The organism is Streptomyces sp. NPDC003635 (assembly GCF_053587635.1).
The window spans coordinates 1-47,247 of sequence record NZ_JBSFOK010000056.1 but is presented as its reverse complement, the minus strand read 5'-3'; the positions used below and the strand labels follow the sequence as shown (position 1 = coordinate 47,247).

At 70.6% G+C, this 47,247-nt stretch carries 34 protein-coding genes and 4 pseudogenes; 15 read left to right on the top strand and 23 right to left on the bottom strand.

The genetic code is table 11. From position 1 onward, the window contains the following. Together ACWDRW_RS35045 and ACWDRW_RS35040 are read left to right on the top strand one after the other, a co-directional pair. Positions 1–821, top strand: an 821-nt coding sequence (locus tag ACWDRW_RS35045; protein WP_451730869.1) for a DUF6745 domain-containing protein, incomplete at its 5' end; no start/stop codon positions are given. A 74-nt stretch (positions 822–895) separates the two neighbouring features. Beyond that, entirely contained in the window at positions 896–1,318 is a 423-nt protein-coding gene (locus tag ACWDRW_RS35040) for a hypothetical protein (protein WP_451730867.1), read from the top strand. 362 nt (positions 1,319–1,680) lie between these two features. Here the strand turns inward: ACWDRW_RS35040 and ACWDRW_RS35035 are convergent, their stop codons facing one another. The 3 genes from ACWDRW_RS35035 to ACWDRW_RS35025 form a co-directional block, all read right to left on the bottom strand. After that, the gene (locus ACWDRW_RS35035; RefSeq protein WP_451730864.1) at positions 1,681–1,959 is read right to left on the bottom strand and encodes an SgcJ/EcaC family oxidoreductase; all 279 of its coding nucleotides are present in this window, start codon (positions 1,957–1,959) and stop codon (positions 1,681–1,683) included. 229 nt (positions 1,960–2,188) lie between these two features. Beyond that, positions 2,189–2,470, bottom strand: coding sequence for a hypothetical protein (locus tag ACWDRW_RS35030; protein WP_451730861.1), 282 nt, complete (start codon positions 2,468–2,470; stop codon positions 2,189–2,191). Positions 2,471–2,493: 23 nt separating this feature from the next. Continuing rightward, positions 2,494–3,825, bottom strand: a complete 1,332-nt coding sequence (locus ACWDRW_RS35025) for a S8 family serine peptidase (RefSeq protein ID WP_451730858.1) — start codon at positions 3,823–3,825, stop codon at positions 2,494–2,496. 494 nt (positions 3,826–4,319) lie between these two features. Between ACWDRW_RS35025 and ACWDRW_RS35020 the strand changes: the two are divergent. The 9 genes and pseudogenes from ACWDRW_RS35020 to ACWDRW_RS34980 all read left to right on the top strand — a co-directional run. Beyond that, positions 4,320–4,946, top strand: a pseudogene (locus ACWDRW_RS35020) (thiopeptide-type bacteriocin biosynthesis protein); the annotation flags it as partial. After that, a pseudogene (locus ACWDRW_RS35015) lies at positions 4,943–5,651 on the top strand (lanthionine synthetase LanC family protein); the annotation flags it as partial. The pseudogenes ACWDRW_RS35020 and ACWDRW_RS35015, both read left to right, overlap by 4 nt. 233 nt (positions 5,652–5,884) lie before the next feature. Then, on the top strand, positions 5,885–7,678 hold the full coding sequence (locus ACWDRW_RS35010) for a hypothetical protein (RefSeq protein WP_451730855.1): 1,794 nt from the start codon (positions 5,885–5,887) through the stop codon (positions 7,676–7,678). A 144-nt stretch (positions 7,679–7,822) separates the two neighbouring features. Continuing rightward, on the top strand, positions 7,823–8,176 hold the full coding sequence (locus tag ACWDRW_RS35005) for a transposase (RefSeq protein WP_451730852.1): 354 nt from the start codon (positions 7,823–7,825) through the stop codon (positions 8,174–8,176). 244 nt (positions 8,177–8,420) lie between these two features. Continuing rightward, on the top strand, positions 8,421–8,885 hold the full coding sequence (locus ACWDRW_RS35000; RefSeq protein WP_451730850.1) for a hypothetical protein: 465 nt from the start codon (positions 8,421–8,423) through the stop codon (positions 8,883–8,885). Then, complete coding sequence (locus ACWDRW_RS34995; protein WP_451730848.1) at positions 8,872–10,368, top strand: caspase, EACC1-associated type; 1,497 nt, start codon at positions 8,872–8,874, stop codon at positions 10,366–10,368. Before ACWDRW_RS35000 ends, ACWDRW_RS34995 begins: the two co-directional genes overlap by 14 nt. A gap of 59 nt (positions 10,369–10,427) precedes the next feature. After that, on the top strand, positions 10,428–12,977 hold the full coding sequence (locus ACWDRW_RS34990; RefSeq protein ID WP_451730846.1) for a hypothetical protein: 2,550 nt from the start codon (positions 10,428–10,430) through the stop codon (positions 12,975–12,977). 2 nt (positions 12,978–12,979) lie between these two features. Continuing rightward, positions 12,980–14,347: a hypothetical protein gene (locus ACWDRW_RS34985; RefSeq protein WP_451730844.1), complete on the top strand. Its 1,368-nt coding sequence runs from the start codon at positions 12,980–12,982 to the stop codon at positions 14,345–14,347. A gap of 19 nt (positions 14,348–14,366) precedes the next feature. Continuing rightward, the gene (locus ACWDRW_RS34980) at positions 14,367–15,137 is read left to right on the top strand and encodes a Bax inhibitor-1/YccA family protein (RefSeq protein WP_451730842.1); all 771 of its coding nucleotides are present in this window, start codon (positions 14,367–14,369) and stop codon (positions 15,135–15,137) included. 412 nt (positions 15,138–15,549) lie between these two features. Here ACWDRW_RS34980 and ACWDRW_RS34975 read toward each other — a convergent pair whose 3' ends face one another. After that, positions 15,550–16,080, bottom strand: coding sequence for a hypothetical protein (locus ACWDRW_RS34975; RefSeq protein WP_451730839.1), 531 nt, complete (start codon positions 16,078–16,080; stop codon positions 15,550–15,552). A gap of 246 nt (positions 16,081–16,326) precedes the next feature. Between ACWDRW_RS34975 and ACWDRW_RS34970 the strand changes: the two are divergent. After that, positions 16,327–16,510 (top strand): annotated as a pseudogene (locus ACWDRW_RS34970) (IS110 family transposase); the annotation flags it as partial. 85 nt (positions 16,511–16,595) lie between these two features. Here the strand turns inward: ACWDRW_RS34970 and ACWDRW_RS34965 are convergent. The 19 genes and pseudogenes from ACWDRW_RS34965 to ACWDRW_RS34875 all read right to left on the bottom strand — a co-directional run. Further along, positions 16,596–19,784 carry a DUF6519 domain-containing protein gene (locus tag ACWDRW_RS34965; RefSeq protein ID WP_451730836.1) on the bottom strand — a complete coding sequence of 1,063 codons (3,189 nt, stop codon included), beginning with the start codon at positions 19,782–19,784 and terminating at the stop codon, positions 16,596–16,598. A 10-nt stretch (positions 19,785–19,794) separates the two neighbouring features. Further along, positions 19,795–21,795, bottom strand: coding sequence for a hypothetical protein (locus ACWDRW_RS34960; protein ID WP_451730834.1), 2,001 nt, complete (start codon positions 21,793–21,795; stop codon positions 19,795–19,797). Then, complete coding sequence (locus ACWDRW_RS34955; RefSeq protein WP_451730831.1) at positions 21,792–24,446, bottom strand: putative baseplate assembly protein; 2,655 nt, start codon at positions 24,444–24,446, stop codon at positions 21,792–21,794. The genes ACWDRW_RS34960 and ACWDRW_RS34955 overlap by 4 nt, the downstream gene beginning before the upstream one ends. Further along, positions 24,443–26,929 carry a putative baseplate assembly protein gene (locus tag ACWDRW_RS34950; RefSeq protein WP_451730829.1) on the bottom strand — a complete coding sequence of 829 codons (2,487 nt, stop codon included), beginning with the start codon at positions 26,927–26,929 and terminating at the stop codon, positions 24,443–24,445. Before ACWDRW_RS34950 ends, ACWDRW_RS34955 begins: the two co-directional genes overlap by 4 nt. Then, a complete protein-coding gene (locus ACWDRW_RS34945; protein ID WP_451730826.1) occupies positions 26,926–27,291 on the bottom strand; it encodes a GPW/gp25 family protein in 366 nt (121 codons plus the stop codon). The genes ACWDRW_RS34950 and ACWDRW_RS34945 overlap by 4 nt, the downstream gene beginning before the upstream one ends. Before the next feature lies 1 nt (position 27,292). Beyond that, entirely contained in the window at positions 27,293–27,613 is a 321-nt protein-coding gene (locus ACWDRW_RS34940; protein WP_451730823.1) for a hypothetical protein, read from the bottom strand. After that, positions 27,614–28,120, bottom strand: a complete 507-nt coding sequence (locus ACWDRW_RS34935; RefSeq protein ID WP_451730820.1) for a phage baseplate assembly protein V — start codon at positions 28,118–28,120, stop codon at positions 27,614–27,616. Further along, on the bottom strand, positions 28,117–29,214 hold the full coding sequence (locus ACWDRW_RS34930) for a hypothetical protein (RefSeq protein ID WP_451730818.1): 1,098 nt from the start codon (positions 29,212–29,214) through the stop codon (positions 28,117–28,119). The genes ACWDRW_RS34935 and ACWDRW_RS34930 overlap by 4 nt, the downstream gene beginning before the upstream one ends. 5 nt (positions 29,215–29,219) lie before the next feature. After that, positions 29,220–29,522 (bottom strand): hypothetical protein, encoded by a 303-nt coding sequence (locus ACWDRW_RS34925; RefSeq protein WP_451730815.1) that lies wholly within the window; start codon positions 29,520–29,522, stop codon positions 29,220–29,222. A gap of 1 nt (position 29,523) precedes the next feature. Then, positions 29,524–30,129: a CIS tube protein gene (locus ACWDRW_RS34920; RefSeq protein WP_451730812.1), complete on the bottom strand. Its 606-nt coding sequence runs from the start codon at positions 30,127–30,129 to the stop codon at positions 29,524–29,526. Continuing rightward, positions 30,126–34,379, bottom strand: coding sequence for an eCIS core domain-containing protein (locus ACWDRW_RS34915; protein ID WP_451730809.1), 4,254 nt, complete (start codon positions 34,377–34,379; stop codon positions 30,126–30,128). Before ACWDRW_RS34915 ends, ACWDRW_RS34920 begins: the two co-directional genes overlap by 4 nt. Beyond that, complete coding sequence (locus ACWDRW_RS34910; protein ID WP_451730806.1) at positions 34,376–34,654, bottom strand: hypothetical protein; 279 nt, start codon at positions 34,652–34,654, stop codon at positions 34,376–34,378. Before ACWDRW_RS34910 ends, ACWDRW_RS34915 begins: the two co-directional genes overlap by 4 nt. Further along, entirely contained in the window at positions 34,645–36,555 is a 1,911-nt protein-coding gene (locus tag ACWDRW_RS34905) for an ATP-binding protein (RefSeq protein ID WP_451730803.1), read from the bottom strand. The genes ACWDRW_RS34910 and ACWDRW_RS34905 overlap by 10 nt, the downstream gene beginning before the upstream one ends. Then, entirely contained in the window at positions 36,552–37,814 is a 1,263-nt protein-coding gene (locus ACWDRW_RS34900) for a DUF4255 domain-containing protein (protein WP_451730801.1), read from the bottom strand. Before ACWDRW_RS34900 ends, ACWDRW_RS34905 begins: the two co-directional genes overlap by 4 nt. A 786-nt stretch (positions 37,815–38,600) precedes the next feature. Beyond that, positions 38,601–39,338: a hypothetical protein gene (locus tag ACWDRW_RS34895; RefSeq protein WP_451730799.1), complete on the bottom strand. Its 738-nt coding sequence runs from the start codon at positions 39,336–39,338 to the stop codon at positions 38,601–38,603. Beyond that, positions 39,338–39,865 carry a phage tail protein gene (locus tag ACWDRW_RS34890; RefSeq protein WP_451730796.1) on the bottom strand — a complete coding sequence of 176 codons (528 nt, stop codon included), beginning with the start codon at positions 39,863–39,865 and terminating at the stop codon, positions 39,338–39,340. The genes ACWDRW_RS34895 and ACWDRW_RS34890 overlap by 1 nt, the downstream gene beginning before the upstream one ends. Positions 39,866–39,867: 2 nt before the next feature. Further along, on the bottom strand, positions 39,868–41,403 hold the full coding sequence (locus ACWDRW_RS34885; RefSeq protein WP_451730793.1) for a phage tail sheath family protein: 1,536 nt from the start codon (positions 41,401–41,403) through the stop codon (positions 39,868–39,870). Positions 41,404–41,453: 50 nt separating this feature from the next. Beyond that, entirely contained in the window at positions 41,454–41,840 is a 387-nt protein-coding gene (locus ACWDRW_RS34880) for a hypothetical protein (protein WP_451730790.1), read from the bottom strand. Positions 41,841–42,277: 437 nt separating this feature from the next. Continuing rightward, a pseudogene (locus ACWDRW_RS34875) lies at positions 42,278–42,811 on the bottom strand (transposase); the annotation flags it as partial. A gap of 126 nt (positions 42,812–42,937) precedes the next feature. Here ACWDRW_RS34875 and ACWDRW_RS34870 point away from each other — a divergent pair. The 3 genes from ACWDRW_RS34870 to ACWDRW_RS34860 all read left to right on the top strand — a co-directional run bounded on the left by ACWDRW_RS34870 (position 42,938) and on the right by ACWDRW_RS34860 (position 46,104). Further along, positions 42,938–44,950 (top strand): tetratricopeptide repeat protein, encoded by a 2,013-nt coding sequence (locus ACWDRW_RS34870; protein ID WP_451730787.1) that lies wholly within the window; start codon positions 42,938–42,940, stop codon positions 44,948–44,950. Positions 44,951–45,346: 396 nt separating this feature from the next. Continuing rightward, positions 45,347–45,565: a hypothetical protein gene (locus tag ACWDRW_RS34865; RefSeq protein WP_451730784.1), complete on the top strand. Its 219-nt coding sequence runs from the start codon at positions 45,347–45,349 to the stop codon at positions 45,563–45,565. 266 nt (positions 45,566–45,831) lie between these two features. Further along, positions 45,832–46,104, top strand: a complete 273-nt coding sequence (locus ACWDRW_RS34860; RefSeq protein WP_451730781.1) for a hypothetical protein — start codon at positions 45,832–45,834, stop codon at positions 46,102–46,104. Positions 46,105–47,247 lie beyond the last annotated feature (1,143 nt).

The following is a 47,247-nucleotide window of genomic DNA, read 5'->3' as shown; positions in this document are numbered from 1 at the left end:
CGCAGCACGCAGGCGTGCTGGACAGCCGGGCCGACAGTGAGGGATACATCGATTCCGCCCGGTACGACCTCGACGTGGTGGCGGCCGTGCACGCGCAGCTGCTCGCGCAGGTTTCCGCGCAGGCGGGTGTCCGTCCCGTGCCCAACGGTGTGCCGGCGCGGCTGCCTGTGCGCTGGTGGCGGGGGCGTCCCTTGTCGGCCTTCGGCGTGGTGCCCTACGCGTGGGCCGAGGCGATGGAGCGTCTCGGCATCACCGGCATGGACGACGTACACGGTGAGCAGCAGGTGGCCCGGCACGCCGGCTACTGGTGGGCCTTTCGTGACTACGCCGTCCTCACCCCCCGCCCGGACTTCTTCCGGCGGGACACGGAAGGACGCCTGCACTGCGCCGACGGGCCGGCTGCCGTATGGCCCGACGGCTGGGCCATCCACTCCTGGCACGGCAGGAGGGTGCCCGCCTCCCTGACCGCGGGCCGCTGGGACCCCGCGCGGATCCTCGCGGAGCCCAATGTCGAGGTGCGCCGCTGCGCGATCGAGCGGATGGGATGGTCCGAGTTCATCGTGGCGGCGGGGCTGCGCCGGGTGGGCTGCCCTGAGCCGGACCCGGGCAATCCCGGGCAGTGGCTCAGCCTCTACGAACTGCCTCTCGAACGTGGCCGGGTCCGGGTTCTGTTGTGCACGAACGCCTCCGTCGAACGGGACGGCACCCGCCGTCAGTACGGCCTCGCCGTGCCTGCCGACACCCCGGACGCCACGACCGCGGCGGCGGGCCTGCTCGGCCTCACCCGCGAGCAGTACCTCACCATGGCCCGGGCCACATGATGACGACCGCCGGAGGCCGAGCCCACCGACCGGATCACACCCGACCGCGTACCGCCGACGAACCGGAGAATCCCGTGACCACACAGCACCCGACACTCGGACATGTCACCGCCCTCGCCGGCGTCGACGTCCTGGGCCACCTCGATCTGCAGGCGGCCATCCCGGTCTCCGCCGGGCTGCAGCGCCAGGGCGACATCGGTCTCATTCCGGTCGGCCTGATCGGGTACGAACCGCGGGAAGACGCCAGGGATGTCCCCGCCGCAGGGATACCCCTGGTGTCGTCCGAGGACGGCGGCAACACCCACCTGCTCGTGGCCGACGGCCCGGTCACCTGGGCACCGAACGGCAGCGACGGCCCGGACGTGGGCTGCTTCACAGTCCACGAAGGCGCCACGGCCTACATCCTGCACCCCGAGCACGGCGCCATGGGCCACGCTCCGGGCACCTATCTGGTGCGCCGTCAGGTCGAGCTCGAAGACCGCGTGGTCCTCGACTGACGGCACCCTGTGCGCGTCAGCTGACGTAGGTTGCCGCCGACGTCGTTGGGCGAGGTCCGGGGGCCGAGGAGGGTCCCGCACGCCCCGCGTGCAGCCGGCGGGCTACGGGCGCAGGGGACTGTCGTGGGCATCGCTCAGCACTACGCTCTCGATGCCCTCTCGCTCCACCCGACGTGCCGTCTTGAGAAGGTGTCTGCCCTTCTCGACGGCTCCCTGATCGACCTTGGGCAGTCCCGACGGCAGGTTGAGCATGCCGCGCTCGGCGAAAGGCCGGTCCGTACGGGGACACCCTCCAGGAGATAAGGAGCAGGGCTCCCAACGCCCGCATCGTCCTCATTCGATACCCGCCCCTGCTGGAGATCTCAGGCTCCTGCATCCCCGGGATGGCCCCCGATGAGGGCACATGGCTGAACGAGGACCTGGTGCCCCATCTCTCGAAGCGCGTGCGCCTTGATCGCGGCTAAGTCGGGGCGGATGAACAGCACGTGCACCACCTCGTACGTGGCCGTCGAGTCCTTCATGGCGCCTGGCAGCACCTGATGAGTGAAGGACGAGATCTCATCGCGGCCGGTGAGGCGCTTGCCATGGCCCGTCGTCCAGATCGCGTCCGCCCGGAACAGGCCGACGAACTCCTCGGGCAACTCATTCTTGGTGCCCTCGCGGCCACATGATCCGCCGGGCAGTGCCTACTGGTCTTTTCGTAAGTCGGTCGGTGTGGTGTGCGGATGGTCAAGCCCGTGGGGGCGAGAAAGGACCATTCCTGTTCGGCGACCCAGGCGCGCACCGCGCGACTCCAATGAGCTGACAGGCCGAAGATGGATTGTCGTTCGCCGTGGGGTCCGGGCCACGCCCGGGCCCCACGGCGGCGGTTCACCTTTCGTGATGGTCCGAAGGGCCAGGTTGCGGTGGGCCGAAGGGCTCGATCTTCGGGTTGGCGAACGGCCCCTGCGCCCCCGCCCCACCGGTGATCCGGCCAGCGGCATCCTCGGTGACCATCATGACGTGAGTGCCCCGTTCGGGATCGACGGGTACAACACCGTACGACTCGTCGACCTCGTCGGACGCCAGCCCGTACTCCCGCATCGCGTCCTGGAGCCTCGCTCCCCGTGGGAGCGTGATGGTGACGAGGACGAATGGGCCCTGTGGAGCCATGGCTCTCCTTACAGAAGCCCGGACTACCGGCGCTTGCGGATCACATCAACGATACGGGCTGCGTCGATCGTGCCGAACCCGTGGTCGAAGTCGAAGCCGGCCATGCCCACGTCGTTGGCGGTACGGCGCACCAAGGTGCGCATCTGCATCGGCGAAAGCTTGCTCACGGGAAGTTGCGTGCGCACTGCGGCCACGACACCGGCGGCGACGGGGCAGGCAGCCGAAGTACCGGAGTCGGGGCTGTGCTCGCCAAACGCCTTCGACCCGGCGAAGTGCGTGAAGGTGCATGCGTCGGGCTTGCGGCGACTGAGCCGTCCCGGGCCCTGCGAGGAGTAGCCGACACGGACTCCTTCGACATTCACACCACCGATCGACAACACACGGGGGTGCGAGTTCGCTCCGTTGATCGGACGGGAGACGAACTGGCAGCGGCCGTCGGGACACTCGCGGCCGCAGTTGCCCGCGGCGAACAGAATGTCCGCGCCCGCCTCCTCCAAAGCGGAGACCGCCAGGTTGAAGGGGTGAGCCGGGTTGTCCGAGTAGTTTCCGGGGTGGCCGGGAGGGAAGTCCCAGCTCGGGCTGAACGACCCCCAGCTGTTGCTGACGACCAGCGCGCGGCGCTCCTCGGGCATGTCCTCGAGCATGAACCGCAGGTGGGAGAAGGCCGCGATCGCGTCAGAGAGAAAGCCCTCCATGACGGTTGCGCCGGGGCGTCGCGACAGCAGGATGGGGAGGTCGAGGAGCGTTGCCTTCGGGGCGGTGATCCGGGCGTCGAAGGCACACATGGTGCCGTGGTCCACGGCGAACTGCCCGAAGTTGCCGACCACGCCGGCGGGCTTCCAGCTCCGGTCCGCGTCGACAGTCACCTCGTGGCCGATGACCTGGGAGAGGTGCTGGACGTTGATGCCGGAGTCGAGGACGGCGATGGGGACCCCGGCGCCGTCCAGGCCCTCCGCCTCAAGGATTTGGGTCAGTTTCCGTTGTACGTCGTGCCAGTTACCCACCGGGGCGTCGCCACCGCACGTCGGCATGGTCTCGATGACAGGGTCGGAGGAGATACCGACGATGTCAGGGCGGGTGGTGGCGAGCATGGCGTAGCGGCTGGCGATGTCGTAGTCCTGGATCTCCCCGCGCACCAGAACGCTGGCGCTCTCGGGAGCCATGGAGAAGCGAAGCGGCTGTTCCAGGGAGAGCGGGTCGCCGCCCGGCGTCGCCGGCTGCGGCTGGGGTACCGGCACCGGGACGAAGTTGGGATCCAGAGCGACGCCCGGGACGTCCCCGGCAACGGTGGTGGCAGCAGGGGTGGTTTCGTGAGGGTCGATGACGGCCCGGAGGACATCGGGCTCGGGCCGCATCTGAATCATGACGCGCACATTTGACTCCTGATCGATGCTGCAGGCAGCCCCAGCGGGTCGAACGGAAGGCCGACGCGAGGGCGGCATCTGCGGAGGGAAGGAGAGCCAACGGTGAGCGACGTCAGGCCCTCAACGTGGATTGGCTTCCCTGGCGAACAAGACTCACGGTGGCAGACAGCCAAGCCTGCCGGCACCGCCAAACAGGCGAAATACCTTCGACATATGCCAAGGGCAAGCACGACGTGCTGGTCGCCGTTGGGCTGGCTCACCAGGACTGGCTCGATCGCCTGGGGCCGAACTGGGTCCTTGAGGTTCGTGACCGCCCGCGTGGACCGCTGCAGGTTGGGTCCGCTCCGGCGGGGTGTCGGGACGGTTGCGGGTGCGGGTCTATCGGGACTGTAAGACGTTCGGCCCTGTCCCACTTTCGGTGGTCACCCAGGGTGACTGGTATCCGAGAAGGATGCGGTGGCGGAGCAGAGCGAAGCCTGCTCGTCGAGACGGCCCGGACAGCGAGTGGGTGGACCGATGAACTGCGCGGTGCAGGACTGCTGGCGGACGTGCGGTACCCCACCTCCTACCGGGAGATGGGCCGCTGGGGATCCGGTGCTGCATGGGACGCGGCCGAGGACGTGTTCCGGGCGGACTCGCGGGCCATCCTTCGCCGGCTCTCGCGGCCCCTTCGCCCACACCAGCGCACGCTGGTGGCCGCACACACCGTCTCCATCGCCTGCGCGTTCCTCGGCAGCACGCAAGCCGGGATGCGCTGGCTGATCGACCACATCCCGCCCACAGCACCCGCGCCCGTACCGCGCCCGCAGTTCACCGACGCCGTACGTCTGGCCGACCCCGGAGACGACTGGGCGGCCTTGCAAGCCGCCCCCGGCGGAGCGGCCATCGTGTCGGCGTGGGCCGACCGCAACACCGCCCTCGCCGCCTACCGGCCACACCTGCCGGGATCGGACACCGAGGGCATCGCCGTCGACGACGTCCTGACCTCACTGCTGCACGTCCATTTCGTACAGCACATCGCGGTCGACTTCCCCGAGGAGGAGGTCTGCCTGTACCTCGCTCGCGCTGCCGCTCTGGCCTGGACCGCCCGTACCACCGGAAGGACGCCGTGACAGCCCACCCCGCCCTGGAACTGGCCGACGCCGTCGCCGATCAACTCGCCGACCCTCACACGGCGTACCTTGGGCCAGCAGACTCTCATCGGCAGCACCTTGCCTACGGCTTGCCCGGCATCGCCCTCCTCCACATCGAGCGGGCTGCGGCCGTGCCTGGGACCGTGGCAGCGCGTCCACGCCTGGCTCGCCGCTGCCTCCCGTGAACCGCTCACCAGCGGCCCCGACAGCCACCCCTTCTACGGGACGCCCGCCCTCGGTCACGCGCTGGACTGCGCCGCCGATCATCTGCCCGGTGCCTACCAGCGCGCCCTTGACACTCTCGACCGGCACATGGCTGACGACGTGATCCGCCGCGTCGACGCCGCACATCACCGGATGGACGCCGGACTCCTCCCCGCGCTCGCGGAGTTCGACACCATTCGCGGCCTGAGCGGTTACAGCTCCTACCTCCTGCGCCGCGACCCCGGCAGCCCCGCCCTGCGTGCCGTACTCGACTACTGCGTACGCCTCACCGAACCGGTCACCCACGACGGCGAGCGCTTGCCGGGATGGTGGACGGACACAGGGCCCTCGGGCCGCCCGGACGGCCGCTTCCGCGGCGGGCACGCCAACAACGGTATGGCGCACGGTATCGGCGGCGTGGTTGCCCTGCTGGCGCTCGCCGCCAGGCAGGGCATCGTCGTCGACAGCCACGCTGATGCTCCTGCCGCGGAGCGCATCCGCGCTCTCACCTGCCTGGCCGGCCGACTCGCTGCCGGCGATGCCCGGTCCCACGAGCTGATCCCAGCCTCGTCCGGGGTGATGCCTTGGCGGCAGCTGGCCGAAGGTGATCTGAGGTCAGGTTCCAGCAGTTACTGGGCTCGTGCTCTCGTGGTCAGCTGCCGACGTGGCCAGGTACGGTAGGCCCAAGGGCCGTTCTGGATGCGGGGGCGTGCATGGAACGGGAAGCAACCGCATTGGCGGGTGCCGCGGCGTGGATGATGGCTGCGGCAGTGGGGACCGAGGCATGGGGTGCGGTTCGCGCCCGGATCGAGAAGTTCTGCCAACGGGCGCTCGGGATCGATGTGGGCCCTGAACTCATCGAGGCCGGAGAGATGCTTCATCAGCCCCGTCTCCGGGAGATAGCCCTGGCGCACTGGACGTCAAGGCTTGCTGGGAACCTCCACGCGGCCCCGGGGGCGTCCGATGAACTACGCGCTCTCATTGCAGGTTTCTACGGCGGTCAGGCTGATGACGCCCGGGTCGCCCCCTTCGCTGACTACCCTGACTTCCGCGACGGTGCGTTCCATGGGCCGGTCGTAGGAGTTCAACACAACTACGGCGCGACGCAGGGCGGCGGAGTGGCCGCCCCGGATGACTGGCCTGCCCTGGACGCGGTGGACCCGATCGGGCTGGGCGTGCACCGGACCCACCTGTTCGGAGGGGTATCCGAACTCCCGCCGTATGTAGACAGGGATGTCGACGGACAGCTGGTCGAGCTGTTGCGGCGGGTGCGTGGCGGCGGCCTGGTTGTGGTGACCGGGCGGCCGCTGTCCGGCAAGAGCAGAACCGCAGCGGCCGCCTTGTCCGCGGCGCTGCCGCCAGAGACCAGGGTGTACGCACCTTCCCCCGGCATGGACCTGCGCGGCATACCCGCCGCGCTCCGCTCGCGTAACGGATCGTACGTTCTCTGGCTCGATGAGCTGGAGGGTCATTTGGGCGAACAGGGTTTGGAGTCCGGGCTGTTGACCCGGCTGATCGACTCCCGGGTGCTCGTTCTGGGAACCATGAGGGAAGAGACGTACGACGCCCACCGCTTCGGAAGCGGCCCTGCAGCACGTGTGCTGCGCCGTGCGGCCATTGTCGAGCTCGCAAGTCAATGGAGTGACTCGGAGCTGGGACGGCTGGCCAGGTGCGCCAATGACGTCCGGCTCGCTGAGGCTTTGGAGGAGTGCGGCGACCGAAGTCCGGGTGAGTACCTGGCTCTCGGACCGGAGCTGTGGGACGAGTGGCGCAGGGCCTCGCGGGCGGACGCCCATCCGCGAGGTCATGTGCTGGTACGTGCAGCGGTCGACCTGGCCCGCTGCGGACTCACCGGCCCGCTGCCTGTCGAATCGCTGCGGAGCGTGCACGAGGAGTACGAGTCCGACGTGCCGAAGGCCGACTGGGAAAGGTTCGACGAGGCTCTGGCATGGGCAACAGCCCCAAGGCTCGGTGTGGCTGGTCTGCTGATACCCGGAGAGGGGGAGACTGTTCGCGCCCCCAGCTCACTGATCGCGGACGCACGGCGGTCAAACCCGCCGCCATTGATGCCTGACGGAATTTGGTACGTCGCGCTGGCCTTGGACGGGGTGGCCACGGACCGGGACACTCTGCAGGCAGAAGGCGATGGCGCACTGCTGCCCCGAGCGGAGGGCGGCGATGCCGAGGCGATGTTTCTGGCGGGAGCCCTCGGCCACCGCACCGAAGGGCTATGTGACGCGGTGCTCCGGCGCTACCGCTCGGCCTTGGACGCCGAAGGGGACTGGTTTCGAGAACTGGCTGGCGCGGGTCGGACGCAGGCACTCGCGCGGGCTGCCGAGGCTTTCGCCGCTCAGGGGCGCTATGAAGAGGCGATCCGATATGCGCAGGCCGCATGCGCCGCAGACGATCCGGACGGGAGACGCTTGATACCGCCGTTGCAGCACGAAATGCACTCCTGGGAGCGTACTGCCTTGTTCTTCAGCGACTTTCCATGGACTGATTCCTAATGTCGCTGGCCGGGCAGCCTCCGGCCCCTTACTGAGCTTGAAATCGGATTCCCGTAGCTGCTGACCAGGCTTGACCCTCGCGGTACGCCATTGTCATAAGGTACGCGCAGGGCGGTGGTCTGTCGGACGAGCCTCAACAGTTCCGTGAAGGGATCCGCATGGTGGCTGGCGAACGATTCGCTGCTGGTGAGCCGAATTGTGAAGCTGTGGGAGAACGCGTGGGAAGAGTTCACCCGGTTCCTGCGCTTCGACACCGAGATCCGCCGCATCGTCTGCACGACGGGTCCGATTGAGTCGGTCAACGCTCGCATCCGGCGAACAGTCAAAGCCCGCGGCCACTTCCTCAACGAGCAGACCGCCCGGAAGTGCGTCTACATGGCCATCGTGTCGCTCGATCCCACCGGCAAGGGCCAGGTCCGCTGGACCATGCGATGGAAGACCGCGCTGAACGCCTTCGACATCACCTGCGACGGTCGGTTCTCAGCAGCCCATCAGTAACCAACAACCCTAGTTGCACCGCTCGTTTGACAGACGCTCGGCCCCCCGTCGGCCGTTCCCCGTGCTGCTGCTCAGCGACGATCGTTTTTGATGCCATCTGGCATGGCGCCTGTACGTTCCGGTGACTGATTTCTTCCCCTGTTGATCGGATAGGTCCTTTTGAATCATGCGCGACTTGTGGTGACCTACAGTTTCCCGACGAAGCCTTGAAAGCATTTCTGGACGCGGCGGGGGTCGGGCGGGGATGGACGGAACTGAATCCGTTGTTCTGCGGATCACGAGCAGTAAGTACGCCAGCGACCATCAGGGTTGGCTTGGCCAGGTCAGTCAACTGTCGGCTCGGTTGAGTGAACTCCAGGTGGATCCGGTCGAAGCCGAGGGCTGGGCCGCGACGGCTGTGCGGCTGGAGATCGGCGGATCGGAGTCCGACGAATGGGCAGCGGCGGAGCGGCCGACCGGTGGAGGCACCAAAGGGATCCTCGAAGCGTCGGCGATCCTCGTGTCGTCGGCAGCGATGTTGCGTGCGGTGGCCGTGGTGCTCCGTGAGTGGGGGAAGCGTGACGCCGGACGGTCCGTGTCCGTCGAGGTGACGACGTCGGACGGATCGGTGACGGCCATGGGGCAGGGGAGCGCGGGGATCGAGGCGGTTCGGCAGACGCTGGCCGAAGCCGTCGGGACGGCACCCGAGGGGCGGGATGGCAACCGCTGACGGGGCTTCGGCGACGTTCAAGGCCCTCCTCGTCGGCAATGCCAATTTCACGCACGACCGGCTGGGGCTGGAGCGGTTGAGAGGCCCGCTCAACGACGTGGAGAAGCTCTTCGACGAGTTGTCCAACCCCGACACCGGGCTCTTCGAGTGTCAGCGCCCGCTGACCGACGCCACCTACCTGGAGATGCAGCGAAGGATCGGCGACTTCTTCTCGTCGGCGGCGCCGGACGACGTCCTGCTCTTCTACTACAGCGGCCACGGCCGCCCCGACCTGAGCGGCAACTTCTACCTCTGCACGAAGGACACCGACACCACAGCGCCGTTCCCGCTCAGAATGCCGGGCTCGGAGCTGGCGGAGATGATCACCCAGTCACCCGCCCGACTCAAGATCGTCATTCTGGACTGCTGCTACGCCGGCGACTACAAGGGCGGCGGCTGGTCACCGCCACGCTTCCCAGGCACCGGGACGTTCGTGCTGGCCGCCGCACGCCGGGGGACACCGCTGGTCCCGGACGCACCGAGCGAAGGGGCTCTCAGCCCGTTCACCGCTGCCCTGGTGGAGGCACTGCGCCGCGACGACCTCGACCTCGACGGCGACGGATACATCACCGCAGACGATGTGGCCCGACATCTGTCCGCACGGGCGGACGCCGTACCGCACGCACCCTTCGCCCTCCAACGCTGGACCGGAACCGGGATCGTGCCGATCGCCCGCACCCGGCGCATCCGCCCACCGGACAGCGGGATCCGGGAGCATCGGAATCAGGAGCGCAGGGCCACCGAGGAGTTGGCCGGCATCCCGGCCGGCGGCACGACGGCCGTTGCACCGCCAACCTCCACTGCCGTTCCCGGCTTCAGTCCGCCCAAGCCCTGGCCCGAACTGCTCCCTGTGCCACCGCACGGAGCAACGGAGTTCTGCCTGAGCCGGCATCTGGTCACCAACGGCCAGTTCCGCGCGTTTCTCGACGATCCGGTCAACGCCCGCTGGCGGCCCGAGACGGCACGCGGCGCCGGACGGTATGCCGACGACAACTACCTGCGCCACTGGGAACGGATCAGCGGGGAAACGGAGTCGGAACACCTGCCCGTGGTAGCGGTCAGCGCCGACGCGGCGCGTGCCTACGCGACCTGGGCCGGTGCCAAGGTCGGCCGACCGCTGCGCCTGCCCACCCGGGCGGAATGGGAGCAGGCCGTGGCCGCGGGCAGAGACGGTGACTGGGCGGCTCAGGACGTCGGCGAGGGCCGGGTCAACTTCCTGGGGACACTCGCGGCGCTGTCCGAGGTCGGAGAGTTCGAGGCCAACCCGTACGGCCTGTGCGACCTGTTGGGAAACGCCTGGGACCTGTGCCTGGACCAGAAGACGGGAACGCCGGAACTGCGCGGCGGGGCGTTCGACACCCCGGCCGAACGCCTCCGAGAGCGACTGCCGTTGGCCTCACCGGTCCAGTGCCGGGCGAACGCCGGATTCCGCTGCGCCTGCTGACGACGGCCCGACGCGCAACGACCACGCACACCGCGAACGAAGGGGGAGGGGTGTACAAGATGGGGGAGAACGACCCGCGCATCCACGCCCTGCTGGACAAACTGCCGTACACCTGGGACCGGGACGACACGGAGCTGGCCCGGCAGGAGTTCCTCAGACGGCGGCCCGCCGTGTCCCGAAGACTGGTCGAGGCCCTGTGGCGGTACTGGGAGGACTGCGCCTCCGACCGGCCGCTGTTCGATGACCCCGAGCACAACCTCGCACTGGCCCTGCACGCCAAGGCGTTCGGGGTCGACCTCACCGGGGTCGAGAAGGGCGGCCCGCTCCACGAGGCGGTCACCCGGATCGCCGATCCCGCCCTCTGCGGGCCGCTGATGCCGGAAGCGCCGGCCTGGGGCCCGAGGGCCGCACTGGATCCGCACATCCGGGCGGCGCTGCGATGCGCCCTGCTCCGGGCATGGGTGGCGGTCGACGAACAGGGCCCCGTCGAGGTGCTCGTGGTCGGCGACGGCCTGCCGGAGATCCGCCAGCAGGTCGTCCAGGCGGCGCTGGTCACGTCGCTGCGCATCAACGGCCTCACCGAAGCTGAAGGTGACGGATATGTCACCGACCTCATCGGCGTCGGCGTCCTGCGCATCACGGCCGGATCGGCCGGGCAACAGCCCGCCGCCGGACTTCTGCCGGTCTTCGGTGCCCGCCATTCATCCGTGCCGGACGATGCGACGGCGACACCCAGGGGCGCCCTGCGCGACTTCGTCGCACTACTGCGCTCACTGCAGCACGAGACGGAACTGGTACAGGTCACCGAGGTCGGGCACGAGGACCTGGTCGAGTTCGGTCAGACCATCCGCTCGCTGGCCGACCGGGCGTGCGCCGACCCGGCCAAGGCCCTGCTGCGCCCGATCGCCGACACCGGCGGACCGGACGCCGTCGTCTCGCTGCTGCCCTACCTGCGCACCGCCAGGGAACAGACGACGGCGTGGGGAGCCAGCGTCGGCATCGACCTCAGCGCCGACCTGCTGACCACCGAACGGTACCAGCGGCTGGAACTGGCCCACCAGCGGGTACTGGCCGACCGGCTGACCATGGACGCCATGCTGCGCCGCGACCGCCTGCTGGCCGAGATCGACCAGCAGCAGACCGAACTGACCTCCTATCAGGTCGCCAGTCGTGAGGAACGCACGGTCCGGTGGGACCCGACCGTGCTCCTCTCCGAACGCTGGGACGAGCATCTCGGCAGAATGATCAAACTCGCCGAGGAGGAGGAGTGCGACACCGAGGTCTACTTCGCCAAGAACGTTCCGCACATCATCAAGCTGAAGCATGCCTGGGCCCAGCGGATGACCGTCCTGGTGGACAACCTTCAGACTGCGGTGCACAGGCCGCACGCCCCCGCACGGCAGCTAGCGGCGGGCCGCTTCGTCGACGCCGTCCTGCGTGACGCCGTCCCCGACGAGAGCCCCGCGACCGAGCGCGCCTTCCGTGCGTGGCGCGAGGACGTCGCCGCCATGCTCTGGTTCGAGTGGCGCTGCTCCCTGCGGGAGCAACTGATCGACCCGAGTGACCTGTGGACCCCGCACACGGCCTTCGTCACCCGCTATCTGCCAGCGGTCGACGGCGACCCGGCCGTGCTCTTCACCCACGCCTACTCACTCGTGGACGAAGACCGGTCCGCCGTACTGGCCGATGCGCGACGCGGTGTGCTGGTGGTGCGCGACGCCACCGACCACGCCGTACGAGAGACCGCCGAGGACGGTGCCGGCGGGGCACAGCCGCCGGGGTGGGACGAACTGGTGCGGCTGGCCGGACGGGCGGACTGCGAGGAGGAGACCTTCGACTCCGCGTTCCTGCGCGCCCTGCGGGCCCGGCCGCGGGACGTCGTACGCCGCATGGTCGAGGAGCTCTGCCCGTCGCCGCCGGACCCCGGGGAGGCGGCGACGATCGACGATCTGCTGGGCAGAGCCGTCCGTGCGGCGTCCCTCACCGAGGGCATGTCCCGCGCCCTGGCGGCCATGCGCGGCAAGGCGTTCCTCACCGCCCGGCAGTGTCTGGACGACGTGCGGGGCGAACCCCGCTGGGAGGCACGCGCTTGGCTGTTGCGCGCCGTCGTGGAGTGCACCGCCGACGAGATCCCGCCCCAGGACATCCCCGGACTGCTCGGCGGCCGCCTGCCCGGCCTGCCGCTGGACGCGGACCGCGCCCTGGACGAGGCCGCGGAACTGGACCAGGAGTACACCACCCGATGGCTGGCGGTCCTGCCGGACCACGACCTGGACATCGGTGTGCGTCGACTCTTCCACGGGCTGCCGCCGATCAGGTCGATGTGCCGGGAGCAGGGACGCGAGCAGGGCGGCGAGCGGGAGTTCGCCGTCTGGCTGTTCCGGCATGCCGTCGAGTCGGCCCGGCTCGCCCGGCAGCTGGAGGAGGCGGGGGAGGAACTCGCCGAGGATCACGAGGCGATCGACGTGGCGTTGGCCAAGCTGGGCAAGGCCGTGGAGGCCATTCTCACCGGACCCTTCGTGGGCGGGATGCGCGGCGAGGCACAGGACCTCTTCGCGATGCTCACCGGAGAGGATCCCCCCAAATACGGCCGAGCGGTGGTGCGTTGACCATGGAGAACGAACTCTATGTGGTCTGGATGGTGAGGGTCTCCGAACGGGCCAGGACGGCGGTCGGCTCGGTACTGGGCGACCTCGCCCGCACTGACCTGCTGCGCCGCCTGGCGGCCCTGGGGCAGGCCGAGGAACGGCTCGCCGAACTGGCCGTCCGGATCCAGGCGGAGTTCACCCCGCCGGAACTGCCTGCCGTCTTCACCGAGAACCACCTGCGCATGCTCGTCGACCCGCGAGTCGCGCCCGCGCTCGCCCAGGCCATGGACTGCCCGCAGGCCACGGTCCTCGGCAACCTGCTGGACGCGGACCAACTCGCCCTTGCCCTGCGCGACTCGGGCGACTCCACGGGCACGATCCTCGACCCGGAGCTGCTGTTCCTGAGCGTGCTGCCACGCCTGCCCCGCCTGGCCGCCCGCCACGGACTGGACTCCCGCGCCTGGGGCCCCTTCCTGGAGGACCGGCGATGGCTCACTCCCAGGGCATTGGACCAACTCACGAAGCTGGCCCGGACCCGAGGTTGGCCACCCGCCGCCCGGCCCAGTCAGATCCTGGCCGCCGTACTGGAGACAGCCGGCGAGGAAGTCCGCTCACTCGGCCCGGAGAGGGAGTTCGACGCGCTGGCACTGATCGAACTGCGGCGCAGAATCGGCCTCCTTGCCGAGCACCTGCGCGAGGAAGCCATGCGTCGCGCGGAGGAGGCCGCGCTGATGGAGCCGAAACTCAGCAGCGTAAGCCGCCTTCCCGCCTGGCTCGAACTGTACGAGCGCAACGCGGTGGCGATCGGCCTGCGCCGACTGCTGACCGGAGCGGACTCGCTCTCCGACCTGCTCCAGGGCACGCACACCGAACCCCCGGCGGTGACCGCTGAACCCAGACCGGACGAATTCCTGCGCATCACCAACGAGATCGCCTTCGGCGCCCTGTGGAAGCGGCGGGTCGCCTTCGACATCACCTGCCTCGTGCAAGGGCAGAGCGACCCCCAGGTCATCCTGCGCTGCCGCGGCCTGCGCAAGGACGACTACACCCCGATCCGCGGCATGATCCAGCAACTGCGTGGCAGAGACCTGGTCAAGACGGGCGGCACCCTTGGCGAACGCCTCCTCAACACCCAGGTGGCGCAGCGCAAGGGACTGCGCGGGCATCTGCGGCGCGTCCTGCACCGACACGGTCCCGAACTGATCCAGTGCGTGGTGCTCACCGGGATCCGGCAGCCCGTTCCGATTCCTTCGCCCTGGCACGAGTACCTCGCCACCAAGCTGCCCTACCAGTCACCTCCCGTGCACGACACCACCTTCGCCGACCCGACGCAGGTGAACCAGCGACTGCGCGACAGCGCGGCGGGACGCCGGATCGAAGAGATCCGCTGACACCATCCGGGAAGGAAGCATGAGTACCACCAGCAATCCGGCGATCCGCAACCTGGTGAGCTACAGCGCGGTCGCCCAGTGGGACGCCCGTGCTGGCTCCTCGCCACGCGCGACGGACCGACGCGACGCGGCCGTCCCCGGGACCCGCCCGGTCACCGTCGAGGACATCGTCAACAAAACCCTGCTGACGCTCAGCACGATCGTGCTGACCGGCAGCCTCACCACCTTCCTCGGCTTGCGGGCGCTCTTCTGGCCGGCGCTGCCAGTGGCCCTCGGCATCGCGCTGTACCTGGTCTTCCGGCCTCGTCCCAGTGCCGCACTCACCCTTGGTTACGCGGTCGCGGAGGGCATCGTGCTGGGCGCGTTCACCAGCACCGTGGACCAGGACCATCCGGGCGCCGCCTTGCAGGCGGTGCTGGGCACCTGCGGTGTGTTCGTCGCCATGCTGGTCGTCTACCGCACGCACGCCCTTAGACTGACCACCAAGCGCGTCAAGTGGATCGCGGCGGCGATCCTGGGGGTCGTGCTGCTGGTCGTGGCGAACCTGATCGTGGCTCTCGGCCTCGGATACGACCTGGGACTGAACGACGGCGGCGTCGTGGGAGTGGTTTTCAGCCTGGTGTGCATCTGCCTCGCCTCCCTGAGTTTCCTCCTCAGCTTCGAAGCGGCCGACCGGCTGGTCGCTCGCGGCGCCTCGGCGGACTGGGCCTGGTACGCGGCCTTCGGCCTGTGCCTGAACCTGGTCTGGCTCTACATCGAGCTGCTCTGGGCGCGAACCTTCTTTCGCTGAGTGCCTGACTCTGAAGCTCCTATAGATCGTCAAGCTGTAGGAGTTGACCTGATCGCGCCGCTGAAACCGCTGGTGAGATGGCGGTAGACCTCTCGCGCGACGAAGCGCTTAAGGCATCTGAAGATGTCCTTCGTCTTGAGTCCTTCGAGGGTGCATCGTGCGACGTAGTTGGGTTGTGCGTGGGTCCTTCGGTTCGCGCAGATCGCAAACGGCCCGGAGGCGGGGGCGGATCGACGCCCTGAAGGCTCTCTAGCCCCGCAGGCGCCTCGATGCCTTCCCTGCGCCTGGTCTCGACCCAACAGATAGAAGCACCCCCGCGAGAACACGTTCGTACACCAGCTGCGACCGGGCCACGGCGGCCCCCAGGGGCAGGCGGCGGAACACCCGCTGGAGCCGGCGTGCGCCGCTGCGCCTACAGGTGCGGCCACCACGGCTGTTGCTCCAGCCGGTCCAGTTCACGCTCGGCCCAGGCGCCGAAGCTGTTGCTGATGACGTCTTCCTCGAGTGGCGGGATGTCTCCACCGACGGCTTCAGCCCACGCACTGCCTTCTTTGGAGCGGGCCGTCGAATGCCGCAAGAGCAGGCCTTCCTGGACGAGTTGGCGCCCGACCTGTACGGCGGGCCTGCCCTGTGGTGCGTCGCGCACGCGGAAGGACGGGCGGGCGTACACATCCGCGACGGTGGGCTTGAGCGGAGCGCGCAGCCAGGTCGCATTCGGCGGAGGGTCCTCGCGCAGCGCCTCCGGGGCCTTGCGGGGGTCATGGACTTTGACGATCATCGCCAGGCGCGCACCCTCGTAGAGAGGAGTGGGCCGGGTGATGACGGCGACGTAGGCATGGGTGTAGCGGTCGGGGCCGGTAGCGCCCCATTCGGGTATGTCGATCTCGCACACAACGACCTGTCCCACCGCAGTGGCCAGGGGAGCCAGTTGAGCTTGCAGCACGACCGCAGTATCGCAGGGCGGTGCGCCTGCCGCCGGGCGATGGTGTCCAGGACCGGCGCCGCAAACCCCAGGACGGGCGCCCGCAGCCTGCCGAGCCGGTTTTGCTCCGGCGCCGCATAAAGGGGCCAGCAGCCGAGCACGAGGGCCCGCTACCCTCGCTGAATGCCTGAGAAGGACAGGCGGTTCCAGGCACGTTGGGGGTGGACCTGCGCAAGCCGGGGCTTCGCCCGTGGCCGCGAAGTTCGGACCCTCTTGGTGTTCGTGGACCATCCGGCCTCGATCGGCGCCCTGCCGCTGACCGTGGCACGCGACGCAGGCTGCCAGGTCGCCTACCTGCCCGACTGCGATGCGCCGGATCGCTGACCTCTACCCGGGCGAGGCGAAGACCGACGCGAAGGACGCCGCGGTGATCGCGGACGCCGCCCGCACCAAGGGTGACTTCGCCGGTACGGCAGCGCGAGCTGCTGGCGAATCCAAGGGCTGAGGGCGCCGGGGTAGGGCATCCCTCCGCGCGGTCAGACGACCCGGACCTCGAGGTTCAGGCCCTCCGCGAGGGTTCTGGTCATCTGGCGGATCTGAACCAGACTGCCGCCGGGTTTGGCGTGGTTGGAGGAGACGACCGCCGAGTCGGCGATCACCACGGCGGCGGTGTGCAGCGGGGCCACTGCGCTGGGCGCCGGTGGCAAGACGGTTCCGACGGTGAACTCGTTGCCGGACAGCGTGATGTGGCGGGCCAGGACGACGCTGTCCCGGTTCTCGAAGACGTTGTCCACGACATGGAGGGTGTCGTATACGGTCGGCAGTGCGATCCGGTCGGTGATTCTTGCGCGCAGGGTGCTGATCATCCCTTCGGAGACCGTCAGCCGGTGCAGGTGGTTGTCCCGTATGTGGACGGTTCCGCCGTACGCGGTCAACAGCGTCCCGTCGTCCACCCAGCCGATCAGCGGGGCGAGTTCCTCGCTGGTGAGCGACTCACGGGAGCGCACACCGTAGAGGCTGAGGTCACCGGCGATGTCGTTGCGGGCGACCACGACATCGGCCTCACGGGTGAACACGGGCTGGTCGATGCCGCTCTGGACCTCGTCCCGCGGGCCGATCTCCAGAGCGACACCCGCCTCGAACCCGCCGAGCGCCGCCGGGAGCAGCTCCAGCGCGTCCAGCAGAGCCAGCACAGTGACGACACGATGGGCGAGGATCTGGCCGAGGTGATCGAGCCGCCGCTCCAGAAGCCAGGGCAGCCGTCGCCGTTTGTCGGCGGCCAGCCGACGCAGCTCACCACCCAGCTCCGCCCGGCGGTCCTCGGGGATTGATTCCAGCTCGTCGGCGAGGGCGCGCACCGCGTCCGCGAACCTCTCGTGGTCCTCCAGCCAGGGGCGGTCCAGCGGCTTCAGCTCCTCCAGCAGACCGGTCAGCCGGTCCAGCGCCTTGCGAGCCAGTGGCACCAGGCGACAGCCGAGAACCGACACGCGCTGCACGCCGTGGATCCGCACCAAGGCCCGCTCGTCGACCCGGCCGGTGATATGGACGTTCTCCAGCCGCACCTCCTGCGTGTCCCGCGTCGTCAGTCCGCCGCCGCGAGGCAGCCACAGATCCAGGTCGAGGAGCCGGAACGAGACCCAGCCGTCCAGCTCCCAGGCCTCCCGGAAGAAGACCCGGGTGCCGCGTCCGCAGCCGCGCAGCGAGAGATGGAACGGGCGGCGCCGCTCCCCGGCGTCGAGGGTTCCGCCCCGCACGAAGTGATCGCCTGGCGCGAGGCACAGGCACAGGACGAGCTCGCCCCGGTCCATGAGGGTGGAGAGAGCTTCGTCCACCGTCGGGAAGTCCCCGGCCGGGCCCACGGAGACACAGCAGTCCTCCCGGCCGAGTGCGGCGTTGAAGGCCACCACCTGATGGGCGATCTCCTGGCCGCCGCGGTCCAGTAGGTGCGCCTCCACGGACTGCGCCGGGGTGAACCCGTCCGGCGTCCAGTCGGCCCGGGCGATGCCGCGGCCGTCGGTCGTGGCCTGCTGTGGCGCCACTTGGCCCCCGCCCCGGGTCACCCGGAAGGTCACCTTGGCTCCCGGAACCGGGAAGGGACCGTTGGCGGCGCGCACTGTCAGGGGGGTCGGCAAAGGGAGGGATGCGCCCGAGGACGCCCGCGGGACCTCCTGCCCGTCCCCTCCGACGTACAGCAGATTTGTCAGGCCCGTGAGCGACGGGATCAGCGGGCGGCAGTCGTGAGCCTCGGTCCTCTGCTCGGTGACGTCGACTCGGGCGAGGGGGCAGTAGTGGTGGACGACCCCGGCGGGAGCCGCCTCCGCCGGCTGCCCGGTGTCGTCGTCGCGCGGCCACTCGATCGTGCCGGACTCCCGATCGACGACGGCCGTCCGGGCCGGGAACTGCCAGTAGTCGCCGCTGACGTAGTCGCCCCCCGTGAACCTGATCCGGATGCCCTGCTCCAGATGGATCCAGCCGGATCCGTCCTGGTCGAAGGTGATGGCGCGGGCCGCGTCCCAGCGGCGCAGCTTCGGATGGCGTTCGGGGTTCACCCCGTCGGTCATGGCGGCCAGTCGGACCGCCGGGGAGCTGAGCGTGATGATGTCGAGGTCCTTGTCGATGGCTTCCACCTGCCTCAACTGCCGGGGCAGGCCTTCGAGCTCGATGGTGTCGTCGGTGAGCTCGACCCACTGGCCCGGCGCGAAGCCGAGCACACTGTCGGGTCCGAGGTCGGTGACCGTCACCTGGGTGCCGTCGATCCGGGTCACGCCGGTCACCACCGACCCGTTCTCGCGGGAGACGACCACCGAGGCCCCGGCCTTGCGCACGGCGGGCGCGTCGGCGGGCCCGATGCGCGGCATCCGCCCCGTGAGCGTGACGGTCGCCTGGTCGACCGCCACGACCTGGGCGAACGTGGCGTCGAAGGGGTCACTTCCGGGCCCGGTCGCCACCAGCTCGACGACTTCGCCCGCGGCGAGCGTGGCCGCGTGCGCCGCAGACAGCTCGACCCGGTCGTCCGTGCCCTCCGGAAAGGCGACCACCGGAAGCAGCGGGGCGGCGCCGAGGTCGAGGGCAGGGCCGGGGACGAGCACCTCCACCCTGTACAACTGGTTCTCCAGACCGGTGTAACCGGCACGCGGCGGCAGCAGACAGGGACTGGTCGGCGCGGCCTCCGGATCGGCCCGCGCCGCCATCCGCCCGGTGGTCCCCGGGGGCAGGGCCAGCCCGTCCTCGCAGGTCCACCCGGGCTTCACCGGGACATGCCTGACCTGCCACACCGTACGTTCCCGCGCCGACGTCGTCGGACCGCCGAGCGCGACCTCGCGGATCGACGGATCGTCCAGCGCCGTCACGAGCCGCCGCCACACGTCGAGACACAGGGCGTACGAGCCCGGCGCGGGCGGCCAGTCGATGTGCTCGGCGTCCCGGTCGGGCTGGGCGTCGTAGGGGACGTCCTCCTCGTTGACGACGAGGATGCCGTTCGCGTAGAAACGCCCGGCCGACAGCCGCAGGCCCACCCCGTCGGGGCTGGTCACCGCGAACCCGGCCGCCCCCACCGGCGCCCCGCACACGCCCGCGAGATCGGCGACGGCCGTCTCGTGGGCGCCGGAGAGGATCCGGTGCTCCTCGTCGAAGTCCGCGTCGGTGAGCACCCGGCCCTGCTCGTGCAGCACCGCGCTGTAGTGCTTGTGCGGCTGGTGCGTGCGCCGGCTGAAGTCGCCCTTCATACCCGTCCTCTCAGGTGGCGTGCACGAGGCCCACTTCGAGGCCGAAACGGAGGTAGTCGTCGAGGCGGGCCCGCAGGTAGGCCTCGCGCAGCGGCTGGCGCAGGTGGTGGTACACGCCGAGTTCCGACTCGTCGTCGGCGCCCCGCCATACCGCGTCGGGGGTGCGCCGGTCGAGTCGGCAGTACGCGGGGTCGCCGTAGCGGGCCGACTCCAGCACGGGCCGCAGCCGCACGTCCTCGGGCACGCAGCGGTGCCGCCGAGGGGTGCGCGAGCCCGGGGGCAGACTGCTGAAGCGCACACAGCCGCGCTGGCGTTGGTCGGCGAGCACCGGCGCTCCGGGCCCGGCTGCGGCCAGGACGATCGAGTTGGAGAGCCGCTCCAGGATCCGCGCGTGGACCCGGCCGAGCACCGTGCACGCGTCGTACGCGGCGCTCCCGCCGCCCGTCGCCCCGCCGTCCGGCGCCTCATGAGCCACGCCGGACTCGCCCGCGTCCACGACACAGTCACGGAAGGCGGCCTCGGCGTCGACGTGGCAGCGGACGCCGCCGAGGATGCTGCGCTCGACGGCCACCGACGTCTCCCCGGAGTCCACGTGCAGGCTGGGCTCGCCGGGCCGCCGGCGATGGCCCGCGGCGTCCAGGGCGATGCCGGGCACCAGGGTGCAGTGGCGTACGGCGAGACTGCCCTCGCCCGCGACGCGTACGGCGCCGCCCGCCACGAGCAGCCCGTTCAGTACGACCGCACCCCCGCCGGAGACGGTGACGTCCAGGTCGGCCCCCAGCTCGACCGTGGGCCGGAACCCGTCGGCGGCGCGCAGTTCCACGGTGGCCGAGTGTGCGGTGAGGGAGAACGCCTCGCTGTAACGGGCGTTGTCCCGGATCTCGACGACCCCGCCCCCGGCCGGCAGGGCCGCCAGGCCGCCCGCGATCGTCGTGTGATCGGCGCCGCCGCCCGCGCGCACGGACACGACGACGGCTGCGGGATCGGTGAGGGCGTAACTGTCGACCCGCTCGTACTCTCCGCCGCCGAGATCGGCGCCGAATCCCCGGTGGTACGACACGGTCGGCGCCTGCGCCTGCCCGTTGCCGAACGCCACTCGGCCCAGCACGGGATCCAGCCGCACCCGGCCGCTCGGGACGGGCGTGTGCGCCCACGCGCCGCCCGGCGCCAGGTCGCTCAGGTCGCACACCTCGACATACTCGCGGTCGACGCCGAGCAGATCGACGGAGAGACCGGTGCCGTAGTAGGACGCCAGATGGGCATCCATGGCCCAACGAGTGAGCGGCATGGGCAGGATGACGGACTCGGCCGGACGCGTCAGCTCGGTCTCGGCGACGGCCTTGGTGAACAACTGGACGGGCGCGCCCAGCGGATCGAGCAGGAAGCGGTGCCGTTCGCCCGGTGCGGCGGGGTGGGCGGTGACTCCGGAGACGGGATACGCCCGCAGCCGCCACAGGAACAGGCCCACGTTCGGGATGCCGTAACGCCCGCCGCGCGTCGCGATGCGCCGCATCTCGGGCAGATGGACGAGGCCCCGCTCGAACGCGCCGCCGAGCTCGGCCAGTTGGTAGGCGTCACGCACTCCGACCGTGCACTGGTTGCCCGTCCGCACATGGTTGACGTGCTGGGTCGTCGCCAGCAGCTCGAAGAACTCGACGGCACGGGCGGGCCAGCCGGTGGTGTCACGGGCGACCTGCTCCAGCACGGCCGCCGTGCCCTTGCGCGTCCGGTGCGCGATCGTGTTGGCCACCTCGGCGCGCGAGGTCAGCCCCGCCGCCTCCCCGCCTGGCAGCCCGCGCAGGCCGATCAGATCCGCCAGATACGGCAGCACCCACGGAGCGGCCGTCTCCACGAAGAGATCGTCGTGGAGCTGGTCGATCCCGTCGGCCACGACGGCTAACTGGTCGGTGAGCAGCCGGAGATACTCCCGGAGCGCTCCGCCGGAAGCCGCGTCGCGCTCGCGGTAGAGAGCGGGCAGCAGCTCGTACAGGTGGTCGCGAGGAATGCTCACCAGCCCACCTCCAGGTCCAGGCCGTCGGGGGGCAAGGTGAGGATCTCGGCCGGGGGAGCGTCCGGCGGCCCGCCTGGGAGCGGGGCGTAGACCGACAGCCGGGTGTGCAACGCAACCGTCTCGCCCCGCCGGTGGAGTCGGTCGACCCGGACTCCGTCCACCCCGGCGACGGAATGGACCACCGCGGTCAGCTCGCTGAGGGACACGTCCTGGCCGAAGTCCCGTACGGGCAGCGAGAAGGCGGCCAGCAGTGCCGCGCCCACGGCGTCGCGCACCGACGGCGCCTCGTGATCCGCGGCCACTCGCAGCGCTGCTCGGACGGCGAAGGAGGCCGTTTCGCAGGCGGACACGACGAGGGGCACCCGGGGGTTCCCCGCGGCCAACAGCATCTGGCGCAGGGAAGTGAGGAGGCCCGACGCGGGCTCGTTCAGGGCGACGGTCACGGCGACGCCCTTGCGCGCCCCGTCCCAGGTCCACACCGCGGTGGCCTTGGCGACACCGGCGTAGGAGGCGGCGAAGTCGGCGTAGTCGAGCAGGGAGACCACCCGGCCCAGCGTGAGGACGCTGCGCGGGGCGTTAGTGCGCGCGTCGGTGGTGCTCTGCGGGTCCTGCCCGCCCGTGGCCGGCAGTGGGTTGGTGACGGAGTCGAGGCCGAGCGGGCGGGCCATGGGGAGCGTGAGTTGCTCGGCCCGTACGTTGCCCTCGGTGCCGATGCCCCAGCGGTAGGCGGCGGTGACGTTGTCGACGCCGGTCGGCGTGGCCGCGCCGCTGCTTCCGTCGCCGAACTCGACCGTGGTCGTGCCGTGCTCGTCGCTCCGGGTCGTGTAGACGCGATCGCGCGGGCCGGTGCCGTACAGGACCTGCGTCTCGTGCCAGGCAAGGCCGTTGACCCGCACCTGGAGCGTCGAGGCGGCGCCGGTGAAGGTCGGGGCGGGCACCCAGGTGAGCGGCTTGTGGCGCAGGGCGAAGCGCTGGTACGGCCGTGCCGCGTCGGCGCTGCCCAGCACCTCGCCGGTGACAGTCTCGCCGTGGGTGGCGGCCGCGATGTTGCCGTAGAGCTCGATGGGCGTCGGGCCCATCACGTCGTAGACATAGGTGAGTGGTGTGCGCAGAGTGAGGGCGGACCGCGAGGCCGTCGCCGTGACGACTTCGCCGACGATCTCGTCCTCGGCGCGTGCGGGCAGGTACTCCACCGCGTCGGGTCGGGCGATGTGGACGTGGTCGACGCCGTCGTCCGTGCGGACCGTCCACCGCAGGAGGCCCGGCAGTTCGGTGGCTGGATGCACCGACAGGACGGTGGCCTCGACCCGGCGCGGCAGCGGGCGGGGCCGGTGGCGGTCGAAGGGCCTGGGACGCGCGGCCGGGATGAGCCGCAGCCGTGCGCGGGCGCGTTTGCCTCGGACCAGGACCTGGCGGTCGGCGGGCTGCGGCGGCAGCGGTTCCGTCAGCGGGATGGTCCGGCCGGTCAGCGGTTCGGTCAACGGGACACTGGCGAGCGGCAGTACACGGCTCTGGAACTCGACGACCGTCCGCCGGGTGGCTGCACCCCCGTGCTTGTTCAGTGCGCCCCTGAGGAGCTGGACGCCGAGGACCGTGACACGGCCGCTCACGCCGTAGTCGGCGGCCGAGGCGACCGACACCGCATCCACCCGGGCGAGGCCGATTTCGGTGTTCGACGTCAGTACGGCCCAACTGGCCGGGGCTGTCCCCTCGTAGAGTGCGTCGAGCTTGATGCCGGCCGGATCGAGTGCCGCGAAGTTCCAGTCGATCCGGGGTGAGGAGACCAGGTCGAGGCCCGCCCGGACAGCAGGGTCGAACAGGCGCGGATCCGGCGCGTTGAAGCCGAACAGGGCTGCCTGCCGGGCCAGTACATGAACGGTCACCTCGTCCCCGGCCGCCAGATCGAGTCCGGCCAGCGGCGGGGTGAAGGCGACCGCCGTCCGCCCTGCGGCGGAGTCCGGCGTCACGTCGAGGACGCGGGCCCTCGTCCACCGCAGGGCCGCCGACCACGGCTGCCGTCCGGCCACGAACAGCAGCGCGTCCCCGGCCCTGAGCCCGGTGGCCGTCCCGTCGAGCAGCACGGTCGAGTCACCGGTGCGGGGCGGGCGCGGACCGGTGGCCTTCCACCGGGGCCGGTTCCACGCCCCGACCGCCGTGACGTCCTCGGTCGTCTCGAACGTCTGCGGCCGTTCGCCGGGCCCCGGCAGGGACTGCACGCGGGTGCCGGTCGGCAGCACCGTCGATGCCGGCGCTCCCGGCGCGGTCGACAGGAAGAACGCCAGCCAGGTGCGAGCGGCCACCCCGGGCGCGAGACGGTAACCGATGAGCGCCGTGAGGTCGTTGACGGAACGGCGCTCCGTCGCCGTCCGTAGATAGTGTTCGTTGGCGATCCGCTCCGTGTAGAACGTGAGCACGTCGGCCACCATCGCCCAGGCGTCGATCAGCGCGATCGCCGGATCGTCGTCCGTGCGCGTACGCAGCGCGGCGAGCGCGGACGGCCCCGCCAGTCCCGCGTGCATGCTCGCCCGGAACGCCGCCCAGGTCCCGGTCCGGTAGGCGACGGCGGGCAGCCCGGGCCGGTTGACGATCTCGACCGGGGTGTGCGCGCTCGGGCCCAGGCAGCACGCGCAGCGGCAGGCGGATGCGCTCATCGGCCGCCCTTCAGTTCCAGGGCGAGGGTTCCGCGGTCGGGAAAGTCGGGGTCGTTGTCGAGACGGGCGATCTCCAGGTGTCCCATGGGGAGTTCGGCCGGAGTCAGCGCCGGCCGCCGGGCGGTGGCACGGCGCTGGAAGGTCACGGGTTCGACGAAGTCGACGCCCGCGACCTCGTGCGCGGCGGCCAGCAGCGCGCTGAGGACGACTGGAGTGCCGAAGGTGAGGTTGTCGGGGTGGAAGAACGCCCGGCGGCTGTTGGCCAGTTGGCCCGAGCCGAGCCGTTCGAGCAGAGAAGCGGCCACGTCCGAGCGGTGGTAGTCCGGGCGTACACAGACCCGCAGGACGACGTCCAGGGCGACGAAGGACGGCCCGTCGATCCGCAGGTCGTCCCCGGCCATGCGGTACTTCTCCAGGAACTCCCGCAGCCGGGCGGCGAATTCGGCGTCCACCGGCCGCCCGCCGGACCGGTCCACGGCGAGGAAGACGGTGTACCAGGAGCCCGTGTAGCGGGGGACCGCCACGGCGCGCTGCACCTCGGGGTGGCGTGCCGCCATGAGCGCGTAGTCCTCGGCGGTCACGGCCCGCTCGGGGACGAGGAAGGCGGCGGGGGCGTCCTGCCGTATCCGGGCGAGGCCGTCGGCGTCGGTGCCGCCCTGGCCCGGCAGGGGATTGGTGACCCCGGTGATGCCCGGCAGGGCGGTCACGATGTGGGCGAGGGCGTCGCCGCCGATGTTGCCCGCCCTGCCGTTTCCCTGCCGCCAGATCAGGTCGAAGACCGTGCGGGCCCGCGGGCGCATGCCGTGCCCCTCCGTACCGAAGCGGCAGACGGCCGTGCCGTCGGACTCGACCTCGACGACGAAGTCGCGGGCGAACGCGTCACTGCCCAGCAGGTCGGGCACGGGCCCCCAGTGCTGGCCTTCATGGTCCTTGAGCCGTACGGCGGGCAGGACGTGACGGCGTTCCCAGGCCAGCGCGGACGCGGCCGGGGCGCTCGGGTCGAAGCGGGCCACATCCCCGGGGCGGCCGCCGGGCAGGACCCGGCCCAGCGTGCCGACCATGGTGACGCCCGGCTCGGGCACCGGCAGAGTGAAGCGGGCGGGCCGGAGCCTTGGCCGTGCGGGCGAGCAGCGGTCGGCGGCGCCGGACAGCTCCAGGCGGGAATCGGGGTCGGGGACCGTCGCGGCGCGCTCCACCGTCCGGGTGCGCCCGTGGTCGGCGAGCACGATGTTCCCCCACATCACACCGATGTCCGGGATCACCCGGTCCGGCGTCCGCGCCGACAGGCACAGGTCGAACGGCAGTGCGTCCGCGGCGGCCCACGCGATCTCGGTGACGTCCACCGCCCCCAGCGGGTCGGTGCCGGGGATGACCTTGGTCAGCCGTACGGCGTGCCGGTGTGCGGGGTCGGCGCCCGCCGGCTCGCCGGTGCGCGCGTCGACGCGCTCGCCGAGGACGACGACGTCGCCGCGACCGAGCCGGGGACGGCCGAGCACGGTGGCCGTCGTCGCCCCGGCGGGCAGACAGCACTCGTCGTCGCCCCAGGTGTACAGGGGCAGTTCGTCGCGTCCCGCGGTCACGAGCGCGTCGTGCATGGTCTCGAAGACGACCGGCCCTTCTGACAGTGCCTGGAGGTGGGCGGCCGAGCCCGGTTCCACGACCGGGCCGAGCCAGGGGAGACGGGTGAGCAGTTGGGTGCCCGCCGGGACGGTCGTGTCGGGGGTGCCGGATTTCGTGTGGATACGGACCCAGGTGCGAGCGTTGCTGCCGTCGTGCGGACGGTGGGCGACGAGACGGGCGTGGCGGCGAGCGGAGATCCGGGAGCGAGCCGTGGCCAGGCTCGCCTCCATGCCGATCGCGTCCAGGCGGTAGCTCTGGTGGTCGGCGCTGTAGGCGAGTGCCTCGACCAGGACGACCGCGAGGTCCGCGGCGTGGCGCTCACGCAGCTCCGGGGCGAGCACGGCGAGCCGGTCTAGCATCAGCCGGCGGAAACCGGCGTAGTCCCGCGTCAGATAGTCGATGTCGGGCGGCGGGGGCGTGTCCGGGCCACGGTCTCCCGCGCAGCGGCGGTCGCAGTCGAAGTCCGAGGGGCAGTCGACCTTGAAGGAGAATCCGATCTCGCTGAGCCGCTCGTCGAGATCGGGCAGAGCCGCTCCGGACCGCGCCCGCAGGCGCAGGGTGTAGACGGAGTGGTCGCCGGGGCTTCCGACCCGCACGGTGAGGACGTCGTTCGCCCACACGACGCTTTCCACGGGAACCTGGGGGATCCGCACTCCGCCGGTGACGGCGACGCAGTCCGAGGTGAGTGCCGACACGAGCTCGGGCGAGGGGACGCGGAGGAAGTGCACGTCCAGCAACCGCTGCCGGTCGGCCGCCGGTACCCCCGGGCCGTCGTGGACCTCCAGGTAGTCGATGCCGTTGGACACACCGCCGCGCCGGACGGCTTCGCGGCGGTCGTCCCGGCAGCAGTCGAGGTCCGTCATGGCGTCACCGGCCCGCGGAAGGCGGCGCTCGTCCGCTCGCCGGTCGCCCGGACCACGTATCCGACCCGGACCGCGAGCGTCGACTCGACCGCCTCGACGTTCACCGTCTCCACCTGAATCAGCTCGCCCAGCCACCGGTGCAGCGCCGCCTCCACCCGGGCCCGCACCGCCGAGGCCAGGGCCTCGTTGTTGGGCTCGAAGACGAGGCCGAACAGCCCCGACCCGAAGTCAGGCCGGTTGACCCGCTCGCCCGGCGCGGTGAACAGCACCTGCTCCACCAGGTCGCGGACATGGTCCTCGGCGCCTGTGGTGGCGGTACGGCCGTCGCCGCCGATACCGAAAGGATGGTCCAGGTACGTCATCTCACACGCCCTTCACCTGGGTCTGGCCGCCGCTGACCGTCACGGGGGCGCCGTTCGGGGCGCACACCGCCTGGCTGTCCTGGAGCAGCACAGGGGAGCCGAGTGAGGTCACCCGGGTCGCGGCCGAGGTCCACTGAGCCAGGACGCACGGCATCGGTGAGCCACCGGCGTTGAACGGGCAGCCGGTCACCGTGTGCGGGGCGCTCATGACCGTGATCGGGTTGCCGCCGACCCGGACGCGCGGGCTCGGCATCGTGGGGGAGGCGCTGCCGCCGTGCGTGCAGGACACCGTCGCGGAGGCGTCGAGGAGCGGTCCTGGCACTCAAGTCACCTCCAACGCACCGTCGTTGAGCGAGATACGGGGGCCCTGAAGGCTGATCTTCGCGCCCGTGCCGCTGTCGATCTCGATCCCGTTCGCCGACAGGACGATCTTCTGCCCGGCCGCGGTCCGCAGCGTGATGCCGCCGCTGCCGGGCGTGTCGTCGAGGAGCAGGCTCGCCCCGTCGGCCGTGCGCAGGAGCACCTTGCCCGCCTGCGGCGGGGTGACGGCAGCGCTCGGCATCTCGGCCGCCGACCCCCACCACGAGCCCGACCAGATCGGCCGGTCCTGGTCCCCCTGCTCGTACTCGATCCACACCCACGCCCCTTTCGCGGGCAGTGCGAGAAAGCCCATCCCGGCCCCGGCGAACGGCATGCACGGCAGGGCCCAGCCGCTCTCACGGTCGCCGAAGGCGGGCATCCGAGCCTTGATCCGACCGGTGCGGTCCGGGTCGTCGTTGTCCACGACGACCCCCCGGTACTTCCCGAAGTAGGTGGCCTCATCGCTCATACCGGAACCCCCGGGGTCGTCGTGCCCAGCCCCTCCCGGCTGATCCGGAAGCGCTGGGTGTACTCACCGCGTGCGAGCTTGTGGGTGACGGAGTCGACCAGGTATAGGCCGTCCAGGGACAGGCCGCAGCCGCGCACGCCCACCAGCCTGCGCGGGCGCAGGACATGTCCGTAAACGGCGGTGTCCAGCTCGCCCTCGCCCGACACCGCGTTGGGCGCCGCTGTGGCCGTGGCGAGCAGTGCGGTCGCCGCCGTGGCCGCGTCCTTGCCCGGGGTGGTCCGCAGCTTCGTCGACCGCAGGGCCGGGGCGGGGGAGGCGGCCAGCGGCGGGATCTTCAGGGAGGGCAGGGCCGGAATTGGAAGGCTCAGTTTGAAGAAGGGGTCCGTGAAGACGCCCTGGGGCTGGACGGGTTCGAGGGCGTCGAAGGAGAAGGACAGGGACTTGACGTTCGACATCGAGCCCATGTCCTTGCTCAGGGCGGGCTGGGGCAGTCCGAGGCGGTTCTCGGGCCCCCAGTGGGCGGTGTTGACGCCGAGGGTCAGGGGGGCGACGTAGAAGACGAACCCGTTGCGCTTGGCGATGCGTTCGAGGAAAGCGTGGTCCGTCTCGTGCTGTTGTGGGGTGTGGTTCACGGACAGTGGCACGTAGGGGGTTTGCGTGACGTCCGGGAGCAGGCCGAAGCGTGCGTATCGCGCGATGATGCGCGTCGCGATCGTCGAGTCCGACTGGTTCTCGAACGTGTCGTCCCTCTGCTCCAGGCTCATCACCCCGCCGATGACGTCCTGTCCGGTGAGGGTGAGCGTGTCCCCACTGACCTGCTGATGGGTGAGGGTCCCGTCCATCAGGATGTGGGGGACGATGCCGGTCAGTACGCCGATGACGAGCCTGGTGCCTGGTGCCAACAGCGGCTCACGCAGCAGCGGGAAGTCGAGCGTGCGGTCCTTGACCAGGGAGAACGCCAGCTGGAATCCGTCCCCCTTTTCGCGGTCGGCGGTGACCTCGGCCGAGGTGAGGGCGTGCAGCACGGACGGCGGAGCGGGGCGCGGCACGGTCGCCCCCAGCCACAGCAGCAGCCGTGTCCCGAGATCCGGCACGCCGTTCACCGCCTCGCCATCGCGATACGCACGAGGCGGCCCACCGCTTCGAGTTCGGCGGGGTCGAGGACGGAGTTCGCGTCGCAGATCATCCAGAACAGCGTGGGATCCCCGGCATACCGAGCCGTCAGTACGTCAAGACGCTCGCCCTCGGTGACCCGGTGCTCGGCGAGGACCGGCTGGTCCTCGTACGGGGGGATCATGCGACGCCGGGTGTAGGCGACGGTCCGCAAAGTCCCGTCGGCTTCCGGCACTTGGAGGTGGGCTGTCTCCACCCCGAGATAACGGCTGTTGGCCTCGTACGCCATGTCACCCTCCCAGTCCGGCGAGCACTTCTCGTCCCACGTGCGCCGCCATCGACAGCGCGCCGGCCTCGCTGACCAGCGGCACGTCCGGGTGGCTGACGACCTTGAGGCCCAGATCGACCTTGGCGCGGATCGGGTTGAGCGCGGTGTCGAAGGCCTCCTCGGTGACGGAGAACTCCGTGACCCGCACCGGGAGGATGCGCTGGGCGCCCCAGACGAGGACGGTCAGCGGAGCCTGCGCGGGGAGGATCTCGACGACTCCGGCGCGCAGCAGCGCCTCGTTGGCGATGACCGTCGCCGCGGCGGGCTGCACCAGCAGTTCGAGCCGCGCCAGCGCGGGCGCGATGCCCACGGCCCTGGTCAGCTGGTCGCCCTGCTCCAACTGGTCGGTGGCGTCCAGCTCGACGGCCAGCTTCAACGTCTGTTCCGCGAGCCCGGCGAACCGGAAAGGGCCACTGCCGCTCTGGTCACCGGCCGTGCGGGCGGTGAGGGTGCGGGTGAGGGTCTCCGGATTATACTGGAAGACGATGACGCCGGAGGCGGGGCGGAGGGGGTCGGTGGTCACCAGGGCGCCTTTGAAGAGGGGTGGGGACATGGGGCTCGACGTCATTTCGCTGCTCCTGTCGATTTCGGTTTTGCCTCAATCCGCCTCTTGGCTTCCTGCTTGGCCTCGTGCAGCAGTGCGGTGAAATCCCTTTCCTGAGGAGTCATTTCGCCTTCCGGCTTCGCCAGAAGCTGCTTGAGTTCCCATCCGGCTTCGCCGAGCTCGATGAGGTAATTACGTGTCGTCTTCAGGGCGATCCGCTTCTTGACCTGACCGAGTTTGTCCTTGATGAGGTCGTACGCCGCGCCGCGAAGTATCTTCACGATGTCCAGCGCCGCAGCCTCGTTCGCGGCGATCTCTGCGGGGATCACGCCCCTGCCGTGGTAGGAGCTGGTGGGCGCGAGGGTGAACTCTGCGCCTTCAACCAGTTCTGGATGGGCCTCGCGGGCGGCCTTCAGCCTGTCGATCAGAAGCCGCGAACAGAGCTGGCAGGGACCGCGGTTGACCGCGATTCCCACCGTCTGCTTCGTCGCTTCAGGCTTGATCTTGCCGACCACATTAGTGATCACTTCGTCCCAGTAAGCGCTGACGAGCGCTGCCTCGGCGTGGCCGGACGGGCTGTTGCTCTGCTTCTCTTTGTAGGGTGCTTTGTTCAGGGACAGGGCCGCGTATGTATTCCAGCCGCTCTTCTCGAACCCCTTGAGCGGAGTGCCCTCGCCGAACAACTCGGCCCACTTCAGCCGCACTTCCTCCGGCGCGCTCGCGGTGGCGACCAGCCGGCCGTCCAGGTTCGCGTCATCGGTGACCTGGAAGTGCAGTGACGTCAGGCCGCGTGGCCGGAACTGGCCGAAGACGGACGAGATGATCTCCGGAATCTGCGCCACCCGGGTCAGCCGCCCCGTGGCCAGACGGCGGGACGCCGCCTTGAGGGCGTCCTGCTTGACGGTCGGGCTCTTCGTGCCCGCCGCGGGGGCACCGCCCTTGCGGGACCCGAACGCCCCCGCGGCCCGCTGGAGCAGCCCGTCGATACCCCGGTCGACCACGCCCCGTATCCGCTCCACGATCTCCCGGACCTTGTCGCCGACACCCCCGAGCCCGAGCACCCGGGCCAGGAGGTCGATCGCGAGGGGCAGGAGCCGGGCCAGGACGCCCTCCACCGCCGCGGAGGCCTTGCCGATCACGCCGCGCGCGATGTCGCCGATCGCGTTCACCACGCTCGCGACCAGCTCGCCCAGACTGCGCAGCCGGTCCCGCAGGAAGGTGTAGAGGTTCCAGAGGGACAGGACCAGCTGGACCAGCGCGCCGACCGGCGAGAAGAGCGAGGCCAGCTTGGAGATCGCCGCCATCACGACCCGCTCGACGAGGAAGTTCCGGATGGCGCCGAAGACGGTGTCCCGAACCGACGCGACCGAGTCCATGATCCTGGCCCAGAGCGCCGACCAGCCCTGAGTCACCAGCGTATTGATGAACTCGTAGACGACCGTGAGGCGTTCGACGTTCTTCTCGCCGATCAGCCGAGCCGCCTTCACCCGCAGCCGGTCCCACGTCAGGCCCAGGATCTGCCGACCGAGGTCGAGCACCCCCATGACGTCGAACGTCCGCGGCACCACGATCCCGGCACCGCCGAGCGCGCCGGTCAGCCAGCCCACGAGACCGGCTTGGAGATGCGTGCCCAGATTCCGGGCAAAGCCCCGTACGCCCCCGGACACCGCGTCGAGGACGTGCCCGAGGAAGACCCCCGGTGAGGACACGATGATCTGCCACGTCTCCCGCGCCCGCCCGACGAACGCGTAGAACGCACTCGGCTCCACCCCGAGCAGCGCAAGCACCGCCCCCAGGACCTTCCGCGCCAGCATCCCCCAATCCCCGGACACGACAGCCCCGATGACGGTGATCGCTGTCGTGACCGCGCTCCGGAAAGCGTCGATCGTCGCCATGAGGGCGGTGCGCAGCTTCTCCGTCAGCGCCTGGACACCGGCCTTGAGGCCGTTCGCGATGTCGTCGACCGCACGCGTCGCGCGCGCGGCCGCCTGGTCGATGCGCCGCGTCAACGCCCGTGCCAGCTCAGGGAAGATCCGCCCGAGGAGCCCTTCCACCGCGGCCTTGAGCAGCGTCGCGAAGACGGCGATCGCCTCCCGGAGGAAGGCCGCCACCCCGTCGATGAGGGCCAGCACGGTGGCCTTCACCGCATCGAGGACCGCGTTGACCGCCGCCCGCACGGCGTCGAAGATCACGCCGATCGCGCGCACCAGCGCCTGGAAAGCGGCCCTGACCCAGCCGACGGCACGGTCCCACCAGCTCTCCTCCTCGGCCGCGCGCTCGGCCCGGGCCTTATCCGCTACGGCCTTCCGCTCGCCCTCGGCCACGTGCCCGTCGATCCGCGTCTGCGCGCCCGCGTACTCGGCGTGGATCTTCTGCCGGTCCTCGGCGACCCGCGTCCGCATCCGCTCCTCGTCGGCCTGCCGTCGTGTCTCGGCGTCGGACGCCACGCGCTCGACCTCGCGCGTCTGCGCCTCCAACGTCTCCTGACGGGCCGTCTGGACGTCCTGCCGGGCCTCGGTCACGGCGTCGGCCTGCTGCTGCCGCGCCGACTCGTTCAGGTCGGTGGTGGCGCTCTCCGCCTCGGAGACGGCCGCTTGCCGGGCCTCGTCACGGGCGGCCGTCGCCACCTCCACCTGGTCCGCGACACCGGCGGCCGACCGCTGCATCGCCGCCCGCTGCTGTTGGTCGAACGACGCCTGCACCTCCGCGGGCAGCCCCAGGGCGAGATACCCCTGCGGCCCGTCCACCGGGCCCTGCGGCGCGGCTTCGGCGAGCGGTACGGCGATGGGCTGCACCACCGGCTCGCCGACCGTGAACCGCGCGTCGACATCCCGCGGCTGGACCCGCTCGGCGCCCGGACCCTCCAGCACGGCACGGGCCGCCTCGGCACCGGCCACGCCCGCCTCGTCGCGCGCGGCCGACTGCGCCGCCGCCAGATGCGCCGGGTCCTGGTCCCCGGCCAGCGGGATCTCGGGCACCGGCCCCAACGGCCGCCGTAGAGCTGAGTCTTGAGTGCGTACGGCACTCAGGGAGGCGTCGATCTGGTTGGCCACGACCACGGGGGCGGCGGTGGTGAGCTGGTTGAAGGGGAGGGAGACGTCCTGCGGGGGCTGATACGCGTCCGGCGTGGCCTGGATCTGCGGCTGCGGCTGCGGTGCCGGGGCGGCGGGGGGTCCGGACACGTCGATCGTGCGGGGCGCCGGGGCCGTGACCGTCGTTGGCCCGGGGGGCAACGATGCCCCGACCAGGCGGGCGCGCAGCTCGGGGACGCCGGATGGAATCGACTGCGCCTCGTCGTTGGCCAGGCGTGCGACGGCGTTCCCCAGGCCGGAGGACTGGTGGGCCTTGGCGGTCGGGGGCGCGGCGGCGAAGGCTCGTAGCCACTGGGCGGCGGAGGCCGGGGCGGGCTGCTTTGCTGTCGGCGCCGGGAGGTCCCTGAGTGCCTTGGGGGCCTTGAGGGCCGCCTCCGGCAGTGCGGCTGGGGTCGGGGATGCGGTGGGGGGCGAGGGCACGGTGGGGGCTGGGAGTGCGGTGAGGGCCGGTAGAGCGGCGGGCGCCGGCTGCGGCTCCTTCGTCTCCGACGCCCGCACGGCCTCAACGGACGTCGGCAGCCCGTCGCCTTCCGCCGCCCCGCCCACCGACGGCGACCTCCGCAGCAACGCCACCGCCTGCCACGGCAGCGCGGCCTCGACCGAGACCGCTTGCGCCGCGCCGAAGGAGAGGGCCACAGAGTCGGCGACGCGCTTGCCCACCGGGTGGGTGGCGCGCTCGTTCTGTTCCTCGGCCACCGAGAGGGAGCCGTGCTCGTTCCGCCCTTCGGCTACCGAGAGGGCGCCGCGCTCGGTCTCTCCCTCGGCCACAATCGCGGCGACGTGCACGGCCTCGCGCTCCGCCGCCGCCCCAGGCGGAACCACCGGCGAGGGGCCGCCACCCGGCCCCGGGCCGACCCCGGCGCTGGGCCCACCCCCCGGCACCGCCCGCTGCAAGGCGTGCACCACCTCATGGGCCACCACAGGAAGTTCCGGCTCACGCTCCGCCAGGAAGATGCGCCCGTCCTGAACCGCCCCAAGCGCGTCGTACCGGTCGAGAGCCGAGGCCACCTGCGGCCCGCTGTAGACGGGGATGGAGTCCAGCGGTCGCCCGAAGCGCTCCTCCAGCCGGGACTGGTGGGGCAGAGGCACACGCTCGGAGGCGGGAGCGGGCAGCGCGCGCGGGACGGTCCGCTTGGAGGGGCGTGGAGTGCCGTCGCGGCGCCGTTCGGCGGTGGCCTTCATCCCCCACCACCCCCCGCCTCACCGAAGACCGCGTCGTAGAGGCGGACGGCCAAAGCCCGTACCAGCCCCTCGTCGCCACCGTGTCTGTCCCAGCCCAGGTCAAGCACGACGCGCGAGCGGTCGGCCGACGCGGACAGCCATCCGTCCGGCACCCCCCGCTCCGCGACCAGCTGCGCGAAATGCCTCTCGACTCCCGCCCGCAGAGCGCGCTCGCCGCACTGCCCGACACCCTCGACGGTCAGGCGGCCGATGGTCAGCTCGAAGGTCACGTCCATCCGCGCACCTGCGCTTCCGGCAACGGCCGGTCGAGCTTGGCGAACTCGGTGCGGGCGGCGCGCAGGACGTGGGCCATCCGCACGGGCGTGTCCTCGGCGGCGGCGTGGAAGGCGGCGTTGAGCGCCATCGTGCGGATGCTGCCGCCGGCCACGTTGAGCTGGCCGAGCCGTCCGAAGTCCAGTCCCTCCAGGGGCACTTGGGGCGGGAAGACCCGGCGCCAGATCCGGGCGCGGGCCGACTCGTCGGGAAAGGGGAACGGCACCACGAAGCGCAGACGGCGCAGGAAAGCCGGGTCCAGGGCCTCGCGCAGGTTCGTGGTGAGGACGGCCAGGCCGTTGTACGTCTCCATGCGCTGGAGCAGATAGCTGACCTCCAGGTTGGCGTAGCGGTCGTGGCTGTCGCGCACCTCGCCCCGGCGCCCGAACAGCGCGTCGGCCTCGTCGAACAGGAGGATGACGCCCGCACCCTCGGCCTGGTCGAAGACGTCGGCTAGGTTCTTCTCGGTCTCGCCGATGTACTTGCTGACGACCCGGCTGAGGTCGATACGGTGCAGATCCAGGCCGAGTTCGGTGGCGATGACCTCGGCCGTCATCGTCTTGCCCGTCCCGCTCGGCCCGCTGAACAGCGCGGAGATGCCGGTGCCCCGGCTGCCGTACGCCTCGAAGCCCCACTCGCCGTACACCTTCGCCCGGGCCCGCACCTGAGCCGCCAGGTCGCGTACGACGGACAGCTGTTCCGGGGGCAGCACCAGCATGTCCCAGGCCACTCGTGACGTGACGCGCTCGGTGAGATGGTCCAGTCGAGGCCGGGCGCGCTCGCGCACGAGATGCCAGAACCCCTTGGCGTCCCGCTCCTCCTGTACGGCGAACTCGGCAGCGGTCGCGCGGATGGCGGCCGGGTCGAGGTCGAACCACTCGGCGGCCCGCGCGACTTGGCCGTCGAGCGCGGCCGCCGCCGGACCGAGCGCGCTCGCCCAGACGAGCAGCCGCTCCTGCGCGGTCGCGCCCGGGATCGCGAACCGCACGTCGGCGCGGCGGGTAGGCAGAGCATGCCGCGCCAGCACCACCACCGGCCCGGACAGCTCGTCGGCCAGCCGAGCGGCGGTCTCGCCCGAGCCACTCACGGCGTCGACGGCGACCAGCACCCCGGCGAGCACGGCCTCCCGCTCCAGTCGGCGCGCGAGAGCCCCCCGCCCGGCACCTTCGGCGGGTACGTCGGCCGCATCCAGGACGGCCACGACGAGCCCGTGCTCACGCGCGGCGGCGCAGGCGACGGCCGTCGCCGTGTCCGCCGACCGGCCCAGAAGCTGGACCACCGGCGCCGTCCCCGCCGCCAGGGCCGCGGCCGCCTGCTCCGCAATCCGGGACTGCCCCGACGTGAGGGCGGGCGTCTCGCCGGGAGTCCGCAACCCGGTCGACTCGTCGAGGTACCGGACCCCGACAAGCGCGTGCAACACCCGTTCGGAAAGATTCAGTTCGCGTGTCGTGAGGATCTGACCGGAACCGGCACCGGAGCCGAGTTCGACGAGCCTCCAGCGCCGCAGCGGCGCCTGCGGGGCCAGCGCACTCCAGTGCGGCTCGGGCAGCACGGCCAGCGCCACCCCGAACGTCACCGCAGCAGGACCCGAACCGTCCGCCGACCGCAGCAGTTCCCGCCGTGCAGCGGAGTCGAGTTCGACGGCCGCGCCCAATATGAGCACGTCGCATTCGAACCCGCTCAGTCCGAAGGCCTCGCGCAGCGCGGTGATGACCGGCGGCTGCGCCATCCCGGCCTGGATCTCGGAGAGTTCGGACGCGATGGCGGTGACGTCGGCGTCCGGCCCTTTCGCGAGCAGCGCCGCGGCTCGCCGTACGAGCAGCGTGGTGCAGCGCTGGTTCTGAGCGGCCCAGGAGGTCGTCATGGCACACTCACCCGCGGTTCCACAGGGGTCCCGTCCTGGGCCGTGTCCAGGGGGCTGTGGGCGCCGGAGACGACAAGGCGGACCAGATACTCGCCGCCGGGCAAGTGGGTGAACGGGACGGCGAGGTCATTGGCCTCGGCAGGGCTGCCAGGCCCCTCGCGGCGATCGCCTAAGAAGGCGAACCCGGCCCCGCTGCCGACTGGGTCGAGCAGCACGGACACGTCCTGCGCGGCCCGTACAGCCGGATCGACCGTCACTCGAAGAGTGCCGCTATGCAGCCCGGCCGAGTCCACCGCCAGGTCGGTGACCGAGACCTCGTAGCCACCAGGGGCGTGACGGATCCGGGGGTGCACGACGACTGGGCGGACATTGGAGCGGCCGGACGGACGCAAGCGAGGCGGGGTGCCCAACCGCCGTCGATGCTCCACCACTACAGGAACCGTGCCCGCCGGGACCGTACTTGGGACGGTGGCAACCAGTCGATCAGGGCTCGTCGACGACGGCACCGCCTCGGAGTCGCCGAACCGGACGACGGTGGCCTCGTCACCGGCCAGATCAGCCCCGGTCAGCGCCACGGAGCTCCCTGCGAAGAGTGGCTCCCCGGGGTCCGGGGACGCGACCACCCGGTGCAGCGCCGGCCCGCGCGAGGTCGACACGACCAGACGCCGTTCCCGGACCGGAAGCGGGGGCGCGGGCGCCGACGGCGGCGTCAGCAGTACGGACTCGGCCCGGTAGGCCACCGACAGCCGGTAGTCCACCTGGAAGAACGACGACCACAGTCCGGCCAGGTCGCCCGTGCTGAGGGGCACCGGTGTGAGCCTGATCAGATCCGGCTGGGCGGCCACGTCGACCCCGGCGAGCGGGTGGCCCGGAGCACGGGACGCGGTCATCCGTGCGATGTCCGCGCGCGACAGCACCGGATGGAAGTGCAGCGCCCCGGCGACGCTGCCGAGCATCAACTGGGGCTCGTACTCGCTCTCGTTGCCGGCGAAGGTCAGCAGGTAGTGCAGGGTGAGGGCGGCGTGGGGGCGTATACGGAGCTCGCCGTCGGCGGCACGGGTCGGCAAGTCCTCGTTGCGCCAAGCGGCGTTGGGCTCGACCCGGTAGAGGAACACCACCACCTGCGGGTGCGCATCCGTCAGGCTCTTGTCCGGCCGTCCCGCCGCGGCAGTGGCGCCGGGCAGATCGCGGCCCACCACCTCGTCCAGCAACTCGACGACGGTGGCCGTCACTCCCGCGAGCGCCAGATGGTTGCTCATGACCGCCGCCGGGCTCGTTCGAGGTAGGCGTCGAGGGTCAGCGGCGAGCTGTCTGCGGCGGCGGCCCGTGCCGCGGGGGCGGAACGGTGCGTGGGGGGCGGGGGCGGCGCGGGGTGCGCCCGTACGTCCACGCGGTCGATACGCACGCGGACGACGACGTGCTGGTCGGATGCACGGCGGGGGATGGCGGCGGGAGTGCGCGAGGGCGAGCTGGCGGTCAGCGGGCCGACAGCGGGGCGCTCTTCAGCGCGCGCGACAGGTTCAGGCGCTGGAAGCGGGGCCTGCGGTTCGGTCGTCGGGAGCTGGGCGTCGGGCGCAGGCGCAGGGGAGGGGTGTGGCGGTCGTACGACCGTAGGCGTCTGCCCGTTAGGGCGGTCCCGGTCGGTTCGGGTGACTGGCGGCGGTTTCGGCAGAGCGTGCGTGGAGGGGTGCGGTTGCTGCTCCCCTCGTACGGCGCGAACCGGTTGAAGGTCTGACGGGCGCTGGCTCGGCTGGGTCTGTGCGGTGACAGGCGTGGCCGCGGGTTGAGGGTCGCCGGGCGACGGCGGATCCTCGGCAGGTTCGGGCACCTTCAGAACCTCAGGCTCCTCCCGGGCCCCAGGATCCTCCACGCCCCCGGGCGCCTCCAGCATCCCGCCCGCCTCGCGCACTTCAGGCACCCCCGATCCCGCCCCCGCATCCCCAGACAACCCCCCGCCCTGCTCCACCTGCCCATACAGCCCCACACGCGGCGGCGTCAGCAGGCACGCCGTCCCCTCGGCCCGGTCCAGCAGCCGGTCGAAGTAGTCACCCATCGCGCACCAGCCCCAGATACCCCGCCCGGCGTGAGACGGGCAGGGCGAGCACGTCGCTCTCGCGCCAGCCGTAAGCGCGGGCTAGGACATGCACGTCCCTCATCAAGCGCTGCCCCCACTCCGCCAGTTCGCACCAGGCGTAGTGCGCGGGATCGAGGACCGCGGTCCACGAGCCGCCGCACTGCGCGCAGACCAGGCACAGCCGGATTTCCGCGAATGGGTCGGCCTCGGCGACGGCCCGGACCACCGAGTCCGCCACCGGCGGCGGGAGTTCGGCGGCCCCCACCGGCCGCCCACCCCGCTCGGCGTCGACCACACACGCGGCCAGCAGTCGAAGTCTCGCCTCGGCCCGGTCGGGCGCGCGCAGCGCGTGGGTGAGGTCCGCGCTCGTCAGCGCCCGACAGGTCACCGTCCAGCCGTCGAGTTCGACCCGCGCCGGAGTGGTCGAGGGCGCAGCGAAGCCCTCGAACTGATTGAGCGTCAGCGTGCAGGTCATCACGTCGGCGCAATGCGGGCAGGTGTCCTGGACGTTCAGCGACGCACCGAACTGGGCACTGCGCAGCCGCAGAATGTGCTGATCCCGCACCCCGAGTGGCAGCTCGGCAACCGCGACGTCGCTCGCCGAGCTCTCCGCTCCGGCCAGCAGCAGAGCCCGCTCATGCGGCGAACGTCCCTCGCCCGCGTCGAGCAGGCCGAGCAGGGCCCGTTCGTCCGTCGGGCGGCCGTTCATCACACACTCGGTTCGCTGAAGGAGGGCTCGGTGGGCTCGGTGACGTCGTAGTCGCGCTCCCAGCCCTCGTTCTCCAGCTTCAGGCTGGTGATCAGCACGGCGTTGGCGTTGGCGTCGAGCTCGGCGGTCGCCTGGTACTCGGAGACCCAGCAGCCGAAAATCCGGTAGGCGAGGGCGAGTTGGCCCGCCTCGTTGTAGATCTCCAGGGTGATGTCCTTGCGGAAGTCTGCGAGCGACACCTCGGATCCGAGTCCGGCGCCGAGGTTCCACACCTTGTTCGCCCAGCGCTCGAACTCGGTGTCGTGCGTGACGCCTTGCTCCAGCGAGATCGCTTCGTAGGCCGAACGCCCCGGCTGTGGGCGGCCGTTGCTGGGATCACCGCCCGCCCGGTGGGACACCACCTCGGTGGTGCGCTTGAGAGGGCTGACCTTGCTGATGCCGGCGACGTAGCGACCCTCCCACATCACCCGGAACTTGAAGTTCTTGTAGGGGTCGAAACGCTGGGTGTTGACGGTGAACTGCGCCATGATCACGCCCCCGGCCGGATCTGCTGGATGCTGATGACGACGAACTCCGCCGGTTTGACCGGTGCGAAGCCGACGACGATGTTGACGATGCCGCGGTCGATGTCCTCCTGCGGATTGACCGTCCGGTCGCACCGCACGAAATAGGCCTGGGCCGGAGTCGTGCCTTGGAAGGCGCCGCGCCGGAACAGGCCCTTCATGAACGCGCCCACGTTGAGCCGGATCTGCGCCCACAAGGGTTCGTCGTTCGGTTCGAAGACCACCCATTGTGTGCCGCGGTAGAGGCTCTCCTCGATGTACAGGGCGAGTCGCCGCACGGGCAGAGACGCCCACTGGTTGGCGAGTTGGTCGGCGCCGACACCGGTCCGGGCGCCCCACACGACGCGGCCCGCCGCGGGGAAGGTGCGCAGGCAGTTGACGCCTTCGGGGTTGAGCTTGCCGTGCTGCTGGTCGGTGAGCCGCACGGTGAGCTCGGCGACGCCGTTCAGCGTGGCTTCCTGGCCCGCGGGAGCCTTCCACACGCCGCGGGTGGCGTCGGTGCGGGCGATGACACCGGCGACGGCGCCGCAGGGCGCGAACGTCCCCAGCCGGTTCTCGCGCAGCGGGTCGGCGACCCGGATCCGCGGGTAGTAGACAGCGGCGTTGGCGGAGCGGGTCATGAGCGAGGGCACCGCGGCGGGCACGTCGACCGGGTCGGTCCATCCTTTCGGCGGGTCCACGATCAGCATCGCCCGGCGGTCCGCGCAGTACTTCGCGGCGCTGTCCCAGGTGCCCTGGTCGGGGTCCACGTCGGGCGTGAACGGCGGAATGCACAGCAGGTTGAACAGGTCCGCTCCGTCCAGGGCGTAGATTCCCTTCCTCTTGTCCTTGAGGCCGCTGTGGGACACCTGGGCGGCGCTGATGCGTCGGCCGTCGTCGCCGCCGGTGAAGGCGACCGGCTCCTGGGTGACTTGGGGCCGGCCGGCCGGAGCCGGTGCGGTCGTGTCGACGGCGGCCAGCCGGGACTGTGCGGAGAGGATGTCAGCGACGTGGCGCGGATCGCCCTGGGCCGTGGTCAGGTTGAGATAGCGCTCCTCGGACATGACCTGGCGCGGATTGGCGGCCGAGACCTCCAGCAGGGTGAGGTGGAAGGCCGTGCCGTCCGTGGGGTGCGACGGGACGACGGCGCGCACCTGCCGGCCCCAGGTGCCGGGCGCGGCGGCGAGGAGCCGCAGGGGCGTCCCGCCGTCGGCGGGTACGTTGGCGGCGGCACGGTCGCCGTCCGTATTCGCGGCGCTCGGACCGTGCACCCGGACGATCAGTGCCTCCGAGCCGCCGTTGGCGAAGAACTGCGCGACGGCGTGTCCCATGGGGCTCTCGTCCCACAGGTCGCCGAACCGGCGGACGTACTCGCCGAAGTCGTTGACGGTGGTGGGGGAGTCGGCCGGACCGCGCCGGGCCCGGCCGACGAAGGCGGTGATGGAGGTCGACACCCCGGTGATGACCCGCACCCCCGAGTCGAGCTCCTGGATGTACACACCGGGATAGGACGTAGTCACCATGGTTGAAGGACCCTTTCGTGAGGGACCGGGTGTCCGGACGGACGAGGCGTTCAGGGAGTGGGATCGCGCCCGACGAGGATGTCGACGGTGACGTCCGCCGCGGTGCCGTTGCTCAGCCGCAGCGCTCCCGGGGCGTCGGCCAGCAGCCGGACGGCGCCGGATCCGATCAGCACGAAGGGCCCGTCGAGGGGGTAGTGCGTGCCCCCTCCGTCGGCGCTCACCGTGATGGCGGCGGCCGGTCGGCTCGCCCGCACCACGAGCATGCTCAGCTGCTTCGGGACCTTAGCCGGCTGCACCTCGACATCGACGTCCTTGGCCCCCGCAGGAAGAGCGACGCTCAGCCGGTCGTAGGCGTCCACGCCGACGGAGTCCGAACCGGACAGTGACGGCCCGCCGTCGACGCTCACAGTAAATGACCAGCGGATGATTTCAGGCACCCTGCCCCCTTGAATGCCGGCGAGTTCAGGTATTGCGGGGAAATACACATCACTAGCAATCGAGAGATGAGGTTCCGGTATGAGCTTCGACGGGGCAAGGTTGCCGGGTTCACCGGCCTTGCGTAGCCAAGTGGCAGCAGTGTGCCGCGACCGAAATCGATCAACAAGCCCTTTGGTGTAATTTGTTACCCGTGATATGAAGAGTGGAAAATGTCCTCGGATGTGACGAGCCCAGAAGGGCCGGTGTGCGTGTCAGTCGGATTGCGCCGGTTGTAGATCTCGTCCGTGTCCTGCTTCCAGAAGTCCTCCCGATCGACAACCTCACCAAGCGCATAACGGACGAGACGACGCCAACCTGGCGAGGAACTTATTAGTATATATAAAGGGCAGTCCACCTAGATCAAACGCCCTGTTAGAGGTCGTTTTCTCCCGGTGTTTCATCCCGGAATTGGTGTTTGATCCGTTGATGCCGGATCGCGCCAGGAGATGGCGGCCTCGCCGGTGAGGCGGCGGGCCATGAGGTCGGTCATGGCAATGTGGATCATGGCTTCGGAACGGGCGGGCAGGGTCTCGTAGTCGCGGGCCAGGCGGCGGTGGAACATCAGCCAGCCGTAGGTCCGCTCCACGGTCCAGCGCCTGGGCAGTGGGGTGAAACCCCTGGTCCCGGGCGTGCGTTGGACGATTTGCATATCGATGCCGAGTGTGGCGGCGTGCTCGATGAGGTGTTGGCGGTAGCCGCCGTCGACCCAGACCTCGCGGACCGTGGAGTGGGTGGCGGCCACGTGGTCGATCAGGTGGGTGCCGGCGACGGAGTCCTGGACACTGGCCGCGGTGACCAGCGCCGCAAGCAGGAGACCGAGGGTGTCGGTCACGATGCTCCGTTTCCTGCCGACGATCTTCTTCCCGGCGCCGATGCCCTGGCCGGAGAGGGGAACGCTGGTGGAGGTCTTGACGCTCTGGGCGTCGCGGTGAACTGCGTGCAGTCGTTGGTGTTCCCGCTCGTTACCACGAAGGAGAGCGGTCGGCCCAGGGCTTCGCAAGCGAGGTGAATCCTGGCTGCAGGACTCGCTCGCCACTGCATCGCGGAGGGCTGGCCGGTGGTGGCCTGGATCGTCGCCGAGGACGAGGTGCAGGCGATGGCCGGGATGGACCGGCTGGCGCGGGCTTTGGGCCTGACCGCGCGGGAGGACGACTCCGTGACCGCCGCACGCAAAGCCCGTGCCTGGTTGGAGACCGAGGCTGGACCGCGCACTCTGCTGGTCTTCGACAACGTGCCCGATCCGCAGGCTGTGCGGCGATGGCTGCCGGCGGCCGGGGGCGCCCACACCGTTGTCACCAGCACCAGCCACACCTGCGAGGACCTGGGCACCCCGGTCCGGGTCGAGGCTTTTGCTCTTGACGAGGCGCTCGCTTATCTGCAGCACCGCACCGGCCTGCCAAACGACACCGACGCGCGGGCCCTCGCCGAGGAACTGGGCTGCTTGCCTCTGGCACTGGGGCAGGCAGCCGCAGCGATGCGCACCCAGCATCTCACGTACCGCACTGTGCTGGACCGCATCCGGGCGATGCCCCTGGACCAGATGCTGTTGACCACTCCAGGCGACCCATATCCGCACGGCGCCGCGCAGGCGGTGCTGCTGGCCTTCCGAAGCGTCGAGGACGCCGACCCGCTGGCCCGCTCCCTGGCCGGGCTCATCGCCATCCTCTCGCCGGCGGGCACCCCGCGGACCGTACTGCACGCCTGCGCCGACCTCGAAGAAGGGCGCGAGCGGATCACCGCCGCGCAACTCGACGCGACGATCGGCCGGATGGCCGATGCGTCCCTGCTGGCCTTCACCCTCGACGGCGAGACCGTCCTCATGCACCGCTTCACCCAGCGCGTGCTGCGCGACCGCTCCCGGCACACCGGCACGGTCGAGGAGCTGAGACTCCTGGCGGCACGGATGATTGCTGCCTGCCGCCCGGCGCGGGCTGAGATGTGGGATCGCAGACAGCTGGTCAAGCACCTGATCCTGCAGACGGATGCACTGTGGCCGCCAGGCGTGCCGCAGACCGCGGACCCAGCGATACGCGAGCTTCTCTTGTTGCGCGTATGGGCGGACCAAGCCCTGTGGGGCATCGGTGATTCATCGGCGGTCCTGGACCGTGGCCCGGGGCTGGTCGCGGACTGTGAGCGCCTGCTGGGCGACGATTGCGAAACCACCATGCAGGCCCGCTACGGCCTGGCCCTCGCCTACGGCGACCTGGGTCGGCACGACGACGCGATCCGGCTGAACCAGCGCATCGTGCACTGGTACACCGCCACTCTCGGCCCGGAGCATCCCGCCACGCTCAACCTCCGCAACACCCTCGGGAACAACTACCTCGAGTCCGGGCGGGACTTCGCCGACCCGGTGCGCCTGGAGACTGCCGTCAGCTTGCACGAGGAAACCCATGCTCGCTACGAACGGCTCGTCGGACCCGATGACGCCCTGGCGTTACGGTCCGGCATCAACCTCTCGCACGCCTACCGCGAAGCCGGCCGGATCTCTGACGCCGTCCTCCTCGCCGAGAGGATGCTGCGTGAGAGCGAGCGTGCTGTCGCCCTGGCCCCTGACCGCGCCATGCGCCTGGGCCGGCCCACCACGCGGGCTCGGGCTGTGCTGGCGCAGGCATACGCGGCGGATGGGCGAGCCGTCGAGGCGCTTGCCCTGATGGAGGAGGCGCTCGGCGAGGCGAGCGCCGATCTGGGTGCAGACAATCCGGACACCTGGGACTACCGGTGCAAGAGAGCCGCGATACTCAAGCAGGCCGGACAGCCTGATGCGGCAGTCGCCGAACTCCGCCAAGCTGCAACGCATTTCGCTGACGTGTTGGGGGAGAACAGCGCCACCACACGCCGGGCCATGGTGCAGCTGGCGGACACCTGCCGCGGGGATCGCCGCTTCCTCGAGGCGATCGAAGCGTACGAGCAGGCGCTGTCGATCTGCACTCACACGCTTGGCACGGACAATCCGATCACCGCGCGGGTCGCCCGTGACCTCACCGAACTTCACGACCGCTACGGCCGAACACAGCGAGCTCGCCGGGCGCGACGGCTGCTGGGCAGGCGGCGCACGCCCGCCACGTGACCCGTTCTCGATCACCGCCGCCCACCGTGTGGGCTCGCCCCTACCCGTGACTCGGCGCACTGTCCTGCGCGCCCACTGCCTCAACTGCCCGCCGGGTTCGTGGTGGGCACCGTGTGTCACAGGCGTTTCATGTTGCGGTGGCCCTCTTGCGTCTGGCTCGGCGCCCTTCGTACTCTCGTCTGGGTAACTCGGGGGATGGTCCGACGTCCTAACGGCCGATGCTCAGTCACCGGGACTGTGTGAGGCAATGAGCCCAACTTCATACGCGGCCTGTACGTCGGCAGGGCCTCAGTTGATCACAGCGGATACCGTGGTGGTCGATCTGAGACCTGCCATCCGTGTTTTCCCGGCCCGCGTCCCAGCTCGACTGCCGTGTGACAGGCGGGAGTCGGGAAGTTGGAGCAGACGATCCTTTTCGTGCTGGCGGCGTGCAGTGTCGTCTCTGCCGTCCTCTTCGGCGTGAAGCAGCTGCTGGACCAGTTACCGGACATGATTGTCTCCTGGCATCGAGCCGTCGCGGCCTGGCGCCGCAGCGGCGATGAGCCGCCGAGGCCTGCACCTGAGCCCAGCGGTGACGGCGGTGGCGACAGTGACGGACAGCGGCTGGCTCCGTGAAGCCGCGTTTGTGCTGCCCGGTTGGACCGCAGGCGGTGCCGGGGAACGCATCTGTGGATGCGCTATGCGTTCCCCTTCACCTGAGCCGCTGCCGGAAGCCAGGCGGCCGCGCTCCGCTGCCCGGCCCGGTACGCCCGTCCGCGGAACCCTGTGGCTTGTGGCCGGTCACACCGTGCCCGTCAACTACCGGCATGCGGGTCCGTCGTTTCGGTGATCCCCCTCAGGTTGGCCGTCGCGATGGGATAGCCGTCGCCAGACTCGCTGTTGTGACCGACCCCAGTACCCCCGACCCTGCTGCCGAGGACTCGCCCGACGGTGCGGGCTCCACGACTGTTGGCGCAGTCCGCGTGGTCCGCTTCCCGCTCGTGCGGTGGGTCCTTGCCCCGCGCACGACCTGGCGGGCACGGCGTGTGGCCGCTGACTTCGGTGAGGGGATGGACGCGAAGACCGCCTGGGCGATGGCCCGCCTCGCCCGCCACCCCCACGAGCACGGCTATGTTGCGGCCCATCTGGACGACGGCCGCCGCGCCGCAGGCTGAGGGCAGCTCCAGGAGTTCGGGGCTTGCGAGGGTCGCTTCGCGGCCACGACCCGGTCGTCGCGGGACGACGAGCCGCTGGATTCGAACTGGCGCCCCATCGACCCGGATCGGGACGACTTTGAGCCCTGCGGCAGGCAGGAGGCGCCGTGGCCCGATGACTGCACGGTCTTCTACTGGTGGCGCTGGCGGGACAGTCGATTCTGGCGCCGCAGCAGCTGAGGTGGGTCAGCCGGCTGGCTCGCCCAGGCGGGTCAGGTGCCCGACAGCGTGAGGCAGCCACGCGACTGCTGCTCGGCCACCAGGGCGCGTGAGCCGCCGGTGGCGGACAGTTCCGGCACGGGTTGTAGCACGATTAGGCGGGGATGAAGCCGCCCCCGCTGCTGCTGCGCCACGGGCTTTTGGCTGCTACGCCCGGCGTGTAGTGGGTGCACCGCCCGGGCATGAGCCTTTGCCGCAAGATCCGACGTGATGACGAGCGCCGCACCGGCGACTCCTCGACGCCTGCTCCGCGGCCCTCGACCCGCACCGCCTGCAGCCGCTCGGCGATTTCGGGACGACCGTCTTCTTCGGAGTCGGCAACGATCCCGGCGAGCCGTGTTCGCCCGGCGGCTGCACCTGCCCGGAACGGGGGTGGATCCTCTATCCCGGGTCGAGAGGCAGGGTGGGTGCCGGCCGGCAGCCTGGGGCCCTGGCGGCCGTCAGCCGGCCGGGGCTGGCGTGTGTCCGGTCTCGTATCGGTGAAGCGTCCGCGGTCCCGCTTACATCAACATCATCCGGCGGTAACCTGCCGGCTCATCACATCCCTGGGGGACCATGACGAACAACCAGCCCGGCCAGCCCGCTGCCCCGCCGCTTCCCGAAGCTCCGCCCCCGCCCGCTGGATCGCCCGCCGTCACCCAGGCGCCGCGCAAGGCACTCAGTCCGCTTGCCGCTGGCGTGGTCGGCCTGGCAGTGGGTGCGGGGCTTGTCGGCGGCATCTGGGCCGTTACCGCCGCGAGCGGGCCGGGCCAGCCCGCAACGTTCACCATGGAATGAGGTTCCCCCGAGGTGCGGCGGGTGGTGACAGAGGGTCAGATGGTTCTCATGAGAGGAGCATCGATCATGGCTGCACCCAGGAAGTACTCGCTTGAGTTGCGTGAGCGC

What these genes read in the sequence shown, in the direction of transcription:
- ACWDRW_RS34925 (WP_451730815.1), bottom strand. Translation starts at nt 29,522, where the DNA reads ATGGCGTACGAGGCCAACAGCCGTTATCTCGGGGTGGAGACAGCCCAC.
- ACWDRW_RS34965 (WP_451730836.1), bottom strand. Translation starts at nt 19,784, where the DNA reads ATGAAGGGCGACTTCAGCCGGCGCACGCACCAGCCGCACAAGCACTAC.
- ACWDRW_RS34915 (WP_451730809.1), bottom strand. Translation starts at nt 34,379, where the DNA reads ATGAAGGCCACCGCCGAACGGCGCCGCGACGGCACTCCACGCCCCTCC.
- ACWDRW_RS34905 (WP_451730803.1), bottom strand. Translation starts at nt 36,555, where the DNA reads ATGACGACCTCCTGGGCCGCTCAGAACCAGCGCTGCACCACGCTGCTC.
- ACWDRW_RS34995 (WP_451730848.1), top strand. Translation starts at nt 8,872, where the DNA reads ATGGCAACCGCTGACGGGGCTTCGGCGACGTTCAAGGCCCTCCTCGTC.
- ACWDRW_RS35025 (WP_451730858.1), bottom strand. Translation starts at nt 3,825, where the DNA reads ATGCGGCCCGAGCCCGATGTCCTCCGGGCCGTCATCGACCCTCACGAA.
- ACWDRW_RS34920 (WP_451730812.1), bottom strand. Translation starts at nt 30,129, where the DNA reads ATGACGTCGAGCCCCATGTCCCCACCCCTCTTCAAAGGCGCCCTGGTG.
- ACWDRW_RS34935 (WP_451730820.1), bottom strand. Translation starts at nt 28,120, where the DNA reads ATGAGCGATGAGGCCACCTACTTCGGGAAGTACCGGGGGGTCGTCGTG.
- ACWDRW_RS34990 (WP_451730846.1), top strand. Translation starts at nt 10,428, where the DNA reads ATGGGGGAGAACGACCCGCGCATCCACGCCCTGCTGGACAAACTGCCG.
- ACWDRW_RS34900 (WP_451730801.1), bottom strand. Translation starts at nt 37,814, where the DNA reads ATGAGCAACCATCTGGCGCTCGCGGGAGTGACGGCCACCGTCGTCGAG.
- ACWDRW_RS35000 (WP_451730850.1), top strand. Translation starts at nt 8,421, where the DNA reads ATGGACGGAACTGAATCCGTTGTTCTGCGGATCACGAGCAGTAAGTAC.
- ACWDRW_RS34955 (WP_451730831.1), bottom strand. Translation starts at nt 24,446, where the DNA reads ATGAGCGCATCCGCCTGCCGCTGCGCGTGCTGCCTGGGCCCGAGCGCG.
- ACWDRW_RS34950 (WP_451730829.1), bottom strand. Translation starts at nt 26,929, where the DNA reads ATGACGGACCTCGACTGCTGCCGGGACGACCGCCGCGAAGCCGTCCGG.
- ACWDRW_RS34945 (WP_451730826.1), bottom strand. Translation starts at nt 27,291, where the DNA reads ATGACGTACCTGGACCATCCTTTCGGTATCGGCGGCGACGGCCGTACC.
- ACWDRW_RS34985 (WP_451730844.1), top strand. Translation starts at nt 12,980, where the DNA reads ATGGAGAACGAACTCTATGTGGTCTGGATGGTGAGGGTCTCCGAACGG.
- ACWDRW_RS34910 (WP_451730806.1), bottom strand. Translation starts at nt 34,654, where the DNA reads ATGGACGTGACCTTCGAGCTGACCATCGGCCGCCTGACCGTCGAGGGT.
- ACWDRW_RS34895 (WP_451730799.1), bottom strand. Translation starts at nt 39,338, where the DNA reads ATGAACGGCCGCCCGACGGACGAACGGGCCCTGCTCGGCCTGCTCGAC.
- ACWDRW_RS34980 (WP_451730842.1), top strand. Translation starts at nt 14,367, where the DNA reads ATGAGTACCACCAGCAATCCGGCGATCCGCAACCTGGTGAGCTACAGC.
- ACWDRW_RS34890 (WP_451730796.1), bottom strand. Translation starts at nt 39,865, where the DNA reads ATGGCGCAGTTCACCGTCAACACCCAGCGTTTCGACCCCTACAAGAAC.
- ACWDRW_RS35030 (WP_451730861.1), bottom strand. Translation starts at nt 2,470, where the DNA reads ATGGCTCCACAGGGCCCATTCGTCCTCGTCACCATCACGCTCCCACGG.
- ACWDRW_RS34885 (WP_451730793.1), bottom strand. Translation starts at nt 41,403, where the DNA reads ATGGTGACTACGTCCTATCCCGGTGTGTACATCCAGGAGCTCGACTCG.
- ACWDRW_RS35010 (WP_451730855.1), top strand. Translation starts at nt 5,885, where the DNA reads ATGGAACGGGAAGCAACCGCATTGGCGGGTGCCGCGGCGTGGATGATG.